The organism is Rhodobacteraceae bacterium S2214 (assembly GCA_025141675.1).
GTDB lineage: Bacteria > Pseudomonadota > Alphaproteobacteria > Rhodobacterales > Rhodobacteraceae > Yoonia.
Map to the genome: position 1 here is coordinate 3477810 of CP081161.1, position 57283 is coordinate 3535092.

Annotated in this window: 57 protein-coding genes (2 of these 57 only partly in view); 31 read left to right on the forward strand and 26 right to left on the reverse strand. The window is 56.1% G+C overall.

Going from position 1 to position 57283, the window contains the following annotated elements; translation table 11 throughout:
* The 9 genes from K3729_17200 to K3729_17240 form a co-directional block, all read right to left on the reverse strand.
* Positions 1-708 carry the 5' portion of a BMP family ABC transporter substrate-binding protein gene (locus tag K3729_17200; protein ID UWQ99114.1) on the reverse strand. Its footprint begins 378 nt before the window's first position, so 708 of the gene's 1086 nt are visible here — the first part of the coding sequence; the start codon lies at positions 706-708; its stop codon lies beyond the left edge, outside the window.
* A 36-nt stretch (positions 709-744) separates the two neighbouring features.
* Positions 745-1659: an ABC transporter permease gene (locus K3729_17205; protein ID UWQ99115.1), complete on the reverse strand. Its 915-nt coding sequence runs from the start codon at positions 1657-1659 to the stop codon at positions 745-747.
* Positions 1659-1979, reverse strand: coding sequence for a hypothetical protein (locus tag K3729_17210; GenBank protein UWQ99116.1), 321 nt, complete (start codon positions 1977-1979; stop codon positions 1659-1661). The genes K3729_17205 and K3729_17210 overlap by 1 nt, the downstream gene beginning before the upstream one ends.
* Positions 1979-3061 (reverse strand): ABC transporter permease, encoded by a 1083-nt coding sequence (locus K3729_17215; protein ID UWQ99117.1) that lies wholly within the window; start codon positions 3059-3061, stop codon positions 1979-1981. Before K3729_17215 ends, K3729_17210 begins: the two co-directional genes overlap by 1 nt.
* Positions 3062-3094: 33 nt before the next feature.
* On the reverse strand, positions 3095-4618 hold the full coding sequence (locus tag K3729_17220; protein ID UWQ99118.1) for an ABC transporter ATP-binding protein: 1524 nt from the start codon (positions 4616-4618) through the stop codon (positions 3095-3097).
* Positions 4615-5367 (reverse strand): xanthine dehydrogenase accessory protein XdhC, encoded by a 753-nt coding sequence (gene xdhC / locus K3729_17225; protein UWQ99119.1) that lies wholly within the window; start codon positions 5365-5367, stop codon positions 4615-4617. The genes K3729_17220 and xdhC overlap by 4 nt, the downstream gene beginning before the upstream one ends.
* Positions 5360-7756: a xanthine dehydrogenase molybdopterin binding subunit gene (xdhB, locus tag K3729_17230; GenBank protein ID UWQ99120.1), complete on the reverse strand. Its 2397-nt coding sequence runs from the start codon at positions 7754-7756 to the stop codon at positions 5360-5362. The genes xdhC and xdhB overlap by 8 nt, the downstream gene beginning before the upstream one ends.
* The gene (locus K3729_17235) at positions 7753-9102 is read right to left on the reverse strand and encodes a xanthine dehydrogenase small subunit (GenBank protein UWQ99121.1); all 1350 of its coding nucleotides are present in this window, start codon (positions 9100-9102) and stop codon (positions 7753-7755) included. The genes xdhB and K3729_17235 overlap by 4 nt, the downstream gene beginning before the upstream one ends.
* 198 nt (positions 9103-9300) lie before the next feature.
* Complete coding sequence (locus K3729_17240) at positions 9301-9591, reverse strand: metalloregulator ArsR/SmtB family transcription factor (GenBank protein ID UWQ99122.1); 291 nt, start codon at positions 9589-9591, stop codon at positions 9301-9303.
* 84 nt (positions 9592-9675) lie between these two features.
* Between K3729_17240 and dnaE the strand changes: the two genes are divergently transcribed.
* The 3 genes from dnaE to K3729_17255 all read left to right on the forward strand — a co-directional run bounded on the left by dnaE (position 9676) and on the right by K3729_17255 (position 14586).
* A complete protein-coding gene (dnaE, locus tag K3729_17245; protein ID UWQ99123.1) occupies positions 9676-13173 on the forward strand; it encodes a DNA polymerase III subunit alpha in 3498 nt (1165 codons plus the stop codon).
* Between the two features lie 91 nt (positions 13174-13264).
* Positions 13265-14017, forward strand: coding sequence for a hypothetical protein (locus K3729_17250; protein UWQ99124.1), 753 nt, complete (start codon positions 13265-13267; stop codon positions 14015-14017).
* Positions 14018-14109: 92 nt separating this feature from the next.
* On the forward strand, positions 14110-14586 hold the full coding sequence (locus tag K3729_17255; GenBank protein ID UWQ99125.1) for a hypothetical protein: 477 nt from the start codon (positions 14110-14112) through the stop codon (positions 14584-14586).
* A 74-nt stretch (positions 14587-14660) separates the two neighbouring features.
* On the opposite strand, the gene K3729_17260 is transcribed toward K3729_17255, so the two are convergent.
* A complete protein-coding gene (locus K3729_17260) occupies positions 14661-17156 on the reverse strand; it encodes an FAD-dependent oxidoreductase (GenBank protein ID UWQ99126.1) in 2496 nt (831 codons plus the stop codon).
* A gap of 248 nt (positions 17157-17404) precedes the next feature.
* On the opposite strand from K3729_17260, the gene K3729_17265 reads away from it, so the two are divergent.
* From K3729_17265 to K3729_17285, 5 genes are all read left to right on the forward strand, one after another.
* Positions 17405-17560 (forward strand): hypothetical protein, encoded by a 156-nt coding sequence (locus tag K3729_17265; protein UWQ99127.1) that lies wholly within the window; start codon positions 17405-17407, stop codon positions 17558-17560.
* A 232-nt stretch (positions 17561-17792) separates the two neighbouring features.
* A complete protein-coding gene (locus K3729_17270) occupies positions 17793-19520 on the forward strand; it encodes a heparinase II/III family protein (GenBank protein ID UWR01112.1) in 1728 nt (575 codons plus the stop codon).
* On the forward strand, positions 19520-21109 hold the full coding sequence (gene purH / locus K3729_17275; protein UWQ99128.1) for a bifunctional phosphoribosylaminoimidazolecarboxamide formyltransferase/IMP cyclohydrolase: 1590 nt from the start codon (positions 19520-19522) through the stop codon (positions 21107-21109). Before K3729_17270 ends, purH begins: the two co-directional genes overlap by 1 nt.
* Before the next feature lie 11 nt (positions 21110-21120).
* The gene (lspA, locus tag K3729_17280) at positions 21121-21621 is read left to right on the forward strand and encodes a signal peptidase II (protein UWQ99129.1); all 501 of its coding nucleotides are present in this window, start codon (positions 21121-21123) and stop codon (positions 21619-21621) included.
* Positions 21622-21674: 53 nt separating this feature from the next.
* Positions 21675-21881, forward strand: coding sequence for a DUF3035 domain-containing protein (locus K3729_17285; protein ID UWQ99130.1), 207 nt, complete (start codon positions 21675-21677; stop codon positions 21879-21881).
* Between the two features lie 3 nt (positions 21882-21884).
* Here the strand turns inward: K3729_17285 and murJ are convergent, their stop codons facing one another.
* Genes murJ through K3729_17300 form a run of 3 tightly spaced genes read right to left on the reverse strand, consistent with a single transcriptional unit; the run spans position 21885 to position 27484 of the window.
* Positions 21885-23471 (reverse strand): murein biosynthesis integral membrane protein MurJ, encoded by a 1587-nt coding sequence (gene murJ, locus K3729_17290; protein ID UWQ99131.1) that lies wholly within the window; start codon positions 23469-23471, stop codon positions 21885-21887.
* Positions 23472-23526: 55 nt separating this feature from the next.
* Entirely contained in the window at positions 23527-26322 is a 2796-nt protein-coding gene (locus K3729_17295; protein ID UWR01113.1) for a [protein-PII] uridylyltransferase, read from the reverse strand.
* Positions 26303-27484 (reverse strand): penicillin-binding protein activator, encoded by a 1182-nt coding sequence (locus tag K3729_17300; GenBank protein UWQ99132.1) that lies wholly within the window; start codon positions 27482-27484, stop codon positions 26303-26305. Before K3729_17300 ends, K3729_17295 begins: the two co-directional genes overlap by 20 nt.
* An 82-nt stretch (positions 27485-27566) precedes the next feature.
* On the opposite strand from K3729_17300, the gene rsmI reads away from it, so the two are divergent.
* The 3 genes from rsmI to gshB all read left to right on the forward strand — a co-directional run bounded on the left by rsmI (position 27567) and on the right by gshB (position 29830).
* Complete coding sequence (gene rsmI, locus K3729_17305; protein UWQ99133.1) at positions 27567-28430, forward strand: 16S rRNA (cytidine(1402)-2'-O)-methyltransferase; 864 nt, start codon at positions 27567-27569, stop codon at positions 28428-28430.
* Complete coding sequence (locus tag K3729_17310; GenBank protein UWQ99134.1) at positions 28427-28807, forward strand: YraN family protein; 381 nt, start codon at positions 28427-28429, stop codon at positions 28805-28807. The genes rsmI and K3729_17310 overlap by 4 nt, the downstream gene beginning before the upstream one ends.
* Positions 28808-28882: 75 nt before the next feature.
* Positions 28883-29830 (forward strand): glutathione synthase, encoded by a 948-nt coding sequence (gshB, locus tag K3729_17315; GenBank protein ID UWQ99135.1) that lies wholly within the window; start codon positions 28883-28885, stop codon positions 29828-29830.
* Here the strand turns inward: gshB and K3729_17320 are convergent, their stop codons facing one another.
* From K3729_17320 to cobU, 4 genes are read right to left on the reverse strand one after another with little or no spacing between them, the layout of a single operon-like run.
* Positions 29831-31345, reverse strand: a complete 1515-nt coding sequence (locus tag K3729_17320; protein UWQ99136.1) for a YifB family Mg chelatase-like AAA ATPase — start codon at positions 31343-31345, stop codon at positions 29831-29833.
* Between the two features lie 56 nt (positions 31346-31401).
* On the reverse strand, positions 31402-32271 hold the full coding sequence (locus K3729_17325) for a glutathione S-transferase (protein ID UWQ99137.1): 870 nt from the start codon (positions 32269-32271) through the stop codon (positions 31402-31404).
* 19 nt (positions 32272-32290) lie between these two features.
* The gene (locus K3729_17330; protein UWQ99138.1) at positions 32291-32866 is read right to left on the reverse strand and encodes a histidine phosphatase family protein; all 576 of its coding nucleotides are present in this window, start codon (positions 32864-32866) and stop codon (positions 32291-32293) included.
* Positions 32863-33435: a bifunctional adenosylcobinamide kinase/adenosylcobinamide-phosphate guanylyltransferase gene (cobU, locus tag K3729_17335; GenBank protein ID UWQ99139.1), complete on the reverse strand. Its 573-nt coding sequence runs from the start codon at positions 33433-33435 to the stop codon at positions 32863-32865. Before cobU ends, K3729_17330 begins: the two co-directional genes overlap by 4 nt.
* 85 nt (positions 33436-33520) lie before the next feature.
* Here cobU and K3729_17340 point away from each other — a divergent pair, with 85 nt between their 5' ends.
* The 6 genes from K3729_17340 (at position 33521) to K3729_17365 (ending at position 40051) form a co-directional block, all read left to right on the forward strand.
* Positions 33521-34399 carry an RNA polymerase factor sigma-32 gene (locus K3729_17340; GenBank protein ID UWQ99140.1) on the forward strand — a complete coding sequence of 293 codons (879 nt, stop codon included), beginning with the start codon at positions 33521-33523 and terminating at the stop codon, positions 34397-34399.
* Positions 34396-35181: a ChaN family lipoprotein gene (locus tag K3729_17345; GenBank protein ID UWQ99141.1), complete on the forward strand. Its 786-nt coding sequence runs from the start codon at positions 34396-34398 to the stop codon at positions 35179-35181. The genes K3729_17340 and K3729_17345 overlap by 4 nt, the downstream gene beginning before the upstream one ends.
* Before the next feature lie 62 nt (positions 35182-35243).
* Complete coding sequence (gene coaBC, locus K3729_17350) at positions 35244-36440, forward strand: bifunctional phosphopantothenoylcysteine decarboxylase/phosphopantothenate--cysteine ligase CoaBC (protein UWQ99142.1); 1197 nt, start codon at positions 35244-35246, stop codon at positions 36438-36440.
* Between the two features lie 14 nt (positions 36441-36454).
* Entirely contained in the window at positions 36455-36913 is a 459-nt protein-coding gene (gene dut / locus K3729_17355) for a dUTP diphosphatase (GenBank protein ID UWR01114.1), read from the forward strand.
* Positions 36910-37962, forward strand: a complete 1053-nt coding sequence (moeB, locus tag K3729_17360; protein UWQ99143.1) for a molybdopterin-synthase adenylyltransferase MoeB — start codon at positions 36910-36912, stop codon at positions 37960-37962. Before dut ends, moeB begins: the two co-directional genes overlap by 4 nt.
* A 64-nt stretch (positions 37963-38026) precedes the next feature.
* Entirely contained in the window at positions 38027-40051 is a 2025-nt protein-coding gene (locus tag K3729_17365) for a M3 family metallopeptidase (GenBank protein ID UWQ99144.1), read from the forward strand.
* A gap of 72 nt (positions 40052-40123) precedes the next feature.
* Here K3729_17365 and K3729_17370 read toward each other — a convergent pair whose 3' ends face one another.
* Positions 40124-40654, reverse strand: a complete 531-nt coding sequence (locus K3729_17370) for a hypothetical protein (GenBank protein UWR01115.1) — start codon at positions 40652-40654, stop codon at positions 40124-40126.
* Between the two features lie 114 nt (positions 40655-40768).
* Here K3729_17370 and K3729_17375 point away from each other — a divergent pair, with 114 nt between their 5' ends.
* On the forward strand, positions 40769-41755 hold the full coding sequence (locus K3729_17375; protein ID UWQ99145.1) for a D-glycerate dehydrogenase: 987 nt from the start codon (positions 40769-40771) through the stop codon (positions 41753-41755).
* 85 nt (positions 41756-41840) lie between these two features.
* Here K3729_17375 and K3729_17380 read toward each other — a convergent pair whose 3' ends face one another.
* Positions 41841-43112 (reverse strand): RsmB/NOP family class I SAM-dependent RNA methyltransferase, encoded by a 1272-nt coding sequence (locus K3729_17380; GenBank protein UWQ99146.1) that lies wholly within the window; start codon positions 43110-43112, stop codon positions 41841-41843.
* A 66-nt stretch (positions 43113-43178) separates the two neighbouring features.
* Between K3729_17380 and K3729_17385 the strand changes: the two genes are divergently transcribed.
* Entirely contained in the window at positions 43179-43358 is a 180-nt protein-coding gene (locus K3729_17385; protein ID UWQ99147.1) for a DUF1674 domain-containing protein, read from the forward strand.
* Positions 43359-43569: 211 nt separating this feature from the next.
* On the opposite strand, the gene K3729_17390 is transcribed toward K3729_17385, so the two are convergent.
* Positions 43570-43935 carry a dihydrodipicolinate reductase gene (locus tag K3729_17390; GenBank protein ID UWQ99148.1) on the reverse strand — a complete coding sequence of 122 codons (366 nt, stop codon included), beginning with the start codon at positions 43933-43935 and terminating at the stop codon, positions 43570-43572.
* Between the two features lie 79 nt (positions 43936-44014).
* Positions 44015-44824 carry a 4-hydroxy-tetrahydrodipicolinate reductase gene (gene dapB / locus K3729_17395; protein ID UWQ99149.1) on the reverse strand — a complete coding sequence of 270 codons (810 nt, stop codon included), beginning with the start codon at positions 44822-44824 and terminating at the stop codon, positions 44015-44017.
* Positions 44825-44920: 96 nt separating this feature from the next.
* On the opposite strand from dapB, the gene rbfA reads away from it, so the two are divergent.
* The 7 genes from rbfA (at position 44921) to rpsO (ending at position 49725) form a co-directional block, all read left to right on the forward strand.
* Entirely contained in the window at positions 44921-45316 is a 396-nt protein-coding gene (gene rbfA, locus K3729_17400) for a 30S ribosome-binding factor RbfA (protein ID UWQ99150.1), read from the forward strand.
* On the forward strand, positions 45313-46032 hold the full coding sequence (locus K3729_17405; GenBank protein ID UWQ99151.1) for a phosphodiester glycosidase family protein: 720 nt from the start codon (positions 45313-45315) through the stop codon (positions 46030-46032). Before rbfA ends, K3729_17405 begins: the two co-directional genes overlap by 4 nt.
* 111 nt (positions 46033-46143) lie before the next feature.
* Positions 46144-47058: a tRNA pseudouridine(55) synthase TruB gene (truB, locus tag K3729_17410; GenBank protein ID UWQ99152.1), complete on the forward strand. Its 915-nt coding sequence runs from the start codon at positions 46144-46146 to the stop codon at positions 47056-47058.
* A gap of 210 nt (positions 47059-47268) precedes the next feature.
* The gene (locus K3729_17415; GenBank protein UWR01116.1) at positions 47269-47754 is read left to right on the forward strand and encodes a hypothetical protein; all 486 of its coding nucleotides are present in this window, start codon (positions 47269-47271) and stop codon (positions 47752-47754) included.
* 102 nt (positions 47755-47856) lie between these two features.
* Positions 47857-48366 (forward strand): DUF1643 domain-containing protein, encoded by a 510-nt coding sequence (locus tag K3729_17420; protein ID UWQ99153.1) that lies wholly within the window; start codon positions 47857-47859, stop codon positions 48364-48366.
* Between the two features lie 109 nt (positions 48367-48475).
* Positions 48476-49321: a calcium-binding protein gene (locus K3729_17425; GenBank protein ID UWQ99154.1), complete on the forward strand. Its 846-nt coding sequence runs from the start codon at positions 48476-48478 to the stop codon at positions 49319-49321.
* A gap of 134 nt (positions 49322-49455) precedes the next feature.
* A complete protein-coding gene (gene rpsO, locus K3729_17430) occupies positions 49456-49725 on the forward strand; it encodes a 30S ribosomal protein S15 (GenBank protein UWQ99155.1) in 270 nt (89 codons plus the stop codon).
* Positions 49726-49791: 66 nt separating this feature from the next.
* On the opposite strand, the gene K3729_17435 is transcribed toward rpsO, so the two are convergent.
* On the reverse strand, positions 49792-50364 hold the full coding sequence (locus K3729_17435; protein UWQ99156.1) for a TetR/AcrR family transcriptional regulator: 573 nt from the start codon (positions 50362-50364) through the stop codon (positions 49792-49794).
* A 98-nt stretch (positions 50365-50462) separates the two neighbouring features.
* Here K3729_17435 and K3729_17440 point away from each other — a divergent pair, with 98 nt between their 5' ends.
* Positions 50463-51029 carry a carboxymuconolactone decarboxylase family protein gene (locus K3729_17440; protein ID UWQ99157.1) on the forward strand — a complete coding sequence of 189 codons (567 nt, stop codon included), beginning with the start codon at positions 50463-50465 and terminating at the stop codon, positions 51027-51029.
* A 42-nt stretch (positions 51030-51071) separates the two neighbouring features.
* On the opposite strand, the gene K3729_17445 is transcribed toward K3729_17440, so the two are convergent.
* The gene (locus K3729_17445) at positions 51072-51722 is read right to left on the reverse strand and encodes a hypothetical protein (GenBank protein UWR01117.1); all 651 of its coding nucleotides are present in this window, start codon (positions 51720-51722) and stop codon (positions 51072-51074) included.
* Between the two features lie 25 nt (positions 51723-51747).
* Positions 51748-52029: a hypothetical protein gene (locus K3729_17450; protein ID UWQ99158.1), complete on the reverse strand. Its 282-nt coding sequence runs from the start codon at positions 52027-52029 to the stop codon at positions 51748-51750.
* A gap of 152 nt (positions 52030-52181) precedes the next feature.
* Here K3729_17450 and K3729_17455 point away from each other — a divergent pair, with 152 nt between their 5' ends.
* The 4 genes from K3729_17455 (at position 52182) to K3729_17470 (ending at position 55826) form a co-directional block, all read left to right on the forward strand.
* The gene (locus tag K3729_17455; GenBank protein ID UWQ99159.1) at positions 52182-52676 is read left to right on the forward strand and encodes a hypothetical protein; all 495 of its coding nucleotides are present in this window, start codon (positions 52182-52184) and stop codon (positions 52674-52676) included.
* A 126-nt stretch (positions 52677-52802) separates the two neighbouring features.
* The gene (locus K3729_17460) at positions 52803-53432 is read left to right on the forward strand and encodes a ribonuclease HII (GenBank protein UWQ99160.1); all 630 of its coding nucleotides are present in this window, start codon (positions 52803-52805) and stop codon (positions 53430-53432) included.
* A gap of 97 nt (positions 53433-53529) precedes the next feature.
* Complete coding sequence (locus tag K3729_17465) at positions 53530-54654, forward strand: site-specific DNA-methyltransferase (GenBank protein ID UWQ99161.1); 1125 nt, start codon at positions 53530-53532, stop codon at positions 54652-54654.
* Positions 54655-54791: 137 nt separating this feature from the next.
* On the forward strand, positions 54792-55826 hold the full coding sequence (locus K3729_17470) for a class I SAM-dependent methyltransferase (protein UWQ99162.1): 1035 nt from the start codon (positions 54792-54794) through the stop codon (positions 55824-55826).
* Here the strand turns inward: K3729_17470 and K3729_17475 are convergent.
* Complete coding sequence (locus K3729_17475; GenBank protein UWQ99163.1) at positions 55815-56963, reverse strand: alkane 1-monooxygenase; 1149 nt, start codon at positions 56961-56963, stop codon at positions 55815-55817. The genes K3729_17470 and K3729_17475 overlap by 12 nt on opposite strands.
* A gap of 30 nt (positions 56964-56993) precedes the next feature.
* Positions 56994-57283, reverse strand: the 3' end of a protein-coding gene (gene mutY / locus K3729_17480; GenBank protein ID UWQ99164.1) for an A/G-specific adenine glycosylase. 778 nt of this gene lie beyond the right edge of the window; only the last 290 of its 1068 coding nucleotides appear in the window; its start codon lies off the right edge, out of view — the gene reads right to left on this strand; it ends in the stop codon at positions 56994-56996.

Genomic DNA, 57283 nt, shown 5'->3' on the forward strand with positions numbered 1-57283 from the left:
CTGACCAAATGTCACAACGTTACCAGCGGCTTGTGCAGCAGCCTGTGGTGCTGTGGAATCGGTGTGCTGCAGAACAACGTCTGCGCCTTGTTCGATCAGAACGGTGGCAGCTTCAGCTTCTTTCGCAGGGTCGAACCATGTGTACGCCCAAACGATTTTGAATTCGACGTCTGGGTTTACTTCTTTGGCGTGCAGGTAGGCAGAGTTGATGCCACGGATCACTTCCGGGATTGGGAAGGACGCGATGTAGCCTACGATGTTGCTTTCAGTCATGTGACCCGCGATGTGGCCCTGAACTGCGCGACCTTCATAGAAACGTGCAGAATAAACGGACACGTTGTCGGCCTGTTTGTAACCAGTTGCGTGTTCGAATTTCACGTCTGGGAACTTGGCCGCGACGTTGATGGTCGGATCCATGTAACCAAAGGATGTCGTGAAGATCAGGTCAGCGCCGTCCAGCGCCATCTGTGTCATCACGCGTTCAGCGTCTGGGCCTTCTGGAACGCTTTCCACGAAGACGGTTTCAACCGCGCCGCCGAAATGCTCTTCAACTGCCAAACGGCCAACGTTGTGTTCGTATGTCCAGCCGCCGTCGCCCACTGGGCCAACGTAGACAAAGCCGACTTTGGTTGTTTCATGACCGTCAGCGAAGGCTGCTGTCGCCATCCCAAGGGCCAGCGTGGCCCCCGTCATAAGTGATTTGATCATTGTTTTTCCCCTGTTGGTGGTCTTGATCGTATGCCTCTATCGCGAGGCGTGAAAGATTCGGCCCAGTGATCCGGGTGCGCGTCCAGCACGCATAATAACCAGAACCACAATGGTTGCCAGATATGGCGACATTGAAAGATATTCGACCGGAATAGCCATGCCAGCGGCTTGCAGGTTCAGCTGCAAAACAGTCACCCCGCCGAACAAATAAGCACCCAGCAAAAGACGCCCCGGTTTCCAACTGGCAAAGACAACAATCGCCAATGCAATCCAGCCCGCACCAGCGGTCATCCCTTCGGTCCACTGCGGGACACGGACAAGGCTGAGGTACGCGCCGCCCAGACCAGCACAGGCCCCGCCGAACATGATCGCTAGCATCCGCACGCGTTTGACCTTGTATCCCAAAGCATGGGCCGCATCATGGTTTTCACCCACCGCCCGCAGGATCAATCCCGCACGGCTAAAGGTCAGAAACGCCCAGACTCCAAGCACGATCAGCAGGCCGACATAGACCATCGGATCATGCTGGAACACGATCGGACCGATCACCGGAATGTCGCCCAGCAGCGGAATGTGCCAATCTGGAAAGCTAGGTGCTTTTATCCCGATATACCCCTGCCCCATCAGGGCACTCAGCCCCAGACCGAACAGCGTCAACGCAAGGCCCGTCGCCACTTGGTTCGACAAAAGATACTGGGTCAGAAATCCGAAAAGCGACGCCAAAATCGCCCCGCCAATCGCCGCCCCGATAAACCCAAGCCATGGTGATCCAGTGTTCACGGCGACGATGAAGCCACAGACAGCACCCGTGATCATCATACCTTCGACACCAAGGTTCAGCACACCGGAACGTTCGACAACAAGTTCCCCAATCGCTGCGAGCAAAATTGGAGTAGCAGCGACCATAAGTGACGCCAGCAAAAGGATCGGGTTAATAGATGACAGATCCATTACGCCAATCCCCCGCGCAAAATATGCTGCAAAGCCGGGTTATTCATCAGCGCTATCCCAAACAAGTTGGCAAAATACAGGCAGACGCGTAGCCCGCCAAGGTTCCCTGAGCTTTCGCCGCTAACTACATGAACCTTTCGAAGTCTTGCGATGAAAAACCCAACCATTAGCGAATTTATCAAAACCGCGATAATCAATAATTGATAAACTCCGATCTGCCCCCCTAAACGAGCTGTCCCCACTTCATTCAAGACGACTAAGAAACCCGGCAAGAGTAAGCATATGGTCACTCCGACCACACTCATCAGAAAAGCGTTCATTACGCGACCTCCCCTTTGCCAAATCGGACGCGGTAATGTGTCAGCACATCCACGGCCAGCAGGAAGAACAACAGCATCCCCTGCAGCAATTGGATCGCCGCCCCCGGAAGGCCCAACTGGCTCTGCGCAATTTCGCCGCCGATATACGTCAGCGCCATTAGACCACCCGCCAGCAGAATTCCCACCGGATGCAAGCGGCCAAGGAACGCGACAATGATCGCGGTAAAACCGTAGCCCACGTTGAAATCGATGCTGATCTGCCCTGCAGGTCCCGCGACTTCAAACAATCCAGCCGATCCGGCAAGCCCGCCTGAAATTGCCATACAAATCAAAATTAAACGGCTCGGATTTACGCCGGAAAATGCAGCGGCACGTGGTGCGAGCCCAGATAGTTTCACCTGAAACCCAAAGATGTGGCGGGACAGCATGACATAGGCAAAAATCACAGCGATCAAAGCTGCCACAACGCCCCAATGCATGCCTGACCCGCTGATCAATTCGAGGTTTGCAGCCGATGGATATTGCGCAAGGTTCCGCGATCCAGGAAAGCCCATCCCGTCAGGGTTTCGCAACGCGCCAAGCGCCATCGACGCCAGCAATTGTTCGGCCACATAGACCAACATCAGCGACACTAAAATCTCGTTTGTCCCAAATTTAACCCGCAAAATGGCCGGGATCATCGCCCACAGCATCCCGCCCAATGCCCCCGCGATCACCATCGCAGGGAAGATCAGGATGCTTTCAGCCGGATACATGGCCAGCCCAACCGCAGCGCCACAAATCGCGCCAACGATATACTGGCCCTCGGCCCCGATATTCCACACACCGGCCCGAAACCCGAACGACAACCCAATGGCGATCAGCACCAATGGTGCGCCTTTCACCAGCAATTGCGGGCGATAATACCAAGCGAATTCAGAAAATAACGGATCAAAGAAAATCACGCGGATCGTTTCAATCGGATCATTGCCAAGGACCGCAAACAATGCGCCCCCCACAATCATCGTCAAAACAACGGCCAACACGGGTGTGGCAAACGTCCATCCCCGCGACGGTTGCGGTCGCTTTTCAAGCATGATCATGGCCGCGCCCCCTGTTCCAAATAAATCACTGCGTTACGCGTCAACATGCGCCACCTCCATGTCGTGCGCTCCACCGAGCATCAGACCGATTTCTTCAACCGTTAGCCCGTTCGCAGGACGCGGTTCAGACAACCGCCCTTCGTTCAATGCCGCGAAATGATCGGATATTTCCATCAGCTCGTCCAAGTCTTGCGAAATCACAACAACTGCAGCGCCGTTCGCCGCCATATCCAGCAACGCCTGCCGGATCGCGGCTGCAGCGGCGGCATCGACACCCCAAGTCGGCTGGTTCACAACCAACACGTCAGGGGCCTGCAAAATCTCGCGCCCAATGACAAATTTCTGTAAATTCCCGCCGGACAATGACCCTGCCGTATTCACGGCGTCAGGTGTCCGCACATCAAAATCACCGATGACCTTTTCCGCAAAAGCACGTGCCCTGCCCCACCTTAAAAACCCGCGTGCCGTTAAGTCTTGGCGCACAGCGCCTGTCAGAACAGCGTTTTCAATCAAAGACATATCGCCGGCCGCCGCATGACCGTTGCGTTCTTCAGGGGCAACGGACAGCCCGCGCTTACGCCGTGCATTTGGCCCAAGTTTACCAATCGGCGCATCATCCAACATCACCATGCCGGCAGCAGTGCGCATTTCACCAGACAGCGCCGCGACGAGTTCATCTTGACCGTTGCCAGCCACGCCGCCGATCCCCATCACCTCGCCCGCACGTACGCGCAGATTGATGTCGCGCAGTGGCGTCCCGAATTGATGCGGTGCCGGTGCGGACAATCCGTTCAGCACCAGAATACCACGCCCGACAGCGCGGTCAGCCTTTGTTGGGACTTTCAGTTTCGCACCCACCATCAGTTCAGCCATGTCGCGTGCCGATGTGTCACGCGGAATGCAATCACCCACAACTGCGCCCAAACGCAGCACGGTCGCGCGATCACACAGGGCGCGGATTTCCTCCAGCTTATGCGAGATATAAAGGATCGCAGTGCCTTCCGCCGACAGCTTGCGCAGCGTTTCAAACAGGATATCAACCTCTTGCGGGGTCAGCACCGACGTCGGTTCATCCATGATCAACAGCTTCGGATCCTGCAAAAGACAGCGAATGATCTCAACGCGTTGGCGTTCACCTGCAGACAATTCGCCCACAATCCGACTTGGATCGAGCGGCAGACCGTATTTCTCGGATACCTCACGCACACGCGCCGCGATTTCACGTTGTGGGGGCGGGTTTTCCATGCCCAGCGCGATGTTTTCAGCCACGTTCATCGCGTCAAACAGCGAAAAATGCTGAAACACCATCGCCACACCTGACGCACGCGCCGCACGCGGTTCCGCAGGCGTAAAGGCAGCCCCGTTCAGGGTCATCGTGCCAGTGTCGGGTTTCACCAAGCCGTAGATTGTTTTCACGAGCGTCGATTTACCCGCACCGTTTTCGCCCAGCAGTGCATGGATTTCGCCGCGTTCAATATCAAAAGATACGACACTGTTTGCAACGACACCGGGATAGGCCTTTGTTAGGCCCTTCAGCGATAGCAAAATGTCACTCATCCGGTGCGCTCCTCTTTCACGCGGTGTGCGATCAACATCGCAGTTGCGACGCCAAGTGCAATCGCTTGGGGGTGTTTTCCGAGACTCGGATCACCGATAGGGCACGCAATACGTGCAACCTGTTCAGCCCCATGCCCCATGCCGTGCAGGCGCTTGCGAAACCGCGTCCATTTCGTGTCGGACCCGATCAAACCGACACTGCCAAAATCGCGCCGCAACAGCGCGTCGCATAGGGCCAGATCAATGTCGTGCGAATAGGTCAGGATCAGGTGATCCGCATTTGCAGGCGCCAAACCCACAACCCGTAGCGGATCAGCGGCCACCAACGGCGTCACCGCACTTGGCAGATCATCAGGCATCCGGTCAGCAGTTGTATCCACAACAGTGATTGCACGATCCTGAAACGGGGCCATGACTTGCGCAATCGCGCGACCCACATGACCACCACCCCAAATCCAAAGCGGAGGCGCTGTCAGCCTTGCGTCGACGACTCCACGATCAAAATGTAGCGTCACGGTTCCCCCACAACATTGCCCCAGATCAGGCCCCAACGGCATCACCCGCTGCATATGTTGCGCGTCGCCCGCCAACATATCGCGCGCGATCGTGGCCGCTTCATATTCTAGCGCACCGCCACCAATCGTGCCGTCTTGGCCCTGCGCATAAACACGCATCATCGTGCCCACATCGCGTGGTGCGGACCCTTGGACCCGCACAACACTGACGGTGATTTGATCGCGATCAGCCATTGCGCACACGGTTCACAGCCGCCAAGACGGTTTCTGCCGTCGCAGGCGCATCCAATGCGGGATAGGCATCACCACAGGCAGACACAGCGTTAGACAGCGCCAAGAACGCAGAAATCCCTAACATAAATGGCGGTTCACCCACGGCTTTTGACCGATACACGGTTTGCGCAGGGTTCGGTTGGTCCCAAAGTGCGACGTTGAAAATATCAGGGCGATCCGAACAGGCCGGTATTTTGTAGGTCGCAGGCGCATGGGTGCGCAGCCGGCCCTTACCGTCCCAAACAAGCTCTTCCGTCGTCAGCCACCCGGCCCCTTGCACATAACCGCCTTCCACCTGTCCAATGTCCAAATCAGGGTTCAGCGACGCGCCCGCATCATGCAGCACATCGGCCCGCAGAATCCGGTTTTCGCCTGTCAGCGTGTCGATGACGACCTCGGTCACGGCACAGCCATGCGCAAAGTAGAAGAACGGCCGCCCTTGGCCCTTGATCCGGTCCCATTCCAGTTCCGGCGTTTTGTAATACCCTGTCGCAGACAGGCTGACGCGGTTGGTATAGGCCAGCGTCGCAGCTTCGGCGAAGGTCATGACCACATCGCCCGCACGCACCTGACCATCTGCAAACACGACATCTGCGACCTCAACCCCATGCACCCCAGCCACACAGTCAGCAATTCGGTCACGGATCGTATCACAGGCAATCTGCACAGCCATCCCGTTCAGATCGGTCCCAGATGACGCGGCAGTCGCGGAGGTATTTGGAACCTTCCCCGTATCCGTCGCCGTGATCTTCACGACATCCACATCGACGCCAAAGCGGGACGCGGCAACTTGAGCCACTTTTTGAAAAAGCCCCTGCCCCATCTCGGTGCCACCATGGTTCATCCGGATCGACCCGTCTTGATACACATGCACCAGCGCACCGGCTTGGTTGAGGTGGGTCAGGGTAAAGGAAATTCCGAATTTCACCGGTGAAAAGGCAATGCCACGCTTTAGAACACTGTTCTCAGCATTGAATTGATCAATCGCGGCACGCCGCGCCGCATAGTCTGCGCTTTCCAACAATGCATCCGTCATCCCATGCAGAATGAAATCCTTCACCTCCATGCCGTAGGGCGTAGTCTGCAAGACAGGTTTCGGGGAATGTGCGCCACCAAATGGCACACCGCGCCCCTTCTTTTGGTCGGAAATATCCTCGGGGGTGCTGGAGGCAGACAGCCCCCCATGTGCCGCAGGCACATTCTGCGCCATCTCGGCATAATAATTCCGCTGGCGCACGATCACAGGATCAAGGTCAAGTGTATCGGCAATATGATCCATCACCCGTTCAATCCCCAACACACCTTGCGGGCCGCCAAACCCGCGATAGGCTGTCGCAGATTGGGTGTTGGTTTTATAGCGGTGCGACGTGATCCGCGCGGCAGGCAGGTGGTAAGCATTATCGGCATGCAACATCGCACGGTCGGCCACAGGAATTGACAGATCAAGCGCCCAGCCACACCGCGTGGCCTGCGTAAAATCAACGCCCGTTAACCGTCCGTCAGCATCAAATCCCGCATCGTAATCAATCCGAAAGTCATGCCGTTTACCGGTGATCATCATGTCGTCGTCGCGGTCGTACCGCATTTTGCAAGGCTTACCGGTCAGCCGCGCGGCAACAGCACAGCCCACAGCCAACGCATTGCCCTGACTTTCCTTGCCGCCAAAACCACCGCCCATACGGCGGACTTCGCACCGGACATCATGCATAGAAACGCCCAGCGCTTCAGCGACCTTATGCTGGATTTCAGTCGGGTGCTGCGTGGAAGAATGGACAACCATTTCGCTATCGTCTTGCGGCAAAGCAAGTGCGGCTTGGCCTTCAAGATAGAAATGTTCCTGCCCACCCATGTCGATTGTGCCTTGCACACGGTGGGTCGCCGCGGTCAGAGCAGCATCAACATCGCCTTTGCGCCAGATACGCGGACCATCCTCGAACCGGCTATCGGCGGCCTGTGCGTCTTCAATCGTCAAAATCGGTGTGCCCGCGTCGATCGCCACATCACCAAGACGCGCCGCTTTACGTGCCAAAAGGTGCGATTTGGCCACGACCATAAATATAGGCTGACCAAGGTAATGCACCTCGTCAGTCGCCAGCAGCGGTTCGTCATGTGCCGATGGGGACACATCGTTCGCAAAAGGCAGATCATCGGCAGTAAGGACAGCTACGACACCTTCCGCTGCGCGCACTTTGTCTAGATTCAGGTCGGTGATTGTCCCGCAAGCCACATCAGACATGCCAAACGCCAGATGCAGCGTCCCTGTAGGGGTGGGAATATCGTCGATGTAACGGGCGGCCCCGGTCACATGCAGTTTGGCCGCGTCATGGGGCAGTGATTTTGCAACGCTCATGGCTGGACCTCCAACACATTGGTGGCGGCGCCAGTGGTCTCTGCAAAGTAGCGACGCAGCATGTTTTGCGCAGCGGTCAAGCGATAGTCGGCAGAGGCACGCATGTCCGTCATCGGGGTGTAGTCTTCTCCGAATTTTGCGGCAGCGGCTTCCACGGTATCCGCGCTCCATGGCTGGTTCACTAACGCCGCTTCAACCATCGCGGCTCGTTTCGGAGTGCCCGCCATGCCCCCAAAGGCGATCCGCGCTGATGCGACTACGCCATCTTTGACGACGATGTTGAACGCACCACACACCGCAGAGATATCCTGATCGAACCGTTTCGACAGCTTGTAGCAGCGCAACGCATCTTCGCCCAACGGCAGTGTCACACCTGTGACAAGTTCGCCCGCCGCGCGATCTTGCTTACCATAATCGATAAAGAAGTCCTCAATCGGCAGGTCACGGGGCACGTCCCGCAATTGCAGGTGAAGCGTTGCCCCCAGTGCGATCAACGCAGGTGGGTTATCGCCAATCGGAGACCCGTTCGCGATGTTGCCACCAATCGTCGCCGCATTACGAACTTGAACCGATCCGTAGCGACGGATCATTTCAGCGTAGGACGGGTAATCATCGCGGATCGTTTCCAGCACATCCGTCATCGTGACGCCCGCACCAAAGGTCACGCGGTCGGCGTGGCGTGTGATCTGGCGCAGTTCCGGACAACGCCCGATAAAACCGACCTTTTCCAGTTCACGCAGCTGCTTTGTCACCCACAACCCTACATCCGTTGCACCGGCGACCAGCGTCGCATCTGGGTTATCCGCGTACCATGCCGCGAAATCGTTCAAGCTGATGTCAGGCGCTTTCGCCGTGTTATCAGCCGTGTCTTTGACCCAAACGGGAACAGGCTGCTCCGCTGCCGCTTTCGCCGCGCGAATGATCGGGGCGTAGCCCGTACAACGACACAAATTACCCGCGAGCTGATCATCATGATCCGCGCGACCATTGCGATGGGCGGTTGCCATGCTCATCACAAAACCGGGTGTACAAAACCCGCATTGCGATCCGTTGTGATCAACCATCGCCTGTTGAACAGGATGCAATTCACCATCGGGGCTCGCCAATCCTTCCACCGTGCGGACTGCTTTGCCGTCCAACTGCGGCATAAACAGGATGCAAGCGTTGAGCGCCCGTGCGCCATCCGCATCCGTGACCATAACAGTGCAAGCGCCACAGTCGCCTTCATTGCAGCCCTCTTTGGTGCCACAAAGACCTTGGTCCTCGCGCAGCCAATCCAGCAGTGTGACCGTCGGCGCGGCCTCAACGCTGATCGCTTCTCCGTTCAGAGAAAACGCAACTTTCATGATGTAAAACCTGCCGCCTTACCAAAGTCATCGTAGGATCTGGCACAGCGTCGATGCGGCGTAGACGCGTCTGCCCCCTTGGGTTGGACCGATCAAAGCCCGCATATCGACGTTTGGCAAGGACAAACGCGGGACTGACCACAGGTTAAATGCGAATTTCACGGGCAAATGCCCAAAAATCAATCAGACTATGTACATTTAGTCATCGATTTGGCCTTCCCACACGGTTCGCTGCCAAGCAAGCCAACCCTGCGCTTCCAGCAAGGGGGCAGGTTCAAGGTGACAGGTCCGCACGCGTCCTTTCTTGATCGACCGAACAAGACCCGCGCGTTCCAACACACCCAAATGCCGCATAAAAGTCGGCAAGGCCATATCATGTGGTGCTGCAAGATCACTGACGGTTGCGGGCCCACGCACAAGCCGTTCCAGCACAGCACGACGGGTCGGGTCGGACAATGCCGCGAAGAATTCATTCAGATGTGAGCCCATGCATCGGTTATTTCCCGCTGCGAACGCATGGTCAATTGCGTTTCATACCTTCCCCCTGCCGACCACGCGGCATAGGATCAGTCCATGTCTGATCCCCGCTTTATTCACCTTCGCCTGCATACCGAATATTCCCTTCTAGAAGGGGCCGTTCCGGTTAAGAAACTGATCGGCCTCGCCGCTGGCATGGATATGCCGGCAGTCGCGGTCACCGATTCGAACAATATGTTCGCGGCATTGGAGTTTTCCGAATACGCGTCGAAAGCAGGCATTCAGCCTATCGTCGGCTGTCAGGTCGATATTCGCTACACAAAACCCGATCCCGGCAAAAAACCGGAAGCCCCCGCGCCCATCGTGCTGCTGGCCAAATCAGAAGCGGGTTACATGAACCTGATGAAAATCAATTCATGCGCCTACCTTGATCAAGGCAACGAAGTCCCACAGGTCGATGTGCAAGAATTGGCGGAATTCAGCGACGGTTTGATCTGTCTGACCGGCGGCCCTGACGGTCCGTTCGGACGGCTGTTGCGACAGGGTCAGCGGCCTAAGGCCGAGTTGTTAATGGACCAGTTTCAGGACATCTACGGCGATAACCTTTATGTCGAACTGCAACGGCATCCCGGTGAAAACGGGCTGACCGACGCGGAAAAGCAATCGGAGCGCGGGCATGTAGAAATGGCTTATGCCAAAGGCATTCCGCTGGTCGCCACCAACGATGTCTATTTCCCGAAATCCGAACTGTACGAAGCGCATGACGCGCTGATCTGTATCTCGGAAGGCGCCTATGTTGACCAACAGGAAGACCGTCGTAGGCTGACCCCGCAGCATTACATGAAAACACCGCAGGAAATGGTCACGCTGTTTGCCGACCTCCCTGAGGCGATTGAGAACACAATCGAGATCGCCAAACGCTGCGCCTTCAAGACGTACAAACGTGACCCGATCCTGCCGAAATTTGCTGACGACGAGGTCGCGGAATTGCGCCGTCAGGCACAGGAAGGTCTGAAAGCCCGCCTCGCCGTGATCCCGCATGCCGCAGAGGTTAAAGAATACGAAGACCGGCTCGAATTCGAACTCGGCATTATTGAGGGCATGGGGTTCCCCGGCTATTTCCTGATCGTTGCCGACTTTATCAAATGGGCGAAGGATCAAGGTATCCCCGTGGGTCCGGGCCGAGGGTCCGGTGCGGGGTCGCTCGTGGCCTATGCGCTACTGATCACCGACCTTGATCCGCTACGCTATTCGCTGCTGTTCGAGCGGTTCTTGAACCCCGAACGGGTTTCCATGCCCGACTTCGATATCGACTTTTGCATGGACCGTCGTGAAGAAGTCATTCGTTTCGTGCAGGAAAAATACGGGCGCGACAAAGTGGGGCAGATCATCACCTTTGGTGCGCTGCTGTCCAAAGCCGCAGTGCGTGACGTGGGGCGCGTATTGCAGATGCCTTATGGTCAGGTGGATCGCCTGTCGAAAATGATCCCCGTTGAGGGCGTCAAACCGGTATCGATTGAAAAGGCGCTCGCCGATGAACCGCGTCTGCGCGAAGAGGCCAACAACGAAGAAGTCGTCGACCGTCTGCTGACCTACGCCCAACAGGTCGAAGGCCTGCTGCGGAACGCATCCACCCACGCGGCGGGTGTTGTGATCGGCGACCGTCCGCTCGATGAATTGGTGCCGCTGTACCAAGATCCACGATCCGACATGCCTGCGACCCAGTTCAACATGAAATGGGTGGAACAAGCGGGTCTGGTGAAGTTCGACTTCTTGGGCCTGAAAACCCTGACCGTCATTCAGAACGCTGTGAACCTTGTGGTAAAATCAGGGCGTCCGCTGCATGTGAATGCGGGCGGAGACGAACTGTTCCAGCCACCGGAAGGCCTGATCAACGACATCGGGACCATCCCGCTCGATGACGAAAAATCCTACGCGCTGTATTCATCCGCCAAAACCGTCGCCGTGTTTCAGGTGGAATCCAGCGGCATGATGGACGCGCTCAAGCGCATGAAGCCCAACTGTATCGAAGACATCGTGGCGCTCGTGGCGCTCTACCGGCCCGGCCCGATGGAGAACATCCCAACCTATTGCGAGGTCAAGAACGGGCAGAAGGAGATCGAATCCGTTCACGAATCCATCGACTATCTGCTCGCCGAAACCCAAGGCATCATCGTTTACCAAGAACAGGTGATGCAGATCGCGCAGGTCATGGCGGGCTATTCGCTTGGCGGCGCTGACCTTCTGCGCCGTGCGATGGGTAAGAAAATCGCCGAAGAAATGGCCAAAGAACGTCCCAAGTTCGAAAAAGGGGCGATGGAAAACGGCGTCGACAAAAAGAAAGCCTCTGAGGTTTTCGACCTTCTCGAAAAGTTCGCGAACTACGGCTTCAACAAATCGCACGCGGCGGCCTATGCGGTGGTCAGCTACCAAACAGCATGGCTGAAAGCGAACCACCCAGTCGAATTCATGGCGGGGGTCATGAACTGCGATATCCACCTGACTGACAAGCTGGCGGTCTATTTCCAAGAGGTCAAAAAAGGCCTGTCGATCGACTACATCCCGCCCTGCGTGAACCGGTCAGAGGCGACGTTCGACGTGCGTGATCAGAAACTGGTCTACGGGCTGGGCGCGTTGAAAAACGTCGGTGTGGAGGCGATGAAGCTGATCGTGGATGGCCGCGACGGACGCGAATTTGTGAATCTGTTCGATTTCGCGCGGCGCGTTGATCTGAAACGGGTCGGCAAGCGTCCGCTTGAAATGCTCGCCCGTGCAGGTGCATTCGACGTTTTGGACGGCAATCGCCAACGCGTGTTCCGGTCGCTCGATCCGCTTGTGGCCTATTCCGCTGCGATCCACGAACAAAAGACGTCGAACCAAGTGTCCTTGTTCGGCGAAGCTGGCGACGACCTGCCCGAACCCCGCATCGCAAGCGGCGACGATTGGTTGCCCGCAGAACGGCTGGCTGAAGAATTCAAGGCCATCGGTTTCTATCTGTCCGGCCACCCGCTTGATGACTACATGGCTGCGCTGAAACGCAAAGGCGTGCTGACATTGGACGAAGTCACAGCCAAGGCAGAACGCGGCGCGTGCATCGTCAAAATGGCCGGTACCGTGTCAGGGCGGCAGGAACGCAAATCGGCACGCGGCAACCGTTTTGCATTTGCGCAACTGTCCGATCCGACAGGGCAATACGAGATCACGATCTTCTCGGACACGTTGGAAACTGCCCGCGAACATCTCGAAACAGGGTCGCAGGTCGTCATTCAGGCAGAGGCGACAATGGAATCCGATCAGCTGAAATTGCTCGGCCGGTCCGTCGCCCCCATCGACAACGCGGTGGCGGATGCGGGCAGTAGCGGGTTGCGGGTTTTCCTTGATGCACCTGATGCCATTCCATCGGTTGCAACGATCCTCGAAAACGCCAGCCGTGACGGTGTGAAAGGCGGACGCGGACCAGTCTATTTCTGTCTGATGGGCGCAGATTTGCCGGGAGAAGTCGAGATCGATCTTGGTCAAAATTTCCCAGTGAACCCGCAAATCAAGGGTGCGCTGCGGTCACTGAACGGTGTGATCGAAGTCGAAGAAGTGTGACGGCACGTTTTTGCCTTATCCAAACAGCTAGATAGACAGGTGCCCGCTAAATCGCGTAAAGACAGCGCTGGGACAAATGGGGATTTTGGGCATGCACCTGCGATTTGCAGCAATTCTAGGCACTTGTGCGTTTGTAGCGGGCTGTTCAGGCGTACCGGCAAGCAAACCTGCCCCAGCAGAACCTAGCATCGAAAGTCTTAGCGACGTTGCGCTTCCTGAAGGCACGTCACAAGAAGACGCCGTCGCCGCGGCACTAGCGCTGGCGGCTACGCCAGCTGAGACGCAAGGCGGTGGTTTCCTATCGGGGCTCTTCAGCGGCAATGGCGGAAGCACAAATCGCGCTCCTGCGCCGCGCACTGGCCCTGATGCGCAAATCATCCCGTTCGGCGAAAGCGTGGCTTACGGCGAAATTGCGACGGTGTGTGATGCCCCCCGTGGCGGTCTTGGTACCGAAGTCGCCAACATCAGCGGCTACAAAATCTACGATTCCGGCACAAATGGCACATCTATGCGGGCGCATTACATCACGGGATTTGATGACGGATGCGCCCGTCAGTTTTCAGCAGCGCTAAGTCTAACCGGCGATGTCGGAACACATGAAGTTGTGCGTTATCTACCCACGAACCGGAACGTGCCTTACAGCGCAACAGACAACGCATACGAAGCGATCAAAGCGTCTGTTTGTCGTGTTAGCCACGGCACGCCGTGTGGCGCACGCATAGATACACTTGCCGCCGACACAACCTTTGTAACGGCCTATGAAAAGTTCGGCGCGCATCCCCGTTGGGTCGAAATCCTGTTGCACGACGGTGAAGTCAAAGCGATCGATTTCAAAGAACGCTGATCAACCTACAGTCAGAAAAATCACACCACCGACTTGTCCGCAGGCCTGCCTATGCTGATAGTGACCTTTGATTGACCCCAAAGGATTTTGACATGCGCGCCCTTATTATCTCTGCACTGTTCACTGCAGTTCCCGGTTTTGCATTCGCAGATGGACATGCAAATGCGTTGGCAAGGTTGGAATCTGGCACAGAAAAGATGACCAACAACTTGTTGGATTTCTATGTGTCACGGGTTCCGTCATTGGAAGACGTGCGTCCTGATATGTCGTGGGACGCCGAATTTCGGGACGCGGGGCAGTGTGTCTTGGACGGCCTCGACACCGATGGTGGCACAACCGCAGTTGCGGATTATCTGGCGGCCCTAGAAGAATTCGCTGACGCCGAAATCGTCAATTTCACCGACATGACCACCCAAATGCCTGCTGCGCTTTCCAGCAATGTTGTGTTGGGCCTGTCCAATTCCTGCGGCATGATCCGGATCGGGACCGAACGCATGGCGGCGAGTGGGTTGAACGACGCATTTGCCCAAGATGGCGTGATGCAAAAGGTGCTCGCCCCCGCAGAGTAGCACCTGTGTGCACCTGCGGGAGCCTCCGGCGGGGATTTGGAAGGACCCAAAGAAGCCAGATGGCGTGGCCAGCTTTAACCATCCACCCGGATTTTAGCGTTTTTTGGGTCATAAGGACTGTCTTCGACAATTGTTGCGTCCCAAAGTTCATTGAGCATCCGCACCTTCAGCGTCGTCCCGACCTCTGCCAGTTCAGGGCGGACGTAGCCAAGGCCGATGGACTTTTCGAAAGCGACTGAATAACCGCCCGACGTCAAACGCCCGACGCGCGTGCCGTCTTGTGCATAAAGCGCCTCGCGCCCCCACGGATCCGCGTCATCCGGCCCGTCGATCAGCAGTGTCACACATTTGGACCGGATGCCTTTTTCGACCATGGCGTCTTTGCCATAAAAATCTTTGTTCAGATCAATGAAACGCGGCAAATCCGCCTCTGCCGGAGTCGCATCGCGGCCCAGTTCGTTGCCAAAAGCGCGATACGATTTTTCCTGACGCAACCAGTTTTGCGCCCGCGCCCCGACCAGCTTCATGCCGTGCTTTTCACCCGCTTTTTCGAGCAAATCGAACAAGTAGTTCTGCATTTCGATCGGGTGGTGCAATTCCCAACCGAGTTCGCCTGTATAAGCCACGCGGATCGCGTTCACCGGACACATACCCAATTCGATCTTTTTGGATGACAGCCATGGGAAACGTTTGTTGGACAGTGCTGTTTCCGGTTCTGCGTCTTTGATTACGTCCAGCAGCACGTCCCGCGATTTTGGCCCTGCGATGGCAAAGACGCCGTATTTCGTCGTCACGTCCTCTTCATTGATGCGGCCAAATTCCGGCTCTTTCTCCATGATCGCTTTGTAGAGATAATCCTGGTCGTAAGCGTGCCAAGCCCCTGCGGAGACAAGATAAAAATCATCCTCCGCAATGCGCACGATGGTGTATTCTGTCCGCGTTGTGCCGTGCGATGTCAGCGCGTATGTCAGGTTGATCCGGCCCACTTTCGGCAGTTTGTTAGTGGTAAACCAATCAAGGAACGCTGCAGCCCCCTGCCCGGAAATCCGGTGTTTAGTAAAGGCTGTTGCATCAATCAGGCCGACTCCTTCACGGATCGCTTTCGCCTCTTCCACCGCGTATTGCCACCAATCGCCACGCCGGAAGGACCGCGCGTCGTGGTCGTTGAACCCCAGTGGCGCAAAGTAGTTTGGCCGTTCCCACCCGTTCACGAACCCGAATTGCGCGCCGCGTGCTGCTTGGCGGTCATAGGCGGGTGATGTGCGCAGCGGGCGGCAGGCAGGCCGTTCTTCATCAGGATGGTGCAGGATGTAGACGTGGTCGTAGCATTCTTCGTTCTTGCGCGCCGCGAATTCCGTCGTCATCCAATCGCCGTAGCGTTTGGGATCAAGTGACGCCATGTCGATCTCGGCCTCGCCGTCGACCATCATTTGAGCGAGGTAATACCCCGTGCCGCCGGCTGCGGTGATGCCAAAGGAAAACCCTTCGGCAAGCCACATATTGTGCAAACCGGGGGCTGGTCCAACCAGCGGATTACCGTCAGGGGTGTAGCAAATCGGGCCGTTAAAATCATCCTTCAGACCGCTTTCCTCGCATGACGGGATGCGGTGGATCATGGCCATATATTGATCCTCGATCCGCTCCAGATCGAGCGGGAAAAGATCAGCGCGGAACGCATCGGGCACGCCGTATTCAAACACGGCAGGCGCGTTTTTCTCGTAGACGCCCAAAATCCAGCCGCCGCGTTCTTCGCGGACATAGGATTGCGCGTCAGCGTCGCGGATCACGGGATGTTCAACGTTCCCTTCGGCACGGAATTTCACGAGATCGGGGTCCTGATCCATCACGATGAACTGGTGCTCAACGGGGATCGCAGGGATTTTGATGCCGAGTTTATTCGCCGTGGTCTGTGCGTGATTGCCCGACGCGGTGACGACATGTTCCGCCGTGATCACAACCTGTTCGTCTGACGGGATCAGGTTACCACCCTTTTCAACCATCTTCGTGCAGGTGACTTCCCACGCATTGCCGTTCCAGTGAAACGCATCGGCCTGCCATTTGCGTTCAATCGTTACGCCACGTTGGCGGGCACCCTTGGCCATCGCTTGGGTCACATCGGCCGGATTAATGTAGCCGTCGGTGTTGTGGTAAAGCGCACCTTTCAGATCGTCGGTCTTGATCAGCGGCCATTTCGCCTTGATCTGATCGGGTGTCATCCATTCGTATGGCACATCGCAAGTTTCAGCCGTCGACGCATAAAGCATGTATTCGTCCATGCGTTCCTGCGTCTGCGCCATGCGAAGGTTGCCAACGACTGCAAAACCGGCGTTCAGCCCTGTCTCGGCCTCCAGTTCTTTGTAAAAGTCGACGGAATATTTGTGAATGTGTGTGGTCGCATAGGACATGTTAAACAGCGGTAGCAAACCCGCTGCATGCCATGTTGAACCGGATGTCAGTTCATCCCGTTCCAACAACATCACATCATCCCAACCCGCTTTCGCAAGGTGATAGGCAATTGATGTGCCGACTGCACCGCCCCCAACAACCAAGGCTTTGACAGTAGTTTTCATGGCGATGCTCCGCAGAATGTACTTTCGCCCAATGTGTCGCAATCGACGCTGGCAAGACAGAACCATCCGACCTTGAAAGTGCTAAAACCGACGTGGTGACAAATTCTTAAAGGTTGAGGCGCTATCGTGGCCACTATGCAGAAATGACACTGGAACGATTTGGTTAAAATTGCAGACTCAACAGACGCCGTCGAAAAGACTATATTAACCTCACCACACGTAAGATGTGGGAAATGAGGAGTAGTTTCATGACACGCTTGCTAACCATGCTGGCGTTAGTCTCAGCGAGTTTGCTGAGCGCTTGCGCTGCGACGCCTGATAGCTATGTGGCTGGTCGGGCTGACAACGATTTGTTGCGCTTTTCCGCCGCTAATTATGCGATTCCATCGGGTCCTGCCCGTTAAGATTCGATCGCTTTTGGCTATCTGACGCTGATACACGACCGCGTGCCCGCTTGATGGACACGCGCCCTATTCGCGATTCAGCTCTTTCCCATTCCAGCTCAGTCGCCGTTGCCCACGAAGTTTTCGTGACTCAAACCCCGCGTCAGGTTAACGTTTGGCCAACAACAAAAATCAAAGCAGGCAGCCCCCAGTGGAACAGGCACAAACATGGCGTGCCCGACGCACCGAATTTATGCATCGCTACCATGCGCGGCGGTCCGCCCGCGCACGTCCGGCGACCGGTTTCGTGTCACAACCGGAGCCCAAGACGATTGGCCACTTTGCCCGCGGTCGTCAGCTGATCAGCGGCAATTTTCTGTTTGCCGGATCGTTCGCCCAAGCACCCAACGCGTTGATCTGGGACATTGGCATCGACAACATGCGCGTGGCCGAAGAAATTCAGGGCTGCGCATGGCTTGATGATCTGGCCGCTGTCGGCGACATGCGTGCCCGCGAACGAGCGCAAGCATGGGTGTCGGAATGGATCGTCCGGTTCGGGAATGGTACCGGCCCGGGTTGGACACCGGATTTGACAGGTCGGCGGCTGATCCGCTGGATCAACCACGGCCTGTTCCTTTTGCGCGGTCAGGACAAAGCCAAGTCCGACACGTTCTTTCGGTCGCTGGGCCAACAAACCCTGTTCTTGGCAAAACGCTGGCGCACCGCTGAACCGGGTTTGGCGCGTTTCGAAGCGCTGACAGGCATCATTTACGCAGGGCTGGCCCTTGAAGGGATGGAGAAATTCGCGCCACCTGCGATCAAAGCACTAGCCGAAGACTGTGATACGCAGGTCGACGCAATGGGCGGGATACCTACGCGAAATCCCGAACATTTGCTCGAGGTTTTCACACTCATCACATGGGCCACGCAGGCGTTAACAAATGTGGGCCAAACGCCACCGCGGCAATTCACCGACGCGCTAGAACGGATTGCGCCCACGCTGCGTGCTTTGCGACATGCGGACGGTAGCCTTGCCCGATTCCATGGCGGCGGGCGTGGCATTGATGGCCGCCTTGATCATGCTCTGGCCGATTCGCTCGTACGGGTGACCCCGACGGAACAGCGGGACCTGCATATGGGTTTTGCCCGCATTACCGCAGGCCGGACTTCGATGATCGTCGATGCGGATGCGCCACCCGTCGGTCCTGCGTCCAGCGACGCCCACGCCAGCACGCTGGCATTCGAAGTCACATCAGGTCGCCGCCCGATCATCGTGACATGCGGATCAGGCCGCAGTTTTGGCGAAGATTGGCGCAGGGCAGGCCGCGCCACACCGTCCCATTCAACGCTTTGGATTAACGGGTATTCATCATCCCGCCTCGCCCCACCTGTCAAAGGCAGCCGCGCGACCGAACTTTTGCTCGATGTTCCGCAGCTGGTGCAATGCGAATTTTCGAACCTCGATGATGGGAAACGGATCGAGCTGTCCCATGATGGTTACCGCCACACACATGGCCTGACGCACGCCCGCACGATCGACATCGCCATTGATGGTCGCGGGATCGTGGGCGAAGATTTGCTAACCACACTGGGGCCAAACGACGAAAGCCGTTTTGACGCGCTGCAATCGCGGACCAGTCCCGGCGTGCCCTACACCATCCGCTTTCACCTGCACCCCGACGTCAACGCGACCGTCGATTTGGGCGGTGGCGCCGTGTCGTTAATCCTGAAATCCGGTGAAGTTTGGATATTCAGGCACGATGGACAGGCAAGATTGAGCCTTGAACCGTCAGTTTATTTGGAAAATGGCAGATTAAAGCCCCGCGCAAGCCAACAGGTGGTTTTAACCAGCGCCGCAATGGCATATGCGACGCGCGTCCGCTGGTCGTTGGCCAAAGCACAAGACACGCCCGATGCGGTGCGTGATCTGACCCCAAATGACCCGGTGGGCGGTTACGATGACACATCACGGGGACACTGATGACCGATCTCGCACCACTGCGCCGCGCGCTTCTTTCTGTATCTGATAAAACTGGCCTGATTGAATTGGGCCAAGATCTTGCCAAGCGTGGGGTTGAACTGCTCTCCACGGGCGGCTCTGCCAAGGCGCTGCGCGATGCGGGGCTGGACGTGAAAGACGTGGCTGACGTCACAGGCTTTCCCGAAATGATGGACGGGCGCGTGAAGACGCTGCACCCGGTTGTGCATGGCGGGCTGCTCGCACGGCGCGATCTGGAAGGTCACGTCGCAGCGATGGACGAACACAACATCGGCCCAATCGATCTGCTTGTTGTCAACCTGTATCCGTTTGAAGATGCCGTCGCCAAAGGCTCTGATTACGACACTTGCATCGAAAACATCGATATCGGCGGTCCTGCGATGATCCGGTCATCCGCCAAGAACCACGCTTTTGTAACGGTTGTGACGGACGTCGAAGATTACGCCGCGCTGCGTGCTGAACTCGACGCGAACGACGGCCAGACCACTTACGCATTCCGCCAGCGCCAAGCGCAGATCGCTTACGGCCGCACCGCTGCTTACGACACCGCTGTCAGCACATGGATGGCAAGCGCGATTGGCAACAATGAACCGCGCCGGCGGTCCTTCACTGGCACATTCGTCCAAACAATGCGCTACGGTGAAAACAGCCACCAGTCCGCCGCGTTCTACACTGACGGAACCAACCGTCCGGGTGTGGCAACAGCCCAGCAGCATCAGGGCAAAGAGCTGTCTTACAACAACATCAACGACACCGACGCTGCGTTTGAGCTAGTCGCGGAATTTGATCCGGCCCATGGTCCTGCCGTTGCGATCATCAAACACGCGAACCCATGTGGCGTTGGCCAAGGTGCGACAATGCTCGAGGCGTACACAAAGGCGTTCGACTGCGACCGCACCTCTGCGTTTGGCGGCATTGTCGCGCTGAACCAACCGCTTGATGAAGACACGGCCAAAGCCATCGTCGAAATCTTTACCGAAGTTGTGATTGCGCCCGGTGCATCCGATGCAGCCAAGGCGATCTTCGCGACCAAGAAGAACCTGCGCCTTCTTACCACTGACGGCCTGCCAGACCCACAGGAACAGTCATTGGCCTACCGTCAGGTCGCGGGTGGCATGTTGGTGCAGGACAAAGACACAGACGATCTTCGGATCGAAGACCTGAAGGTTGTGACGAAGGTTGAACCGACCGACGATCAACTCAAAGACCTGCTGTTCGCTTGGAAAGTCGCGAAACACACCAAATCCAACGCCATCGTCTACGTCAAAGACGGCGCAACGGTTGGTGTTGGCGCGGGCCAGATGTCACGTCTCGACAGTGCCTTGATCGCTGCGAAGAAAGCGGAACGTATGGCCGACGCCATGGGTCTGTCACAGCCGCTGACTATCGGTTCTGCTGTCGCATCTGACGCGTTCTTCCCGTTCGCGGATGGCCTGATGGAAGCCGCCGCAGCAGGGGCGACCTGTGTCATCCAGCCTGGCGGGTCTATGCGCGATGACGAAGTGATCAAAGCCGCAGACGAGGCGGGTATCGCCATGGTCTTCACCGGCACACGCCACTTCCGGCACTGAGGATAAATCGTATGCGCCCGCTTTTTTGGACAGCTTTCTGGGTCTTCCTGATTGACCAAGTGACGAAATATTACGTCGTACATTGGCTTGGCCTGATCAATGCACCAGGTGGGCGCATCACCGTCTTTCCACCATTTCTTGAATACCGCATGGCGTGGAACCGTGGGGTCAATTTTGGCCTTGGCGCGGGGTACGACATGCGTTGGGTGTTGATCGGGGTCGCACTTGCGATTTCCGTCGGCGTCATCGTTTGGCTCTGGCGTGCAGGTGGAACACGCAACATGATGATCGCGGCTGGTCTGTTGATCGGCGGGGCCATTGGTAACGTCGTTGATCGGGTTATCTATGGGGCGGTCGCCGACTTCCTGAACATGTCTTGCTGTGGCATCGACAACCCCTATGCATTTAACGTCGCAGACATCGCGATCTTTGCTGGTGCAATTGGCCTCGCATTCCTATCAGAAGACGGCGGTTCTAAGCCGTCCAAAAAACGCGGCACAAAGAGATCGTGACGCGGGCGCATTCCTGCGCTAAACACGCATCACCAAAGACTTAAGGAACGGCAATGCGTGCAATTATACTGGCAAGCGTCACACTTTTGGCACTTGCCGCATGTTCAAGCGGTCCTGCGACTCCGATCCGCGATTTCGGGGCGGTCACGATCACCTCTGTTGAAAATAATCTAGAGATCGCAAAAGAACTGGCCTTGCCGCCGACCCTGCAAACATTGCCGCAACCTACACCGGGTGGCGTGAACAGGGCCGACAATTAGGTTCTACTTGGAGCGACGCATCGCTGCCTTGAATTCAGCAAGCCTGAACGCACCAATGATCTGCCCAATTGCGAAATAGCTCACGATCCCCGCGACGACGAGGATCAACAACCCGATCATGCGCAATCCACCCGCAGCCAACAAAGGCTGCAAAGCCCAAGCGACGCCAAACAGGACGACGCCCATCAAACACGCGGCTACGATAATCCGCCAAATGCGCCGTTTGAAACGCGCATCGAATTGCGCAGATTTGCCCATCCCGCGTGCCCCCCACCACAGCTGCCCAACCATCGCCCAGCTTGTCAGTGACGTACCGACGGCTGCCGCGATAAATCCGATATAGTCGCGCAATCCATACGCAAGCACAGCGTTCAGGACCATTGCGACAAGAGCATAGTAGAACGGCCGCTTCGTGTCGCCACGCGCGTAGAACAACGGCTGCAGGGCCTTCTGCAGTACGAATGCAGGCAACCCGAGACCGTAGATAGCAACGGCCAAGGCAGTCGCAGCCGTGTCGCTTTGGGTAAACGCGCCGCGTTCGAACAGGACCGATACTAATGGGATCGGGATGACGATCAGCGCGATGGCTGCAGGAATAGTTAATGCCAACGCAATCTCAGACGCGCGGTTAAAGGCATCTTGCCCACCGGCTTCGTCACCCGCTTGCAAGCGGCGGGACAAATCAGGCAACAGCACGACCCCAATCGCGATCGCAATCACACCCAGCGGCAGCTGGTACAACCGATCCGCATAGCTGAGCCACGCAATCGCGCCGTCAAAGGTGCTTGCCACCTGACGCCCCACGAGCAGATTGATCTGCAGTACGCCGCCCGCCAGCACCGCTGGCACCGCAATAATCGCAAGCCGTTTCAGGTCAGGCGTCAGGCGCGGCATCCGTAGCGCCATAGGGAAACCTGCACGCTTGGCGGCGACCCAGACCAATGCGACCTGCGCGATTCCTGCAAATGGGACAGCCCATGCCAAGGCGCGCCCAAAGCCCACGGTCGCATCGAATTGATAGGCCCCGTCGGTAAAGGTCGCAGGGCCGAACACCCACATCACCAACATTGTGATGACAAAGAAAATGTTCAACAGGACAGGCGCCGCTGCCGCAGCAACAAAGCGCCCCGTCGCGTTCAAGACGCCTGAAAGAAGGGCGGCGAGCGATATGAACAGAATATACGGGAACGCCACTTGTCCGTAGGCAACGGCGAGCTCAAACCGGACATCGCCGCGAAATCCTGCGGCCATCAAGGTCACAAGCGCAGGCATAAACGCGACAGCGATGCCGGTGAAAATGAGCAGGATGAACCCGAGCCCTGCGAATGCATCTTGTGCAAAGGTCAGGGGATCATCGTCTGCTTCCAGCTTTTTAGAAAACATCGGCACAAAGGCCATGTTGAAAGCACCTTCGGCAAAAAACCTGCGGAACATATTCGGCAAGGACAGCGCGATCAAGAACGCTTCGGCAACGGGGCCAGTGCCCAAGAACGCGGCCATCATGATGTCGCGCGAAAAGCCCAAGACCCGCGATAGCAACGTCCAAAGGCCGACTGTGAAGAAGCCAGCCATCAATCGAATAGGTTTCACGCAAGCGCCCCCGATATTTCCGGAAAAATCGTCCGAATTTTCACGAAAATCCGTATCACGTCACAGCCCTTTCCGCGCCCAGTGTAATGGCTTCACGCAGTTTCGCTTCCAGCGCTTGGCGCTTGGCTTCGTTGTGATATTTCAGACCAACCATGTCTTTGACATAGAACGTATCGACGATCTGTTCGCCAAACGTCGCGATGACAGCAGACGCAATATAAACGTGATTATTCGCCAGCGTACGGGTCAGATCGTATAGCAGGCCGGGCCGGTCGCGGGTGTCCACTTCGATAATTGTGTAAATTTCGGAACCCGCGTTATCAAAGGTGATGACAGTGGGCACCTTAAACGCACGTTCACGCTTTTTGATCTTATCACGATCTTTCAGGGCGTCGCGGGCGACCACTTCACCATGCAACGTCTTGATGATCATCTGTTGAAGACGCGGCAGGCGGGCAGCTTCGTACGGATGGCCGTCCGCGTCCTGTATCCAAAACGCCGCCGTCGCGTAGCCGTCTTTGGATGTGTAACTGCGTGCATCAACGATGTTCGCACCAACTAACGCCAACGCCCCAGTCATCCGGCTAAATAACCCCGGATGATCCACCATGGCAAAGCAAACGCGCGTCGCGTCGCGGTCTTCGTCAAGCATCAGATCAACGGCGATACTATCGTCCGAAATTCCAGACAAAAGGTTCGCGAAAATCACATGGGTCGAACCCGGCAAACCTTGCCAATACGGCCCATAATGACGCCCAACTTCTGCTTTTAGATCTTTTGGCTTCCAATCCGTCAAAGCACCGCGCAGCGCACGTTTTGCTTCGGTTTCTCTGGTTTCGCGGTTCAGATCTTCCAGCCCGTTGTCTAACGCATCGCGCGTCGCGGCATACAGGTTACGGATCAGCACCGCTTTCCAGTTGTTCCATGTGCCCGGCCCAACGCCCCGAATGTCGCAGACCGTCAGCACAGTCAGCAAATCAAGCCGTTCAACGGTCTTCATCGCTTTGGCGAAACCGGTCACGGTGCGTGGTTCCGAAATATCGCGTTTTTGTGCCGTATCGGACAAGAGCAGATGATTGCGGATCAACCATTCGACCAGTTCGCATTCTTTCTTGTTCAACCCCAACCGTGGAGCTACGACACGCGCAATCTTCGCGCCCAAAACCGAATGATCCTCTGGCTGTCCTTTGCCGATGTCATGCAGCAACAACGCGACATACAACACCTTGCGGTTCACACCCTTCTGCAGAATGCCGGACGCAATCGGCAATTCCTCTATCAGCTCTTCGCGTTCGATCTGTGACAGATGGCTGATGCATTGGATCGTATGTTCGTCGACCGTGTAGTGATGGTACATATTGAACTGCATCATCGCCACAATCGGCGCAAATTCGGGGATAAACGCAGCCAGAAGCCCCAATTCATTCATCCGCCGCAAGCCGCGTTCAGGGTTGCCGTGTTTCAGCATGATCCCAAGGAATAGTTTGCGCGCGGCAGGATCATTACGGACAGAATCGTCGATCAAATGCAGGTTCGCCGCAATCATGCGCATCGCATCTGGATGCAGCAACGTACCCGTCCGAAGCACTTCTTCGATGATCCCAAGCATGTTGACGGGGTTGGCCAGAAACGCCTCTTCATCCGCGACAGTCAGACGGTTCTGTTCAATCGCATATGGGGCTTTCGCCTTCTTGCGCCGTTTGAACAAGCGCAGCAGCATCGGTTCGGCTTTAGTATGCGTCGCCTCTAGCGATGTCAGGAAGATCCGGGTGACTTCCCCAACCTTCGTGGCATGGCGGAAGTAATCCTGCATAAAATGTTCAACAGCACGACGCCCGTCGTGATCCTTGTACCCAAGCTTTTCTGCGACCTCGACTTGCATGTCGAAGGTCAGCTGATCCACCGCACGATTAGCGATGATGTGCATGTGGCAACGGACAGACCAAAGAAAATCTTCAGCCGTTTTGAATGTCTGGAATTCGTCTTCGTTATAGACACCAAAGGCAATCAGTTCCTTGGCGTTCTGCGTCCCGTGCACATATTTCCCGATCCAGAACAGGGACTGCAGGTCGCGTAGACCACCCTTGCCTTCTTTCACGTTCGGCTCAACCACATACCGCTGACCACCTTGCTTGCGATGACGTTCAGCACGTTCCTCAAGCTTGGCTTCAATAAATTCGGCTTCGGTACCTTTGAACAAGTCTTCCCACAACGATGTGGCAAGGGACTGCGCCAAGTCTTCGTCACCGGCAAGATAACGGTATTCCACCAACGACGTACGGATCGTGAAATCTTCGCGGCCAAGTCGAATGCAGTCTTTGATCGTCCGGCTGGCATGTCCGACCTTCAGCTTCAAATCCCACAGGATATACAGCATCGATTCGATGAGGCTTTCCGCCCACGGTGTGATTTTATACGGGTTCAAAAATAGCAAATCGACGTCGGAATGCGCGGCCATTTCGCCACGCCCGTAGCCGCCAACAGCAATAATCGCGATCCGTTCGGCCTCTGTCGGGTTTGGCAAAGGATGCAGATACGTTTGCGCGATATTCAACACTTCGCCAATAATCTGGTCTGTCAGCCAGCTATAGGCGCGCGTCCCGCGACGCCCCGGAAATGGATCAGCGGTAAAGGCTTCTGCAATGCGCTTACGCCCTGCAACACGCGCTTCGTTCAGGATTTCGACGGTTTGGGTGCGGATGTCTTTGTCGCTATGACCAAGGCTCGCCGCGGCTTCTAACGCTGCACGGACTGCGGGTTGGTCAAAAATCTCAGACGCCGGACAAATCAAATTGTCCGGCGTTTCAAGGTCGTAAGTCGTGTTGGTCGGATCAGAGACCTGATCCGCCAAAGCTCCGTGGGGCTGGCTCAAGGGTAATCACCTGATTGTTGCGTAATTCGGCGATGGCGAGGCCACGCTGGTTCAGACCATTTGGCAGGAACCGGAAGATACCACCAGTCCCTTGAAAGCCTTGGGACGTCGTGAGCGCCTGTTTTGTCAGGGCGTTGGCGTTTCCTTGGGCAACAAGCGCGCCGATGGCGGCAATTCCATCATACGCGAGACCGGCCAGCGGATGTGGCGCATCGCCATAAACAGACGCGTAACGGTTCTGGAACGCGTTGTTCAAACCTTGATCAGGCAACGCAATGATGCCGCCTTGGGCAGCAGCGCTTCCCAGAACGTCAGCATTTGCGTCCCAACGGGTCAAACCCATAAAGCGCGCTTCGTTCGATGTCAGACCAGCGGCTGACAGACCGTCCAGAATAAACGGAAGGTCAGCAGAAGGATCACCTGTGAAGAAGACCGCATCGCTACCACCATTCCGCGCTGCAGAAACGATACGCGCCGACGAATCGGATACGCCTTGCTGGGTCAATGGATACCCTTCGATCGCGGTCACTTGGCCCCCGTTCGCACGAACAGCGTTTGCAATCGCATCACGGCCCAACTGCCCGGGAACTGAATTGCCATGGACAACCGTGTAGCGGTTGATGCCTTGACGGCCTGCGTACTGGACCAAACGGTTCGCTGTGTTTCCGAATGTAGACCCGAGGATAAAAACGTTACCGCCAGCAATTGTCGGGTTGTTCGAAAACGCGAGGACGTTCACATTACGGTTCGCGACAGACACACCAGCCGCGTTGGCCGCTTCACCAAACAACGGTCCCAAAATAATCTTTGCACCGTCATCGACAGCCGCATTGGCGACGCGTGCGGCCTGCAAAGGGTCACCGGCAGTGTTGTAGACGCGCAGATCGATCGTCACGCCAGCCAAATCGGAAATCGCCAACCGTGCGGCATTTTCAAGGCTAGCTGACAAACGACCTTCGTTACCAGACCCACCTGGAACCAACAGGGCAACCTGAACAGGCGCGTTCGGATCAATGCGCTGACCGGTGTTTTCATTCACACCAACTTGGCCGGGGACCGTACAGGCCGACACGAACACAAGCGTCAAAAAGATAAACAGCCGGGCTGCCGCCTTGCGGGCGTCGGCGAAACAAGCAAACATAGGAAATCCCCCTCCTGATGGTGACCTCCATCGGGTCAAACATTGGGCAACATCATAGGGCTATGCGCCAAAGGGTCTAGGTATGAATTTTATAGAAAAACCCTTGACGGCGGGTCTTTATTTCGTGGCGACTCCAATCGGGTCCGCACGAGACATGACACTGCGCGGTCTCGACATCCTCGCCAGCGCCGATCTGATTGCCGCGGAAGACACACGAACGGCCCGCAAATTGATGGAAATTCATGGCGTACCGCTTGGGACACGACAGGTTGTCGCCTACCATGACCACAGCGGGGAAAAGCCAACCGAACGCCTTGTGAGGGCTGTAAGCGAAGGAAAATCAGTTGCTTACGTGTCTGAAGCAGGCACGCCATTAGTGGCCGATCCGGGATATGAACTGGGCGCTGCAATGATTGCGGCGGACCTGCCGGTCACCACGGCCCCAGGGGCGTCGGCAGTGCTTGCCGCCCTGACCGTCTCAGGTTTGGCAACTGACCGCTTTGCATTCATCGGATTCCTGCCATCTGCAAAGACACAGCGCGAAACAGAGATCGCCGAACTACGCGATATGCCGCTGACACTGGTGTTCTACGAATCCCCAAAGCGTCTTCATGATATGCTAATGTCTTTGCGCGATGTTCTAGGGGGCGACCGCCGCGCGGTGGTCTGCCGTGAGCTGACCAAGAAGTTTGAAGAAACCACACGCGGGTCTCTTGATGACCTTGTCGCAGATTTTGCCGACCGCAAGGTAAAGGGCGAAATTGTCGTGCTGGTTGATCGTGGGAACGGTGAAAAGATCGGCGAAAACGATGTGCAGGCGGCATTGGTTGATGCGATGCGCACGATGCGGGTGAAAGATGCCGCGACGATGGTTGCGGGTGCGATGGGTCTACCCCGCCGCCAAGTTTATCAAATGGCCCTTGGGCTGGAAAAGGACGACGAATGACATCATCGACGCAACAAGCGATGCGTGCCAGCACCAATCACCATGCAGGATTGGCGGCCGAATCCAGTGTTGCCCGTGATTACAAACGTCGTGGCCATTCTATTGCGCATACACGATGGCGCGGGCGCGGCGGCGAAATCGATTTGATTGTCCGCGATGGTGACAGCCTGATCTTTGTCGAAGTTAAGAAAAGCAAATCCCACGCGACCGCATTGCAACGTGTCAGTCGCCGTCAGATGGACAGGCTCTGCGCTGCTGCGAGTGAATTTGTGGCAAATGAACCGCGCGGGGCGTTAACCGAAATGCGTTTCGATGTGGCAACCGTTGATCAAACGGGCAACGTGCGGATTATTGAAAACGCGTTCATGGAAGCGTGATCTGGCCGCCATTGCACAGGCCCGTCGCATGGGCCATGTATCTCTCAATTTCATATTGAGAAAAGGCCACAGGTCATGCCCTTGAAAGTAGCGATCCAAATGGACCCGATTGGTCCTATCGATATTAACGCCGACAGCACCTTCCGCATTGCAGAAGAAGCACAGGCGCGCGGTCACAGTCTTTTCTACTATACGCCTGACAAACTCGCCTACCGCGAAGGTAAAGTTGTCGCGCGCGGCTGGCCGCTGACCATTCAGCGGGTCGAAGGCGATCATTTTACGCTGGGCGACGAAATTGAAGTCGATCTTGCCGACTACGATGTCGTTTGGCTGCGCCAAGATCCCCCTTTCGACATGGGGTACATCACCACGACCCATATTCTTGATATGATTCACCCCGGCACGCTCGTCGTGAATGACCCGTTCTGGGTACGGAACTATCCGGAAAAGTTGCTGGTTCTGAACTTCCCTGACCTGACACCCCCAACAATGATTGCGCGTGATTTGGACACGCTCAAATCATTCCGTGCCGCACATGGCGATGTGATCCTCAAGCCACTTTACGGCAATGGTGGCGCCGGTGTTTTCAAGCTGAAACAAGGTGATAGCAACCTCGCATCGCTGCACGAAATGTTCTCGGGGATTAATCGCGAACCGCTGATTATGCAGAAATTCCTGCCAGACGTCAGTAAAGGCGACAAGCGGGTCATCTTGGTCGATGGTGAACCTGTTGGGGCGATCAACCGCGTCCCCGCCGATGGCGAAACCCGATCCAATATGCACGTAGGCGGACGCCCCGAGAAAGTTGAACTGACCGACCGTGACCGCGAAATTTGTGCGGCAATCGGACCGTTGTTGCGTGAAAAGGGTCAGATTTTTGTCGGGATCGATGTGATTGGTGACTGGCTGACCGAAATCAACGTGACCTCACCGACAGGCATTCAAGAATTGGAACGGTTTGACGACGTCAATATCACGGCCAAAATTTGGGAAGCAATTGAAGCGCGTCGCGCTGCTGCCTGATCACACGTCCTGAGACAGCGAGAGGCGGTAGCTTACCGCCTCCGCGACATGCGGGCGGCGCACATCCGTTTCGCCTGCCAAATCAGCGATGGTTCGCGCGACGCGCAACACACGGTGATACCCCCGCGCCGAAAGCCCAAACCGTTCCGCGACTTTGACCAACAGCGCCCGCCCTTCGGTATCCGGCGTTGCCACCTGTTCCAAAACGCGCCCTTCAGCTTCGGCATTTACCCGTACGCCCGCCGCGTCCGCAAACCGTTGCGATTGCACATCGCGGGCGGCGGCAACGCGGGCAGCAATCACCGCAGAGCTTTCGCCGTCTTCTGGCAAGTCCAGATCAGTGTATGCGACCGGGGGCACTTCGACCCGTAAATCAAAACGGTCCATCAATGGCCCAGAAATGCGCCCCATATATTCTTCACCACAGATCGGCACACGTGCGCAGGCGCGCGCTGGATCTGCCAGATACCCGCATTTGCAAGGGTTCGCGGCCGCGACCAACATAAAACGACAGGGGTATTTCACATGCGCATTGGCCCGCGCGACGATCACCTCGCCTGTTTCAATCGGCTGGCGCAAGGTTTCGAGCACTGATCGTGGGAATTCTGGAAATTCATCGAGAAAAAGTACCCCATTGTGCGCCAGTGAAATCTGTCCGGGTTTTGCCGTTCGCCCGCCGCCGATAATCGCAGCGGTCGACGCTGTGTGATGCGGTTCTTGGAAAGGGCGCGTGCGATTGATGCCGCCCTCTTCCAACACGCCCGCCAGCGAATGAATCATCGACGTCTCTAACGCTTCTGTCGGTGACATTGGTGGAAGGATACCGGGAATACGCTTCGATAACATCGACTTACCAGACCCCGGCGAGCCGACCATCATCAAATGATGTCGCCCAGCGGCTGCGATTTCCAACGCACGTTTCGCACGTTCCTGCCCTTTCACCTCGGCCAGATCAGAGGCGTTTGCATCAACATGCACTTCGCCCGCGACCGCCGCGTCGAGAACCGCTTGGCCGGTAAAGTGCCGTATCGCCGCGGCCAGCGACTGCGGTGCGATCACTTTTGCGGCGTCGACCCATGCCGCTTCGGGACCGCATGCACTTGGGCAGACAAGAACTTTACCTTCAACCGCTGCAGCCATTGCCGCAGGCAACGCCCCAATGACAGGAACAAGATCACCATTTAGCGATAATTCACCAAGTGATACCGTGCCCGCAACATCATCACGCGGCAAGATTTCAAGCGCAGCCAACAACGCCAGCGCGATAGGCAAATCAAAATGCGACCCCTCTTTCGGCATATTCGCAGGCGACATATTGATCGTGATTTTCTTCGACGGCAGCGCAATTGCCATGTGCGTCAACGCGGCCCGCACTCTTTCGCGCGCTTCTGAAACCGCTTTATCTGGCAAGCCCACGATGGCGAACCCCGGCATGCCGGGGCTGACCGCGCATTGCACCTCGACCATTTTCGCGTCGATGCCATCAAAGGCGACCGTGTAGGCAACTGCTGACATGTTGGTTCCCGTCATTCCCAATACTTATGGTTAACGACAGGACCCTTGCGAAAAGGTTAATTGTTCAACAACGCCATAAATTTCGGCCATGCCGCTGGGTCTGCAACCGTTTTGTCACGACAAAACGCGTTGCAGACACCAAACGTTCTGCCGTCCAGTTCCAAGTAATGCGTGACCGGTTTACCAGAATACGGGCATGTTTCGTTTTCTGACGGACCTTGATCGACAGCCCGAGCAGGCAAAGCATCAATCGGCCATGGCTTTGTCTTCAATCCAAAATCGTATGGAAAAGGGTCGTAGCGCACAGTCTGCCCCATTGCCCGCCACTGTCGGTTAGACAGATCCGCGATATGCGCGTCGACATAGGCCTGCGCTGTGACACCCAACGGGATACCGTAGGTGGTAAAACGGTTCGCGATCGGCGCGTAGAATGCATCAGCCGCTGAGTATTGCCCAAACAGCCACGGCCCGTCTTCGCCGAACCTGTCGCGCGCCATTGACCAGAGTTCGGAAATGCGGGCCACGTCGTTCATGACCGCTTCAGACGGTTCAAATCCGACAAGTGTATGTTCCATGTTGTGCGGGCAATCCGACCGCAATGCCCCAAAGCCGCTGTGCATTTCCGCAATCATGGACCGTGCCATTGCGCGGGCAATGGGGTCTGAGGGGTAAAGGCCTGCTTGCGGGTTTTCTTCGGCAAGCGTTTCCGCCATCGCCAAGCTATCAGTCAGTAATCCACCGCTCGGTGTGACCAATGCAGGGACCGTTTTCGCACCCGGCAAATGCGCCATGTCTTGCGCCATGGTCCCTGCGTACAAACCGACCATCGTTGTTTTGTAGGGCAGGCCAAACTTCTCAAGCAGAAGCCAGCCGCGCAAAGACCAGCTCGAAAAGGTCCGGTCACCGATGTAGAGTTCGTAAGTCATGGTTTGGTCCCTTTACCCTTTAAGCGACGTGATTGATCGTTCCGATTTGCCAACCTTGCGAGGTGAGATGCACGTCCGTGACTGACAAGTTATCGATCTTGTGCCCCATTGCTTCGTACGGTGTCCCGCCGCATTGCGCGATCACTGTCATGATCATGCCCATATGACCGACAACGACAATATCTTTCGCTTTGTGGTGGTGGGCCAATTGGGTCAACGACGCGATTACGCGTTTCGTGACAGCATTCCAGCTTTCACCGTTCGGCGGTGCCAACGTTCCGGGTTGTTCCCAGAACTGACGGCTAAGAACAGGATCACGTTCCGCGACTTCTGTGTGGTGCAGGCCGTCCCACAGCCCAAAATCAAATTCCCGCAAGGTTTTGCGGTGTGCCAAACGCGTCCTGCCACCCCCGATGGCATCCGCTGTTTGCACAGATCGTTGCAGATCAGATGAAACAAGAAGCCCTTGCTCCGGCAGGTGGGACGACAACCGATCTAACGCCGCAGTATCGGTCAAATCCGCAGGTACATCGCGCCATCCTGTAAAGGTTTTTTGATGCGTGGGCCCGTGCCGGACCAGCCAAAAGCGGGTCAAACCTTCCCCGCGGGGAAGACGTGCGTTGCGGATACAGGATCGTAAGACCCTTTCAGAACCAGTGGCAGGCCAGAGATCACGGTCATGACGACGTCTGCCCGTGCCGCGATCATCTGGTTCACTTTTCCCTGTGCATTCCGAAACTTACGTGACAAGGCATTGTCCGGCACGATGCCCATGCCGACTTCGTTGGACACAACAACGACATCGCACGCACAGGTTAACAGCGCATTCACCAATGCGTCGCAGGCCGCATCAATATCATGATCCCCGAGCAGCACGTTCGTCAGCCACAGGGTCACGCAATCCAGCAGGATGATGTCATCGGCCGACGCCTGATCCAGTACCGACACGATATCGATCTGGGCCTCGATGGTTGTCCAATCGCCCCCGCGCTGCTGCTGATGCTTTTCCAGTTTCGCGCGCATTTCGTCGTCGTAGGGCTGCATCGTCGCGACATATGTTTTGGGCTTACCAGTCGCGCGAACGACCTTTTCTGCAAAGGTTGATTTGCCCGACGCAGCCCCGCCCGTCACAAAATACAATGTCTTCGGCGATTTTTCTTGCAACTTTTTCTGATCCGCTTGGTTCGACCCTTCGTAGACAGATCAATAGCACGGGAACACCCGCGCGCAATCTGGTAGGGATCAAAACATGGCGTTTGACGGTTTTTCGGATCAGAAGATGACACGCAAGGCAATGAAAGCAGAGCTTTTGGATGCCGAAACGGAACTTGCGTTGGCATATGCGTGGCGAGATGATCGAGACGAACAAGCGCTTCATCGCCTGATCACGGCCTACATGCGCCTCGCGATTTCAATGGCAGGTAAGTTCAAGCGGTACGGCGCGCCGATGAACGACCTGATCCAAGAAGCATCCGTTGGGTTGATGAAAGCCGCCGATAAATTCGACCCAGATCGCGGCGTCCGGTTTTCGACATATGCGGTCTGGTGGATCAAAGCATCAATTCAGGATTATGTCATGCGGAACTGGTCGATGGTCCGGACCGGGTCAACGTCATCCCAAAAATCACTGTTCTTCAATCTGCGCCGTGTTCAGGCCCGTCTTGAACGTGAAGCCGCCGCAGAAGGACGCACGATTGACCGTCACGACATGCGTGAAATGATCGCGCTAGAGGTCGGCGTTCCATTGCATGATGTCGAGATGATGGAAGGCCGGTTGTCTGGGTCCGATTATTCGCTCAACGCCACCCAATCTGCTGAAGACGAAGGTCGGGAATGGATTGACGCATTGGAAGATGATGGTCCGCAAGCCGCTGAAACTGTGGAAAACAACCACGATAATGACACGTTGCGTCAGTGGTTGTTGTCCGCTTTGGGCGAATTGAATGATCGTGAACGGTTTATCGTCCGCGAACGTAAAATGCGTGATGATCCGCGGACATTGGAAAGCCTCGGCACCGAACTTGGGCTATCGAAAGAACGTGTTCGCCAGCTTGAAGCGGCGGCTTTTGGCAAAATGCGCAAAAGCCTTGTAGGTCAAAACGAAGAGGTGCATCGTTTCCTCGTATGAGGGTAGCGACATTCATCACTTTTCTAACGGTCTCTCCGGTTTACGCTGGCGAGATCGTTGCGTTTTCGGCGACTGATTTTGACGGGGCGGATATCGTTATTGTTGGCGAAATCCACGATGATCCGACCCATCATCAGGTGCAGGCCGACATCATCGCATTGCTTGACCCAACAGCCATCGTTTTCGAAATGCTGACATCCGATCAAGCAATGCAGATCACGACGGGCACGATCAATTCGCCAGATCTAGGTGAACTGTTGGAATGGGAAGCCAACGGTTGGCCTGACTTTGTTATGTATGCCCCGATTTTCGCGGCTGCCGAAGATGCAAAGATCATTGGCGCCGCCCCAAGTCCGGAAATGGCAGCGCAGGCCCGTGACGATATTTTGACGGCGTTCACGGACCGGCGGTTTGGACTTCACGTTCCGTTAGACGAAGATGAACAGGGGACCCGCGAACAAGGCATGCAAGACGGCCATTGTGGTGCCTTACCTGCTGAAATGCTGCCTTGGTTCGTTGATCAGCAACGGTTCCGCGACGCTGTTTTTTCACGCGCTGCGTTGGAAGCATTTGAGACGTTTGGCGGACCGGTTGTTGTGATCACCGGCAACGGGCATGCGCGTACCGACTGGGGCATGCCTGTTTACCTGAACGCCGCATCACCTGACACACATGTGCTGAGCATCGGTCAAATCAACGCGCCGTCCGATACCCCGCCATACGATCTGTGGCGTGTCACGCATCCGATTGACCGCCCCGATCCCTGTGCCGCATTTGAATAACTGCACACCGATTGTATCCGCGCCGTCAAAGTCTTACGTTCTGATCAATTGCGGAGGCGGACATGCTGACAAACAAACATATTCTCTTGATCATTGGCGGCGGAATCGCGGCGTTCAAGTCCTTGGACCTGATCCGGCGCTTGCGCGAACGCGGCGCAAAAGTAACTCCGGTATTGACCAAGGCGGGGTCTGAATTCGTCACCCCGTTGTCCGTGTCTGCCTTGGCCGCGAACAAGCTATACACCGACCTGTTTGACTTGAACGATGAAGCCGAGATGGGGCACATCGAATTATCCCGCGCCGCCGATTTGATCGTTGTGGCCCCCGGCACTGCTGATCTTATGGCGAAAATGGCGACTGGTTTGGCGAACGATCTGGCGTCGACGCTTTTGCTCGCCACGGACAAGCGCGTTCTGGTGGCCCCGTCGATGAACGTGCGGATGTGGGAACACCCTGCAACCCAGCGGAATCTGAAAACGTTGAAGGGCGACGGCATTTTGTTCGTCGGTCCGGGCGAAGGCGATATGGCCTGTGGTGAATATGGCCCCGGACGTATGGCGGAACCGCTTGATATTGTTGCCGCAATCGACACTGCACTGTCCGATGGACCGTTGAAAGGTAAGCACCTACTTGTGACGTCGGGCCCCACACATGAACCGATTGATCCGGTACGTTACATCGCGAACAGATCATCCGGCGCGCAGGGCACGGCCATTGCACAGGCGCTAGTTAAGCTGGGTGCTGACGTGACCTTTGTCACCGGTCCTGCCGACGTTCCGCCCCCTGCGGGCGTCACCGTTGTTCCGGTCGAAACTGCCGCCGAGATGCTTGAAGCCGTGCAGAATGCAAAACCCGCTGACGCCGCCATCTTTGCCGCGGCGGTCGCTGATTGGCATGTTTCAAATGCGTCTGATGCGAAGATCAAGAAGGACGCGTCTGGATTGCCGGAACTGACCTTTGCGGAAAACCCCGATATTCTGGCAACCGTTTCGCAGATGACGGACGGTCGCCCAGCGCTGGTGGTCGGCTTTGCAGCCGAAACCAATGATGTGATCGCAAACGCCACCGCCAAACGTTTGCGCAAAGGGTGTGACTGGATCGTTGCGAATGATGTATCGCCTGAAACGGGGATCATGGGCGGTACAGAAAACGCAGTTACGCTGATTTCTGACACAGGCGCGGATGCTTGGCCCCGCATGGGCAAGGACGAAGTCGCCACCAAGCTCGCCACGAAAATCGCGCTTGAACTGGCTGGATAATGGGACGCGGTGAGATGCAGGTGAAGTTGTCATGGCAGCCCGATGCAGATCGCAAGCTGCCCTTGCCTTCGTATCAGACCAAAGGTGCAGCGGGCGCTGATATTTGCGCTAATTTTGGCACGAAAGGCGGTGCTGTGACGCTCGCCCCCGGCGCACGTTTGCTTGTGCCGACGGGGCTTGCCATGGCGATCCCTGACGGGGTCGAGGTGCAAATTCGTCCCCGTTCCGGACTTGCGTTGAAACATGGTGTGACCTTGGTCAACAGCCCGGGCACGATCGACAGCGATTATCGCGGGCCGGTTGGCGTCATCATGATTAACCTTGGGGATAGCCCGTTTGAGGTGACACATGGGATGCGGATTGCACAGATGGTTGTGGCCCCTGTCGTACAGGCACAGTTTACGCTGGTTGATGACCTAGACGCGACAGAACGCGGCGCAGGTGGATTTGGCAGTACGGGTGTCGTCGCATGATCATGGTCGCCGCAATGGCCGCCGTATTGTGGGGCACCGGCGTGGCGATGGACACGCCCAAACGTGCGCGTTGGACGATGATTGGTTTGCTGTTGGTGATCGTGATGATCATCCAGTTGGTATTGCCTGATGGCCATCCGCTGCGCGAAGCCACGGGCGGTGACGTCCGGCTTTGGGCATTGATCGTCGCCTTTGGTGGCATCGCATTTGGATATCGCAAGCTGCTACGCGGCTTGCGGGCCAAGGCATCCCCCCAAGTTGTTCGTGACACCCCTGCGGATAAGTCCAGCGCGATGTCGGAAACCGAACTAGACCGCTACGCGCGCCACATCATGCTGCGCGAAGTCGGCGGCACGGGACAGATGGCGCTACGTCGCGCGAAAGTGCTGGTGATTGGTGCCGGTGGATTGGGGTCGCCCGCTTTGCTTTATCTGGCGGCGGCAGGTGTTGGCCAGATTGGTGTGATTGACGATGACACCGTCGAGAATTCCAATCTGCAGCGACAAGTCATTCACACAGACGACCGGATCGGCATGCCGAAAGTGCAATCTGCACTGGACGCGATGCGCGCGCAAAACCCGTTTGTGCAGGTCAAACCCTATCATCGCAGGCTGGACGCCAGTTTCGCCGCTGAATTGTTCGCTGAATATGACATCGTTTTAGATGGCACCGACAACTTCGAAACACGGTATTTGGTGAATGAAACCTGTGTCGCCGGGAAAATTCCTTTGATTTCTGCCGCCCTCACGCAGTGGGAAGGTCAGATCAGCGTCTACGACCCAGCCAACAACGCACCCTGCTACGCTTGCATTTTCCCTGAAACGCCCGCCGCCGGACTTGTGCCGTCCTGCGCAGAGGCCGGTGTGATTGGCCCATTGCCCGGTGTGATTGGGTCGATGATGGCGGTGGAAGCCGTGAAATTGATCACGGGCGCGGGCGATCCATTGCGGGGGCGGCTGATGATCTACGACGCACTTTACGCAGACACCCGCACCATTGGCTTAAAACGGCGCGATGACTGCGCGGTCTGCAGTGGATCCTTCACCTAATTCACAGACCTACCGCTGGAAGTCGTACCCTTCGCACCCTAAGTTGACTGCAAAGGAGATCACCATGACCAACCCGTTGCTGACTGACTGGACGACCCCACACGGCCTGCCCCCGTTTGATATGATTTCGGACGATGATTTCGCCCCTGCCGTGGATGTCGCACTGGATGAAGCCCGCAGCGCTATCGCCGCGATTGCCGAAAACACCGATGCCCCGACATTCGCAAACACAATTGAAGCGATGGAATTAGCCGAGGTTACGCTAGGCAAAGTGCTGGGTGTCTTTTACGGCGTCGCTGGCGCGGACAGCAATCCGGCACGCGAAGCGTTACAGCGCGACTTTGGTCCAAAATTAAGCGCGTTTGGTTCAGAGATCACCGAAAACAAAGCGCTTTTTGCGCGGATCGAGGACCTTTGGACACGTCGTGCCGATCTTGACCTGTCGGATGAACAGTCTCGTGTTCTGATGCTGACCCGTCGCGGTTTTGTCCGGCAAGGTGCGTTGTTAGAAGGCGATGATGCGGTCCGTTTGCGCGACGTAAAATCACGTCTTTCAGTACTGGGGACACAATTCACCCAGAACCTATTGGCCGATGAAAGGTCATGGTTCATGCCATTGGCCGAAGCCGATCTTGAAGGTCTGCCCGACTTTGTCGTCGCAACTGCCCGCGCGGCCGGATCCGAAAAGGATGCGGGCGGCCCCGTTGTGACCCTGTCCCGATCTTTGATTGTGCCGTTCTTGCAGTTTTCCCCTATGCGCGAACTCCGCAAGAAAGCCTATGACGCGTGGGTGTCGCGCGGCGAAAATGGCGGCGAGACGGACAACCGTGGGATCGCGGCGGAAACGCTTGCCTTGCGGGAAGAACGCGCCAAGTTGCTGGGTTACGACACCTTCGCAGACTACAAACTCGAAACCGAAATGGCAGGCACCCCCGACGCGGTACGCGATCTGTTGATGCAGGTTTGGACGCCAGCCAAAGCCGCCGCTGAAGCGGATGCCAAAGTGCTGGAGCGGATGCTGCATGCCGATGGTTTTGACGGGCCCTTGGAAGCATGGGATTGGCGCTATTATTCGGAAAAACGGCGGCAGGCCGAACATGATCTGGATGAAGCGGCGCTGAAACCGTACCTGCAGCTGGACCGGATGATTGAGGCGCAATTTGCATGCGCCAATCGGTTGTTTGGTCTGGAATTCGCACCGCTCGAAGGTCCTGTGTATCATCCTGACGTGCGCCTGTGGGAAGTTACCCGCGACGGCAAACATGTCGCTGTCTTCATTGGCGATTACTTTGCGCGCGGTTCTAAACGGTCCGGTGCGTGGTGTATGGCAATGCAGTCGCAACATCGTCTGGGCGGTGAAGTACGTCCCCATGTTGTAAACGTCTGCAATTTTGCGAAACCAGAAGACGGCCAACCAGCCCTGTTGTCCTATGACGACGCCCGCACATTGTTCCACGAATTCGGCCACGCATTGCACCAAATGTTATCTGACGTGACCTACGAAAGTATCAGCGGCACATCTGTGGCCCGCGATTTTGTCGAACTGCCCAGCCAACTTTACGAACACTGGCTTGAAGTGCCCGAAGTCCTGTCCGAATTCGCCACGCACGCGGAAACGGGCGAAGCGATGCCAGCCGACATGCTGCAGCGCATGCTGGATGCAGCAACCTACGACATGGGCTTCCAGACGGTAGAATATGTATCTTCCGCGCTGGTCGATCTGGCATTCCACGACGGCCCCGCCCCCAAAGACCCGATGCAGAAACAAGCCGAAGTCCTTGAAGGCATTGGTATGCCCCACGCGATCCGTATGCGTCACGCCACACCCCACTTCGCGCATGTCTTTGCAGGGGACGGATATTCCAGCGGCTATTACAGCTACATGTGGTCCGAAGTCATGGACGCGGACGCATTCGCAGCCTTTGAAGAAATCGGCGATCCGTTTGATCCGGATTTGGCGAGAAAATTGGAAGACACCATTCTGTCTTCCGGCGGCTCCGTCGACGCAAAAGAACTCTACAAACAATTCCGCGGGCGATTGCCTGGGGTCGATGCACTGCTCAAGGGCCGCGGTCTTGATGCCGCCTGATCTTCTTTTGGCCTCAAATATCTTGGGGGTTTGGGGGCTAGCCCCCCAACCCTGCGGGATCAACGAACGCTATCAGTCGCGGACTTCATCCGCATCAACGCCCCAAATCACGGCCTTAGGCGCCCAGCCTTTGTAGCCACCAGCACTCAGGCGACACCACGTCGGTTCGCATTCATGCAGACGCGCAATAACGCCAAGTTCGAGCTCCACAGTCTCGCGGCTATCGTCGCGCGGCTGTGACCGTAAACGCAGGCGATCTTGATCGATAATGACCGATCTAGCACCTGACAGCATGGTGTAGTGGACCCATCCACCTTGACCTTCACGGTCGATCACACGCCGCCAATGTCCGTATTCCGCAATCACCTGCAGCGGCATGGAACGGCGTTGAAACACCCAATCGATCCGGTGCGACAGGCTAGGCCCACGGCGCACGTTTGCTTCTGATGCTTTCAGTGACACGTAGCGCGGCAAAGGCAAATTTGTTTCCGGCCCAATTGCAGGCGCGTCCAATGTTCCGCCGGAAACCGGCGTCACCTCTTGTGCAATTACACCTGCACCAAGGTGGCAGAGCGCAGCACAGACCAGAAGAATGCGAAAAATCACGGGAAACCTGCCTTTATCACTTAACTCATCGCGCGAGGTTCTTGTGCCTCGCGTCGGTTAAATGCACTCTGAACCAAAGCGGTGATCCGTTTCAAGCGATGGGAGAAAAGAATGCCAGGTCAGCGGTTAAGTGTTGTCGTCACGCGACGGTTACCCGAAAGCATCGAAACACGCATGAAAGAGCTGTTCGACGTCACTTTACGCGAAAACGACAGGCCGATGAGCCGCGAAGAACTGGTTGCAGCAGTTCAAACGGCGGATGTTTTGGTCCCTACAGTCACCGATTTCATTGATGCGCCATTGCTGGCGCAAGCTGGTGAAAAGCTGAAACTCATTGCGAATTACGGTGCCGGTGTAGACCGGATTGATGTCGCGACCGCCCGTCAACGCGGGATTTTGGTGTCGAACACGCCCGGCACAGTAACCGACGACACGGCCGATATGACCATCGCCCTGATCCTTGCTGTCACCCGCCGCATCCCTGAAGGGTTGCGTGTTATGGGCAGTGGTGACTGGGAAGGCTGGTCCCCAACCGCGATGCTGGGGGGACGTATTTCGGGACGTCGCGTTGGTATTTTGGGCATGGGCCGCATTGGCCAGGCCGTCGCCAAACGTGCTGCCGCTTTTGGTATGCAGGTGCATTATCATAACCGCAAACGCCTGCGGCCCGAGGTCGAAGAGGCACTAGAGGCCACGTATTGGGACAGCCTTGATCAGATGGTCGCGCGGATGGACGTGATATCGATCAATTGTCCGCACACGCCATCCACCTTCCATTTGATGAATGCGCGTCGTCTGAAGCTCATGAAACCTGATGCGGTGATCGTGAACACGTCACGTGGTGAGGTTATCGACGAAAATGCCCTCACGCGGATGTTGCGGGCCGGTGAAATTGCCGGTGCAGGCTTGGACGTCTTTGAACGCGGTCACGAGATAAACCCGCGCCTGATGGACCTGCCGAACGTTGTTTTGCTGCCCCATATGGGGTCGGCCACCGTCGAAGGCCGTCAGGAAATGGGTGAAAAAGTAATCGTGAACATCAAGACGTTTGCAGATGGTCACCGTCCGCCCGATCAGGTCGTACCGGGTGTGATGTAACGCAGGCGGCAGCGGTTTTGGCCGCTGTCGGAGCCTCCGGCGGGGATTTAGAGAACGTCAAAGAAGCGCAGCGTGGTCTGCCTGCTTAGGCTTTGGTCAGTACCGCGATGTAGAACCCGTCCATGCCGCCGAGGTCCGCCCAATAATCGGGGCGCAGGCGGATACCGCCTTCTTCGGTGATCCACGCGGGGTCGATACCCGGTTTGTTCAGCGCACCGGTATCCACGGTCAGCCCTGCGTGCCGTTCGAGCGCTTCGTCGACTTGGATTTCTCCTTCGTCTGGCAGCAACGAACAGGTGCAAAAGACCAGCTTCCCGCCCGGTTTGAGCAACGTCAGCGCGTGGTCGATCAGCAGTTCTTGCTGTTCGATCAAGGCCATGAATTCAGATCCGTCTTTTGCATATGGCAAATCGGGATGGCGCCTGATTGTCCCCGTCGCGGAACAGGGCGCATCGAGCAGCACTGCATCAAATCCGTCTTGTTCGAATTTGAACGCGTCGGAGGTTACGCAATTGGCTTTCAACCCGACACGTTTCAGGTTGTCCTTCACCCGTGTCATCCGGTTATGGCTGAGATCGACAGCCGTCACATCCGCCCCACTTGCCGCGAGCTGCATTGTCTTACCGCCCGGTGCCGCACAGAGGTCGAGCACCTTCATGCCCGGTTTGGGATCAAGCACTTGGACCGGAATGGCCGCGGCTGCGTCTTGCACCCACCAATCGCCGTTCTCGAAGCCCGGAAGCGCCGATACCTGACCCGCTTCTTTCAGCCGGATCGACCCTGTCGGCAAAAGCGTGCCGCCCACCGCGTCTGCGACCGCCTTTGGATCGCCTTTGGCCGTCAGATCAAGCGCTGCCCCCGCGAAATGTGCGGCTTCGATCCCTTCGACCGATTTCCGTCCCCAAGCCGCGACCAACGGCTGGCGCAACCAACCCGGCGTCAGTGGATTGGCACGTTTGGTCCAGCCTTTTTCGCCCTCTTCGGAAATCCGGCGCAGAACGGCGTTTGTCAGTCCTTTGAACGACGAAACATGTTTGTTCTTACCGATAATTTCGACGTATGCATTCACGACGCCATGCGCGGCCTCGCCACCCACAAGTTCGATCACACCAAGCCGCAGCGCGTTTTGGACAGTCTCTGGCGGTTCTTTCTTGAGGTAGGGTTTCAGCATCCGATCCGCGCGATCTGCACCCCGCAAAGCGTCCATCGCCAAGCGTTGCGCACGCGCACGTTCATCCGCAGGCAGATGATCCAGCGCACCGCCACCGATCAATTCGGACATCAGACGTCCTTCGCCTGTGATCTCTTCAAGCAGATGATGCGCAGCGCGGCGCGGCGGTAGACCGGTTTTGGACATGGTGTCTCACTTGTTTTGAACCCATTTGGCCGTATATCAGAAAGGACACGACGACAAGGATGCCCGATGACCGAGCCTGATCACAAAGACCTGCCACCTGCAGCCCAGCGCGCCTTGGCCGAAGCCGAAGAACGGCGCAAAGAGGCAGATAAATCCGAATTGCCGCCAGAACTGGGTGGGCGCAAGGGCCCGGAACCTGTTCGCTATGGCGATTGGGAGAAAAAAGGCATCGCCGTCGATTTTTGATGTCTGCAGCGACGGAATAACATTGCGGTGACGTATTACGGGCAACTTTATTGAAAAGGAGCCTACGATGCGCAGCCTACCTTACCTGTTTCTTGTTGTTGCAGCCGGTTTAAGTCTTGCAACATTTGTCACGTCCGAAACGCTTGCGCAGACCGCGCATCCTGTTGTCCATGACCGCGTATTGGGTCCAGTCTGGCCGTAATTGGGTTGGTTAGCGTAGCTTGAATGATGCAGAATCACCGGCACCTTGATCCGTTGTGAACCGCATTTCTTGACCGTTAAATTCAACAAGCTGGCAATTGTACGGAATGACATCCCCACCCCAATTCATTTCGCGGCAAAAATACCCGTTTTGCCAAGACCACGTGCCGGTGATTTCCCAGCCCGCGCCGGTGCCCGCGATCTGGCCCGCAGGCGAAACAGCCAAATTCACGCCGTACAGGCGGTTTGACAGGTTTTTGCCGCCAAGCGTCGCAAGAAATGTCGCCTTGTCAGAGATTGCTTGATAGCCCTGCGCAGTCGCAGCTGTCGCGGACAAAACGAAAGCGATTGCCGCTGTCTTGAAAAAGGTCGTCATCAAAAGCTCCTTTGTCGTGCGTTATGTACGATATACGCGCAACACGTGCCTTTGGTTTCATTTTGCCTAATATGGCCGACTACAGCCCCAAAACATCAAGCATGTCGTATGCGCCAGGCTTTTGGGTTTGCCCCCAAAGTGCCGCTTTGAGCGCCCCGCGGGCAAATACCTTACGATCAGTTGCCATATGACGCAGCACAATCCGTTCGCCAGGGGCTGCAAACAGCACATCGTGTTCGCCCACAATATCCCCACCACGAATAGCGCTAAAACCGATATCGCCGCGTTTGCGCGCGCCCGTGATCCCGTCACGACCGCTGTCTTTGACGTCATTCAATGCCACGCCGCGCCCTTCGGCTGCAGCCTCACCCAGCATCAAAGCCGTCCCTGATGGCGCGTCGACTTTGTGATGATGGTGCGCTTCGATCACTTCGATGTCGAAGTCTTCGTCTAACGCAGCCGCAACTTTCTTGGTCAGTTGTACGAGCAGGTTCACACCCAATGACATGTTCCCCGCTCGCACCACGACCGTATGGTGAGACGCCGCATTGACTGCCGCAATGTCGTCGTCCGTCATACCCGTCGTGCCGATGACATGCACCGCTTTGGCCTGTGCGGCCAGTTCGGAAAACGCAACGGTCGCAGCAGGTGCTGTGAAATCAATGACCGCTTGGGCTTTCACAAACGCCTCCAAGGCGTCGGACGTAACAACCACACCAACGGGTTGCCCACCCATGGCCGTGCCGACGTCCTGACCGACCCAATCGTGACCATCCCGTTCCAGCGCTCCAACGAGGTGACATGCATCAGATGCCATGATGGTCTCGATCAACATCTGGCCCATACGGCCCGATGCCCCGGTCACGACGATTCCTGGTCCCTGTGTCATACGCTGTCCTTCTGTCTGTTGCCCTCTCTTAGCGTTTCGCACGGCTGACGCAAAGCCTCGCTTGGCAAAACGGCGGGCAATCACTACATGGGGCTTATGGCAAAGCAAAGTAACAGAGACGGTAAGGCCCCAACCCAACGCATGTTGAAGGTGGGCGAACAGATCAGACGGACATTGTCGTCTGTGCTGCAACGTGGCGAAGTGCATGATCCGGACCTGAACCGGATGATGATCACCGTGGGCGAGGTGCGCATGTCGCCTGACCTGCGTGTTGCGACCGCCTATATTCTGCCACTGGGTGGAAAGAATAAGCAGGAAACGCTGGATGCGGTGCGGCGTAACCGCCATGAAATCCGCCATCTTGTGGTCAAAGGCGGATCGCAGAAATTCGCACCGGAACTGCGGTTCGAAATTGACGGGACGTTCGACCAGATGGACGCCACACGTGCATTGCTTGCCGATGAACACGTGCGGCAAGATCTGGACGAATGATCCGCGTCCTTGCAGGTCTGTTCATTGTTTTGGCGCTACCAGCCAGCGCAGTGACCTGCGAAGACATCGATTATGACGGCAACAGTTTCACCGCTTGCACCGTTGATGCGTCAGCGGAAGATTTGCGTCTTTTCCATAGCAATGCTGCGGATCAGGTCATTGGCAGCTTTGGCGATTTGGCCGATGAACACCCTGACAAAACGCTCGCCTTCGCCATGAACGCGGGCATGTATCATGCTGACCGCGCGCCTGTTGGCCTTTACCTTGAAGCAGGCACCCAGAAATCCGGAATCGTCACATCCGACGGGCCGGGTAATTTTGGGCTGCTGCCGAACGGTGTTCTGTGCCTGACGGATAGTGATGCGCAAGTTTATGAAAGCTTCGATTTCGTCGCGACAGCCCCCGATTGCCGCGATGCGAACCAATCCGGCCCGATGCTGGTCATCGACGGGGCGCTACACCCGCGGTTCTTGGAAGACGGTTCGTCCAAATATGTGCGCAATGGCGTCGGAACATCGGCGGACGGCAAAACCGCGATCTTTGCGATCTCGAACAATGCGGTGAATTTTCACAGCTTTGGCGCCTTTTTCCGCGATTACCTGAAAATCCCGAACGCGCTTTACTTCGACGGCAAGGTCTCGCGTCTTTACGCGCCCGAATTGGGACGATCGGATTTCGGCTTTCAGCTTGGCCCAATGATCGGCGTGCTCGAATAGGCCCTTTTCTTTTGGTCTTAAATATCTCGGGGGTTTGGGGGCTGGCCCCCATATTGACCGCCGCCCCGACACAAGCTAGCAGGCGCGTTCAATCACCAAAGGGTTCATCACATGGCACGCAAACGCAAGGGACGCGATATCTCAGGTTGGCTTGTTGTGGACAAACCTGCGGGCATTACGTCCACAACTGTTGTCGGCAAAGTGCGCTGGGCGTTAAACGCGAAAAAAGCGGGACATGCGGGTACCCTTGATCCCGAAGCCACTGGCGTTCTGGCTGTAGCACTGGGCGAGGCGACCAAGACCGTGCCCTATATTACTGACGCCTTAAAAGCATACACGTTCACGGTGCGTCTTGGCCAAGCCACAAACACTGATGATGCCGAAGGCGAAGTCATAAAAACATCCGACCTGCGCCCGACAGATGACCAGATCAAAGATGCGCTAGCCCCATTCATTGGCGACATCATGCAGGTGCCGCCGCAGTTCTCTGCCGTTAAGGTCGATGGCCAACGCGCCTACAAAAAAGCCCGCGACGGCGAAGAGATGGAGCTGGCCGCGCGTCCGCTTTGGGTCGAAGAATTGTTGCTGATTGATCGTCCCGACGCAGACCACGTAGTTCTTGAAATGACCTGCGGGAAAGGCGGCTATGTCCGTTCTATCGCCCGCGATCTGGGTGCCGCACTTGGTTGTTATGGACATGTTCTACAACTGCGTCGCATTTGGTCTGGTCCGTTTGATGTGGAAGACGGTATTTCGCTGGACCAAATCGACGCGCTCGCGAAAACGCCGGACCTGGACGCACATTTGCAGCCCTTAGAAGTTGGCCTTGCCGATTTGCCAGAGGTGACCTGCCCCGCCGAAAGTGTTGTGAAACTGCGTAACGGCAATCCGGCCCCTGTGATCGGATCGGGTTTGGAATATGGCGAAGAAGTTTGGGCGTCGCACGATGGCACCCCGATTGCCGTGGGCAAATATCTGGGCGGCACATTGCAGCCGTCACGGGTTTTCGTCGCTGATTCGATGTGATTTTCGCGCTTCACGGCGCGAAATGTTACAAGATGTCACGCGCCTCACGCGGCCGTTATACGATGCCCGATGTTTGTTTCACGAAATGTTACAGTTTTGGGCGGGTCGGTCATCCCTGCGTGATGGGGCTGCACAGAGCCCGCCACATTCGGCAAGTTGTGTTCAACGATACACAGAACACATGACCGAAAGACTTGCCCCATGACCGACATCAAACACTCCGCCTTCACCGTTCTCGCCGCTGGCGCTTTTGCCACCATCGCCTTTGACGCCTTCGGCCAAGGCCTGTCGCCGATGTTTGGGTTTGCCAAGCTGGCACCAGTTGGTCTGGCCCAACAAACGCTCAACACTGTTTTCGACAGTGTGCCAAAAGGGACAGCGCACATGTTGCACACGATCACTGGCGTTCTGTTTTACACGCTCGGTTACCTGCTGATCGCGCGCCCCGTTCAAAAGATGATCGTCCCGAACTTGCACTGGGGTCTGACCGCCGTCGCTTATGGCGTCGTATTGTGGGTGTTCGCCCTGTACGTCATGGCCCACCTTGTTGCAGGAAATCCCGCATTCCTTGGCTTTAGCGGCATCACGTGGGTCGCGCTCTGGGGTCACATCTTGTTTGCGGTCGTCGCAGCATGGGTGATCGAAGCACGCGGTCTGTCCGTGTCTTACGCCAAAGCGTCTGCCATAACTGCCTAATCTCTTCTCGCTCCCTTCCTACCCTCCTCCCAGTTGCAGGCCGTCTTTGTTCATCAAAGGCGGTCTGTTGCTATTTGCGGGGGCAGCACCGATATCAGCCCCATGATCACGCGACACCATTCCGATGGGGCGACACTGTCCTCTGCGACCTATTCAGATTGCGAAACCTATCGCTACGCCCTGACCCGTACTTGGGATGACACGGGAAAGCGGCTGATGTTTGTGATGCTCAATCCGTCAAAGGCGACCGAGGCGCATAATGACCCGACCGTGGGGCGATGCGAGAACCGTGCGCGGGCTTTGGGATATGGTGCATTTCGTGTCACCAACCTGTTTGCGTTGCGTGAAACAGACCCGATGCAGATGCGGCGACATATTGAACCAAATGGTCCTGATAATGATCAGACCTTGATCGAAGGTGCAGGTTGGGCTGACACCACGATCGCTGCATGGGGTGTTCATGGCGTTCATCTTGGGCGCGACGCAGAGGTTATCACCTTATTTCAAAACAATAATTGCGCCCTTCATGCTCTCGGCGTCACCAAAGCAGGGCACCCTCGCCACCCGCTTTATATGCCCTACAGCGCGATGCCTTCGCCTTGGCCGGCATAATCCTGCATTAACCAACAGGCTTGTTCGTACCAGACTCCGATTTAGGCATTTGCTATTGAAACGGGATCACGTTGGGCCGGGGGCGGTACCGCTTTTCAGAAAGACGAACATGCTTGCTATCATTGCTTTATTCGGGGTCGCGGTTGCGTCGATTGTCATCACTGACGCGGACCATGAAACCGATCCAGAAACAACCGTGGAACCTGCCCCAGAAGACGACCGCATTGGTGCTACGACGCCGCTGCAAGAGGCGTTGATGCCTAGCGAGACGCTTAATAGTGCGGGGACCGGACAAACAATCGCGGGGACTGTGCGCGCCGATCTGTTGTTTGGTGGGACAGGTGACGATGAAATCACAGGCGGTGAAGGTGAAGACACGCTGCATGGTGACGATGGAAACGACACCTTGTTTGGCGGGAAAGCGATGGACAGCCTGTTTGGCGACATTGGCGACGACGTCTTGGACGGTGGTGACCACGACGATGACCTTATCGGTGGCAGCGGTGATGACACGTTATATGGCGGCGACGGTGACGATGAACTGCTGGGATCGTTTGGTAACGACACTTTGGCAGGTGGCGCAGGTCAAGATGTGCTGAACGGCGGCGCTGGCGATGATATCTTGATTGGGAACGACGATACCGATAGCGATTTTCTGAATGGCGGCCGCGGCGACGATATTCTGCGCGGTGGCGTTGGGGATACTCTGTCCGGTGGTGAAGGTGCGGATACGTTCGCGGTAGACGCTGATCAGGAAGGAACGACCTACATCGACGATTACGATCCTGATGTGGACGTCATAGAAGTTGTTTATGATCAGAACGGACCGGCACCCGAATTAACCACAAGTCGTACTGACGACGGGCTGGCCCTTTTCGCAGATGGCGACTTTGTCGCGGGGTTTGCAAACGTCGAAACGCTTGATCTTGACCGGATTGCTTTGGTCGCCGCCTAAAAAACCCTTTTCTTTTTGCCTGTTCTTGCCTAAACGCAGCCATCCGATCAGGGAATCCCCTACCGGATGCTCCACGGGCCTTTCTGGACGACATCCCGGATCGCGCCATCAACCCTTTAGATAAGGAGACCCCGATGTCGATTACTGCTGAAGATAAAGCACGGATCATGAAAGAATTCGCCACCAAAGAAGGCGATACAGGTTCCCCAGAAGTTCAGATCGCGATTCTTTCATCGCGCATCGCGACTTTGACAGAACACTTCAAGACCCACAAAAAAGACAACCACGGTCGCCGTGGTCTGCTGAAAATGGTTGCTCTGCGCCGGAAGCTGCTGGACTACACACGTGGTAAAGATGAGGCCCGTTACCAGGACCTGATCAAACGTCTTGGCCTGCGCCGCTAATTTAGCTGCCGCACCACAGATACGGAAAAGCCCACCAATTTTGGTGGGCTTTTTTGTGTTTGGAACTTAGGTCTGCGCCACGTTCTGCGCAATTTCCGCAGCGATCGCTTTTGCATCCACACCGCCGCGATCCGCCGATATGCGCAGGCCAAGCAGGTCAGATTGATAGCGCCGCGCCAAATCCTTTGGGGTGCGATCTGACGAAATGTGACCGTCGGTTTGCGCCTGCGCGAAAAGGGCAGCGAATTGCGTTTCCATGGCTTTCAAATGAGCGTCAGCTGTTTCGGCCAAGGGGTGGTCATGCGCATGCAATTCCAGAAACGTTTTGGATAACATACAGGCCTTCGCGGGCGCATCTTCGGTTTCAACGACCATCGCCGGAAACCTTTGCAATGCAACGACAGGGCCATATTCCTGCGCTAGTGCCGCAAGCCGCGCCTGCCCGTCGGACGCATATTTTTCCATGGCAAGCGCAAAGAGCGCGTCCTTTGAACCGAACGCCGCATAAAAGCTACCGGGTTTCATCTGCAATTCAGCCTCAAGATCTTTCAACGACGTGCCTGCCCAGCCTCGTCGCCAGAACAGGTCGCGGGCACGCTTGATCAGATCATCACGGTCATAATTTGGCTTGCGCGGCATGTGTTCACCAATAGTTGAATAATTGCTCAATTATATACTTGAGTGATCACTCAAGAAAGCCTAATCAGCAAACATACGTAATGAAAAGGACCTAAATCATGGCTTTCCCATCCCACGACCTCGATTCCGCACCTGAAGGCTCAAAGCCGCTGTTGGAAAATTCTCAAAAAGCTTTCGGTCGTTTGCCAGGCTTGCACAAGGTTCTGGCGGAAAGCCCGCAGGCATATGAAGGCTATCAAGTGCTTCACAAGCTGTTCACTGAAACCGAATTTGACGCAGACGAACTGACGGTCGTTTGGCAATCAATCAACGTTGAACACGCTTGCCATTACTGCGTTCCTGCCCACACGGGCATCGCGAAGATGATGAAAGTCTCCGACGAGATCACCGAAGCCCTGCGCAACGAAACACCACTTGCATCAGCTAAGCTGGAAGCGCTGCGTACTTTCACAATCCAGATGGTCCGCGAACGCGGCAATGTGTCCGACGAACAGATGCAGACATTCTTTGACGCAGGTTACGGCCACCGCGCGGTTTTGGATGTGATCCTTGGCTTGGCGCAAAAGACGATGTCCAACTACATCAACCACGTCGCACAGACACCTGTTGATGAGGTGTTCCACCCATTGAAATGGACACGCAGCGACACACCGCTTGAAGTATAAAACAAGATCGAGCCCGCCTGCGATAAGGCGCGCTCGAACCACTTAGGTCATCCGAATGACGGCTTTATCAATCGCAAGCACATAGCCTTTGCGGGCGATGTTCTTGACCAAAAGTTCGCTCATCATTTGGTTGCCGAGCGTATCGCGCAGACGCTTGATCCGCGTCGCCCCTGCTGCTTCATCACATTCAGACGCATCACGACCAGAGATCACACCTTCGATTTCAGCGCCGGACAAGACCTCGTCATCCATCCGCGCCTCTGCCAATACAGACAACGTTTCGATCGCCGCATCCGTGAGCTTAAACGCAAAGTCGTTCAGATAGACCGCTTTTTCACCACGGTTGATCTGGAGCGAATTCACTTCGATCCCTGCCCTTTCGATCCGCCCCATCCGGCGGTTCAATGCGATCAGCAGCACAAGGAAAGCGACCGCAGCCACCAACAATGCAGTCGAGAACATTAGCAAGACGAAAATAACAAAGCGGTACGACGCGAGCGTATCTGCAAAGTTCGTTCCGGTTTGGGCCAGAATTTCAAGCAGCTTGATCTCGGCATTGCCAGTCAGCGTATCGTTTTCGACGAAAATGCGTTCGACCTGCGCGTTAAACGCGTTCGCGTCAGGCAGGTTGATGAACAGTAGAATAGCCGCGACCGCGAGGATCACGACAATCCCAATAATTCCAGCCACCACAAGACGGCTGCTGATTTCGCGGGTCTCAGAAGCGGAGGAAGTAGTCACCGGCGCTATCCTTCTTGTCATCCAGTTGCGTATCGTCAAACACGCTCAGTACGTTCAGCAGTTCCCAACCGCCAGACGAAAGTCGCCCTGACAGTTGTGACGCCGCATTACTGACAGAACAATCACCCTGCACAGTCGCCACACCATAGTGCAGACGCAACGGGTTGTCCTGTTTAGCCTTGTAGTCAGCGTAGCAGGCCGCCTGTGCAGCCCCCGTCAGCATGACCAATGCCGTGATGGAATAAAGTAAGGTTTTCATGCCCTGATCTATGCCCCTGCCCTGCGTGTTATTCAATATCGCCCGACGATAGCCCGCTTGGTATCGCATAACCATCCCCCGTTATTGATGGTCAGTCCTGACACAGCCCACGTTCGGTGCATCCCCGCATCGCAGCCAAAGGAGCAAACGATATGCGTAAGACACTGACAGCCGGCCTGACAGCCCTTTCCCTTGTACTTGTCCCCGCAGCGCCCGTTCACGCAGAAACCAACGACGCGTTGAACCGCGCCATACTTGGCTTGTTGGCGGCAGGCGCAATCGGCTTGGCCATCAACAAGAGCCAAAGCGAAACGCGCAGCATTCCAGTTCAGCAAGACAACCGTCGTTGGACACATGATGACAACAGACGGACCGAACGCGACCAACACCAACACCGCGACAATCGTCGCGCCCAGTCGCAGCGTCGTGTTGATCCGCTGCCAAGCCGGTGCTTCCGCCAGATCGAACTCGGTAACGGACGTGTTCAGTCTGTATTCACCGAACGCTGCCTTGACCGCCGCTATGCCGATAACGCCAGCCTGCCGCGTCAATGTCTGACGCGCCTTGGTGGCCGTGATGGCAGCCGACGCGGCTACGAAGCCAGTTGTCTACGCGACCGTGGATTTCGGTCAAATCAACGCTGGTAAGCAATAGAGATAGATGCACCCGCCCGAAGGTCATGTCGGCGGGTGTGTCTTGTGGGGCGAGGGTTTGGACGACCTCTCGCCCCACTTTTGGGTTGAAGGGGTTGGCTGGCTCTGGTCTGAAACCTTATGGCCAAGACGATTCCCACCTTTGAATATGAAGAAGACGCAATCAACAGCGGCTTTAGCCGCGTTGCGGGCGTAGACGAAGTCGGGCGCGGCCCATTGGCGGGACCCGTCGTTGCAGCCGCGGTTGTGCTGGACCCTGACAATATTCCTGACGGGTTAAATGACAGCAAACAGATGTCCGCCAAGAAGCGCGAGGCGCTTTACGACATCCTGTACGATGTCGCCGACGTATCGATCGCGGAGGCCAGCGTGCGCGAGATCGAGGAAATCAACATTTTGCAGGCATCGCATTTGGCAATGGTCCGTGCGGTTTCAGGTTTGAAGCAACCTGTTGATTTTGTTCTGATCGACGGAAACGCGGTTCCTCGCGGCCTGAATGTTGCCGCAGGCACTTTAATCAAAGGGGATACGCGGTCATTGTCCATCGCCGCCGCCTCAATTGTGGCCAAAGTGTGGCGCGACCGCCTGATGTTGTCGCTAGCGCAACAGCACCCCGGCTACGGCTGGGAGACAAATGCAGGCTACCCCACACCTCAACACAAAGCGCGGCTAAAAAGCCACGGTGTCACTCTACATCATCGCCGTACATTCGCCCCTGTACACAATATCTTGTGGCAAGAAAAAAAATAAAAACACGAATTTTTAAAGATATTTACACAGAATCGTCTGTGAATCATTGTGAACTCAACCAACGAGCGGAACAAATTCGCCGAGGCAGAGGCAGACGATGAAAACCAAAACGAAAGCCCCAAAAGGGGTGTCGGAGGCGGCTACGCTTCCCCTAAACACGATCCTTGATGGCGACTGCATTGAGCGGATGAATGCGCTTCCTGCGGGTTCTGTTGACCTGATTTTTGCGGATCCGCCCTATAACCTTCAGTTGAAGGGCGATCTTCACCGTCCCGACAATTCCAAGGTTGATGCCGTGGATGATGCATGGGACCAGTTTGATAGCTTTAAGGTTTATGACCGTTTTACAAAGGCTTGGCTGAAAGCCGCCCGTCGCCTGCTGAAACCGAATGGCGCGATCTGGGTCATTGGGTCTTACCACAACGTGTTCCGGATGGGCGCTGAACTACAGAACCAAGGCTTCTGGATTTTGAACGATGTGGTTTGGCGCAAGTCGAACCCAATGCCAAACTTCCGCGGCAAACGCCTGACGAACGCTCACGAGACACTGATCTGGGCGTCTAAAGAAGAAGCGAGCAAATACACCTTTAACTACGAGGCGCTGAAAGCGCTGAACGAAGGTGTTCAGATGCGATCCGACTGGGTGCTTCCGATCTGTACCGGCCACGAACGCCTGAAGAACGAAGAAGGCGATAAAGCGCATCCAACGCAGAAGCCGCAATCGCTGCTGCACCGCGTTTTGGTTGCGACGACCAACCCAGGTGACGTGGTTCTTGACCCGTTCTTCGGGACAGGCACAACGGGTGCCGTCGCGAAAATGCTGGGCCGTGATTTCATCGGTATCGAACGCGAAGAAGCATACCGCAAGGTCGCTGAAAAGCGCATCAAGAACACACGCAAGTTCGACAAAGAGGCGCTGGAAGTGTCCACGTCGAAACGTGCAGAACCGCGTGTTGCCTTTGGCGTTCTGGTTGAACGCGGCATGCTGCGTCCAGGTGAGGAACTGTGGTCCATGAATGGGCGCCACAAGGCCAAGGTCCGTGCAGATGGCACCGTGATCGGGGCAGATATCAAAGGGTCTATCCACCAAGTGGGGGCAGCCTGCGAAGGCGCGCCAAGCTGTAATGGCTGGACCTACTGGCAATTTAAACGCGACGGACAAAAGGTCCCTATCGACTTGCTGCGCCAGCAGATCCGTTCCGAAATGGCCAAACACAACTGATTTTACGAATACCGCCGGTGCAAGTGGCCCGCCTTCCCTGCAAGGGGAAGGACCGCTTGCACGAACTTCACCCCGCCCTTGTGGCGGGGTTTTTTTTGGTCAATCGTCTGACTACGCTATAATATGCGGGGGCTAAGATGACTGATCCATTGACGGAACTGCGCCATCTTGAGGCTGATCTGATGACACGGGCCAGCGGTATCGCCAGTCAATTGGCGCAACCAGCATCGGACGTCCGCAATACAACCGTTGATAGGCAATGGCAGGGAATTGCCCGACAGTTTGGGCCTTACCAATCCAGCCTTTCCGCCTTGCAAAATGCGCCCGTAACATTCGATGCAGACCGCCAAACATATCTTAAACATGGGGCGTATCGCGCGTCGCTGTGGCCCAAAACAAGGGTGCTCCTTGATCGGATAGCCGCACACACGACGCAGCCACTTGTCACACAACCAAAGCTACAAGCCGTTGATCGCAGTAGTGATTTGATATCCTACCTTACCAATTCGCTGCATTATCTGGCCAACCCGATTGCCGAAGATCGTCAGTTTTCTCATGAAACACAGTTTCCGGACATCCCGCTGTCGGGTGATTATTTTGTAAACCTGATGCAAGCGGCCTATCGCGTAAGCCTTGCACAGGGCGGAAAACGACCCCTTAGGTTTTTGGATATCGGGTGCGGCGGCGGTACAAAGCTTATGATCGCAGCCCACTTTTTCGAACAGGTTGACGGGTTGGAATATAATAGCGCTTTCGCGGCAAATGCACGGCAAGCCTTACGTTCATCGCAGACCGAAGGATGTCGCGTTGTTGATGGTGATGCTTTGGAATTTGACGGATACGGCGACTATGACGTGATCTATTTTTATCGGCCGATCTCTGATCCGCAGATGTTGGCTGCCATGCAAAATCGGATACTTCGCCAAGCCAAAGAAGGGGCGATCATCATTGCGCCAACTGCGGCACCCATTGCAAAATCCCAAGCCGTCCTTGTCGCCGAAAACATCTACCTTGCGCATGCGACGGCAGAATATGCGACTTCAATCACTGCTAAAGCGGAACAGATAGGCCCTGATTGGCGGTTAGAAAATCCTCAATTTGATCAAGCGCTTGGTTTTTGGCTGCCCCTGATCAAGGCCTGCCACGACGATGGATTTTGCTTACCGCGGTAACGGATTTGTCCCTTGCTTATACGGCAGCCAATCTTCGATTTCTGGGTAGTATTTCTCGCGCCAAGCCAGAACACGGGGGTTCATGATTTTCCGCCAAAGACGCGGCGAAAGTGCCGCCATTGTCATAAGCGGATACCCATAAGGCAGCTGTGGCGCATCGTCGTCATCATAGGTTTGCAGCAATGGGAATCTGCGGTCCGGTTTGTAGTGATGATCAGAATGGCGTTGCAAATTGATAAGCAACCAGTTCGACGCTTTATGCGCCGCATTCCAAGAATGACGCGGCAAGACGTGTTCATATTTACCGTCGCCCAAATGTTTACGTGTTAACCCGTAATGTTCGACATAGTTCACCAGCTCGAGCTGAAAAACAGCCCAGAAGGCTTGGGCCAAAAACAAGAAGACGCCCCACCAACCGCCAATAACGGCGGCCAGAACGATGAAGCCAGCCTGCAAAACCCAATACCGGAAGAACGGATTGGACAGGTCGGTCCATGGTTTTTTCTTGCGCGCCAGCATCGCTTTTTCTGCATTGAAAGCAGATGTATAGCATTCGACCAGCACACGCGGGAAGAACCGCCAGAAGTGTTCATTGTAACGCGCCGTTACCGGATCTTTCGGCGTCGCGACGTAACGGTGATGCACAAGCAGGTGTTCTGAACGAAAATGCGAATATAAAACCGATGCCAGCAAAATGTCTGCCAGCCAGCGTTCCAGTTTTGACTTCTGATGCATCAATTCGTGCGAATAGTTAATCCCGACGGTGCCCGAGATGATCCCGAACCCTGCGAACAACGCCCATTCTTCCAGCCAATTCAGGTGGTCCGTGTTCACCACATAGATCATGGCCCCAAAGATCGTGATCAATTGAATGGGGGTCCAGATCAACGTGATCAGTTTGTACCAGTACAGCTGTGCCTCAGGTGTCTGCGGGTCTTCGTTTTCTTCGTTCAAGCCCGTGAAATAATCCAAGACCGTAAACAAATACCACGTTGCAAGCGGCAGTAGCAAAAGCGCCCAACCGCCGTAGAGTGCTGCGATCATCGCAAGCGGGATCAGAATCAATGACAGCCAGAACGGCAACGCGGCCGAAAGCCGGGCCATCGCCGGTATGGAAGGTGCAGTGGTCATCGCCATTCTCACTATCGTTTGACTGTTACACTACATTTAACGGGACTCTGGCTCAATTGTGGCGTCACGTCGCGGAACAAGATCAAAAACCTTGCGCATCGCAGTCGGCAGCGCAGATGGCACAAATGCATTGTGCAGGACAAAATGGCCGCGGGCGGGGTCAAGGTTGTCGGGGACATTTGCAACCATGACCTTCAGCCGCAAATGAAAATGCGTGAAGGTATGCCGCGCCTCTTGCCCGCTGTCTTTCCAATCCGCCTCTAAAGGCGGTGCAGGCGTAGGGTCGTCCGACCAATCAGAGCTTGGGAAAGCAAGCATCCCACCGA

What these genes read in the sequence shown, in the direction of transcription:
- K3729_17205 (UWQ99115.1), bottom strand. Translation starts at nt 1,659, where the DNA reads ATGGATCTGTCATCTATTAACCCGATCCTTTTGCTGGCGTCACTTATG.
- K3729_17210 (UWQ99116.1), bottom strand. Translation starts at nt 1,979, where the DNA reads ATGAACGCTTTTCTGATGAGTGTGGTCGGAGTGACCATATGCTTACTC.
- K3729_17215 (UWQ99117.1), bottom strand. Translation starts at nt 3,061, where the DNA reads ATGATCATGCTTGAAAAGCGACCGCAACCGTCGCGGGGATGGACGTTT.
- K3729_17220 (UWQ99118.1), bottom strand. Translation starts at nt 4,618, where the DNA reads ATGAGTGACATTTTGCTATCGCTGAAGGGCCTAACAAAGGCCTATCCC.
- xdhC (UWQ99119.1), bottom strand. Translation starts at nt 5,367, where the DNA reads ATGGCTGATCGCGATCAAATCACCGTCAGTGTTGTGCGGGTCCAAGGG.
- xdhB (UWQ99120.1), bottom strand. Translation starts at nt 7,756, where the DNA reads ATGAGCGTTGCAAAATCACTGCCCCATGACGCGGCCAAACTGCATGTG.
- K3729_17235 (UWQ99121.1), bottom strand. Translation starts at nt 9,102, where the DNA reads ATGAAAGTTGCGTTTTCTCTGAACGGAGAAGCGATCAGCGTTGAGGCC.
- K3729_17240 (UWQ99122.1), bottom strand. Translation starts at nt 9,591, where the DNA reads ATGGGCTCACATCTGAATGAATTCTTCGCGGCATTGTCCGACCCGACC.
- dnaE (UWQ99123.1), top strand. Translation starts at nt 9,676, where the DNA reads ATGTCTGATCCCCGCTTTATTCACCTTCGCCTGCATACCGAATATTCC.
- K3729_17250 (UWQ99124.1), top strand. Translation starts at nt 13,265, where the DNA reads ATGCACCTGCGATTTGCAGCAATTCTAGGCACTTGTGCGTTTGTAGCG.
- K3729_17255 (UWQ99125.1), top strand. Translation starts at nt 14,110, where the DNA reads ATGCGCGCCCTTATTATCTCTGCACTGTTCACTGCAGTTCCCGGTTTT.
- K3729_17260 (UWQ99126.1), bottom strand. Translation starts at nt 17,156, where the DNA reads ATGAAAACTACTGTCAAAGCCTTGGTTGTTGGGGGCGGTGCAGTCGGC.
- K3729_17265 (UWQ99127.1), top strand. Translation starts at nt 17,405, where the DNA reads ATGACACGCTTGCTAACCATGCTGGCGTTAGTCTCAGCGAGTTTGCTG.
- K3729_17270 (UWR01112.1), top strand. Translation starts at nt 17,793, where the DNA reads ATGCATCGCTACCATGCGCGGCGGTCCGCCCGCGCACGTCCGGCGACC.
- purH (UWQ99128.1), top strand. Translation starts at nt 19,520, where the DNA reads ATGACCGATCTCGCACCACTGCGCCGCGCGCTTCTTTCTGTATCTGAT.
- lspA (UWQ99129.1), top strand. Translation starts at nt 21,121, where the DNA reads ATGCGCCCGCTTTTTTGGACAGCTTTCTGGGTCTTCCTGATTGACCAA.
- K3729_17285 (UWQ99130.1), top strand. Translation starts at nt 21,675, where the DNA reads ATGCGTGCAATTATACTGGCAAGCGTCACACTTTTGGCACTTGCCGCA.
- K3729_17300 (UWQ99132.1), bottom strand. Translation starts at nt 27,484, where the DNA reads ATGTTTGCTTGTTTCGCCGACGCCCGCAAGGCGGCAGCCCGGCTGTTT.
- rsmI (UWQ99133.1), top strand. Translation starts at nt 27,567, where the DNA reads ATGAATTTTATAGAAAAACCCTTGACGGCGGGTCTTTATTTCGTGGCG.
- K3729_17310 (UWQ99134.1), top strand. Translation starts at nt 28,427, where the DNA reads ATGACATCATCGACGCAACAAGCGATGCGTGCCAGCACCAATCACCAT.
- gshB (UWQ99135.1), top strand. Translation starts at nt 28,883, where the DNA reads ATGCCCTTGAAAGTAGCGATCCAAATGGACCCGATTGGTCCTATCGAT.
- K3729_17320 (UWQ99136.1), bottom strand. Translation starts at nt 31,345, where the DNA reads ATGTCAGCAGTTGCCTACACGGTCGCCTTTGATGGCATCGACGCGAAA.
- K3729_17325 (UWQ99137.1), bottom strand. Translation starts at nt 32,271, where the DNA reads ATGACTTACGAACTCTACATCGGTGACCGGACCTTTTCGAGCTGGTCT.
- K3729_17340 (UWQ99140.1), top strand. Translation starts at nt 33,521, where the DNA reads ATGGCGTTTGACGGTTTTTCGGATCAGAAGATGACACGCAAGGCAATG.
- K3729_17345 (UWQ99141.1), top strand. Translation starts at nt 34,396, where the DNA reads ATGAGGGTAGCGACATTCATCACTTTTCTAACGGTCTCTCCGGTTTAC.
- coaBC (UWQ99142.1), top strand. Translation starts at nt 35,244, where the DNA reads ATGCTGACAAACAAACATATTCTCTTGATCATTGGCGGCGGAATCGCG.
- dut (UWR01114.1), top strand. Translation starts at nt 36,455, where the DNA reads ATGCAGGTGAAGTTGTCATGGCAGCCCGATGCAGATCGCAAGCTGCCC.
- moeB (UWQ99143.1), top strand. Translation starts at nt 36,910, where the DNA reads ATGATCATGGTCGCCGCAATGGCCGCCGTATTGTGGGGCACCGGCGTG.
- K3729_17365 (UWQ99144.1), top strand. Translation starts at nt 38,027, where the DNA reads ATGACCAACCCGTTGCTGACTGACTGGACGACCCCACACGGCCTGCCC.
- K3729_17375 (UWQ99145.1), top strand. Translation starts at nt 40,769, where the DNA reads ATGCCAGGTCAGCGGTTAAGTGTTGTCGTCACGCGACGGTTACCCGAA.
- K3729_17380 (UWQ99146.1), bottom strand. Translation starts at nt 43,112, where the DNA reads ATGTCCAAAACCGGTCTACCGCCGCGCCGCGCTGCGCATCATCTGCTT.
- K3729_17385 (UWQ99147.1), top strand. Translation starts at nt 43,179, where the DNA reads ATGACCGAGCCTGATCACAAAGACCTGCCACCTGCAGCCCAGCGCGCC.
- K3729_17390 (UWQ99148.1), bottom strand. Translation starts at nt 43,935, where the DNA reads ATGACGACCTTTTTCAAGACAGCGGCAATCGCTTTCGTTTTGTCCGCG.
- dapB (UWQ99149.1), bottom strand. Translation starts at nt 44,824, where the DNA reads ATGACACAGGGACCAGGAATCGTCGTGACCGGGGCATCGGGCCGTATG.
- rbfA (UWQ99150.1), top strand. Translation starts at nt 44,921, where the DNA reads ATGGCAAAGCAAAGTAACAGAGACGGTAAGGCCCCAACCCAACGCATG.
- K3729_17405 (UWQ99151.1), top strand. Translation starts at nt 45,313, where the DNA reads ATGATCCGCGTCCTTGCAGGTCTGTTCATTGTTTTGGCGCTACCAGCC.
- truB (UWQ99152.1), top strand. Translation starts at nt 46,144, where the DNA reads ATGGCACGCAAACGCAAGGGACGCGATATCTCAGGTTGGCTTGTTGTG.
- K3729_17420 (UWQ99153.1), top strand. Translation starts at nt 47,857, where the DNA reads ATGATCACGCGACACCATTCCGATGGGGCGACACTGTCCTCTGCGACC.
- K3729_17425 (UWQ99154.1), top strand. Translation starts at nt 48,476, where the DNA reads ATGCTTGCTATCATTGCTTTATTCGGGGTCGCGGTTGCGTCGATTGTC.
- rpsO (UWQ99155.1), top strand. Translation starts at nt 49,456, where the DNA reads ATGTCGATTACTGCTGAAGATAAAGCACGGATCATGAAAGAATTCGCC.
- K3729_17435 (UWQ99156.1), bottom strand. Translation starts at nt 50,364, where the DNA reads ATGCCGCGCAAGCCAAATTATGACCGTGATGATCTGATCAAGCGTGCC.
- K3729_17440 (UWQ99157.1), top strand. Translation starts at nt 50,463, where the DNA reads ATGGCTTTCCCATCCCACGACCTCGATTCCGCACCTGAAGGCTCAAAG.
- K3729_17450 (UWQ99158.1), bottom strand. Translation starts at nt 52,029, where the DNA reads ATGAAAACCTTACTTTATTCCATCACGGCATTGGTCATGCTGACGGGG.
- K3729_17455 (UWQ99159.1), top strand. Translation starts at nt 52,182, where the DNA reads ATGCGTAAGACACTGACAGCCGGCCTGACAGCCCTTTCCCTTGTACTT.
- K3729_17460 (UWQ99160.1), top strand. Translation starts at nt 52,803, where the DNA reads ATGGCCAAGACGATTCCCACCTTTGAATATGAAGAAGACGCAATCAAC.
- K3729_17465 (UWQ99161.1), top strand. Translation starts at nt 53,530, where the DNA reads ATGAAAACCAAAACGAAAGCCCCAAAAGGGGTGTCGGAGGCGGCTACG.
- K3729_17470 (UWQ99162.1), top strand. Translation starts at nt 54,792, where the DNA reads ATGACTGATCCATTGACGGAACTGCGCCATCTTGAGGCTGATCTGATG.
- K3729_17475 (UWQ99163.1), bottom strand. Translation starts at nt 56,963, where the DNA reads ATGGCGATGACCACTGCACCTTCCATACCGGCGATGGCCCGGCTTTCG.